53 protein-coding genes and 1 other annotated feature (2 of these 54 running past the window's edge) are annotated in these 57,671 nt (G+C 45.6%); of the genes, 44 read left to right on the top strand and 9 right to left on the bottom strand.

Annotation, left to right across the window (positions count from 1 at the left end):
• Positions 1-534, bottom strand: partial view of a class I SAM-dependent methyltransferase gene (locus NFU07_RS09835; RefSeq protein WP_251477500.1) — the beginning only. 624 nt of this gene lie to the left of the window's left edge; the window shows 534 of its 1,158 coding nt (coding positions 1-534); the start codon lies at positions 532-534; its stop codon lies off the left edge, out of view.
• A 161-nt stretch (positions 535-695) separates the two neighbouring features.
• Between NFU07_RS09835 and NFU07_RS09830 the strand changes: the two genes are divergently transcribed.
• The 4 genes from NFU07_RS09830 to cydC all read left to right on the top strand — a co-directional run bounded on the left by NFU07_RS09830 (position 696) and on the right by cydC (position 7,181).
• Positions 696-2,333 carry an AMP-binding protein gene (locus NFU07_RS09830; protein ID WP_251477497.1) on the top strand — a complete coding sequence of 546 codons (1,638 nt, stop codon included), beginning with the start codon at positions 696-698 and terminating at the stop codon, positions 2,331-2,333.
• Positions 2,334-2,529: 196 nt separating this feature from the next.
• Positions 2,530-3,144, top strand: a complete 615-nt coding sequence (gene wrbA, locus NFU07_RS09825) for an NAD(P)H:quinone oxidoreductase (protein WP_251477494.1) — start codon at positions 2,530-2,532, stop codon at positions 3,142-3,144.
• A gap of 609 nt (positions 3,145-3,753) precedes the next feature.
• Entirely contained in the window at positions 3,754-5,478 is a 1,725-nt protein-coding gene (cydD, locus tag NFU07_RS09820) for a thiol reductant ABC exporter subunit CydD (protein WP_251477491.1), read from the top strand.
• Entirely contained in the window at positions 5,475-7,181 is a 1,707-nt protein-coding gene (cydC, locus tag NFU07_RS09815) for a thiol reductant ABC exporter subunit CydC (protein ID WP_251477487.1), read from the top strand. The genes cydD and cydC overlap by 4 nt, the downstream gene beginning before the upstream one ends.
• A gap of 119 nt (positions 7,182-7,300) precedes the next feature.
• Here cydC and NFU07_RS09810 read toward each other — a convergent pair whose 3' ends face one another.
• Complete coding sequence (locus NFU07_RS09810) at positions 7,301-7,549, bottom strand: hypothetical protein (RefSeq protein ID WP_251477484.1); 249 nt, start codon at positions 7,547-7,549, stop codon at positions 7,301-7,303.
• A 262-nt stretch (positions 7,550-7,811) separates the two neighbouring features.
• On the opposite strand from NFU07_RS09810, the gene desA reads away from it, so the two are divergent.
• From desA to NFU07_RS09795, 3 genes are all read left to right on the top strand, one after another.
• Positions 7,812-8,831 carry a Delta(5) desaturase DesA gene (desA, locus tag NFU07_RS09805; protein WP_251477481.1) on the top strand — a complete coding sequence of 340 codons (1,020 nt, stop codon included), beginning with the start codon at positions 7,812-7,814 and terminating at the stop codon, positions 8,829-8,831.
• A 90-nt stretch (positions 8,832-8,921) separates the two neighbouring features.
• A complete protein-coding gene (locus NFU07_RS09800) occupies positions 8,922-10,055 on the top strand; it encodes a sensor histidine kinase (protein ID WP_251477477.1) in 1,134 nt (377 codons plus the stop codon).
• Positions 10,052-10,651: a response regulator transcription factor gene (locus tag NFU07_RS09795; protein ID WP_251477475.1), complete on the top strand. Its 600-nt coding sequence runs from the start codon at positions 10,052-10,054 to the stop codon at positions 10,649-10,651. Before NFU07_RS09800 ends, NFU07_RS09795 begins: the two co-directional genes overlap by 4 nt.
• A gap of 426 nt (positions 10,652-11,077) precedes the next feature.
• Here NFU07_RS09795 and NFU07_RS09790 read toward each other — a convergent pair whose 3' ends face one another.
• Positions 11,078-11,443 carry a DUF2188 domain-containing protein gene (locus NFU07_RS09790; RefSeq protein ID WP_251478229.1) on the bottom strand — a complete coding sequence of 122 codons (366 nt, stop codon included), beginning with the start codon at positions 11,441-11,443 and terminating at the stop codon, positions 11,078-11,080.
• Positions 11,444-11,551: 108 nt separating this feature from the next.
• On the opposite strand from NFU07_RS09790, the gene putP reads away from it, so the two are divergent.
• A complete protein-coding gene (gene putP, locus NFU07_RS09785) occupies positions 11,552-13,084 on the top strand; it encodes a sodium/proline symporter PutP (protein ID WP_251477473.1) in 1,533 nt (510 codons plus the stop codon).
• Positions 13,085-13,146: 62 nt separating this feature from the next.
• On the opposite strand, the gene NFU07_RS09780 is transcribed toward putP, so the two are convergent.
• Positions 13,147-14,703 carry a BCCT family transporter gene (locus NFU07_RS09780; RefSeq protein WP_251477471.1) on the bottom strand — a complete coding sequence of 519 codons (1,557 nt, stop codon included), beginning with the start codon at positions 14,701-14,703 and terminating at the stop codon, positions 13,147-13,149.
• A gap of 185 nt (positions 14,704-14,888) precedes the next feature.
• Between NFU07_RS09780 and NFU07_RS09775 the strand changes: the two genes are divergently transcribed.
• Both NFU07_RS09775 and hflX read left to right on the top strand, forming a co-directional pair.
• Entirely contained in the window at positions 14,889-15,617 is a 729-nt protein-coding gene (locus NFU07_RS09775) for a VOC family protein (RefSeq protein ID WP_251477468.1), read from the top strand.
• 94 nt (positions 15,618-15,711) lie between these two features.
• Positions 15,712-16,983 carry a GTPase HflX gene (gene hflX / locus NFU07_RS09770; RefSeq protein WP_251477465.1) on the top strand — a complete coding sequence of 424 codons (1,272 nt, stop codon included), beginning with the start codon at positions 15,712-15,714 and terminating at the stop codon, positions 16,981-16,983.
• 39 nt (positions 16,984-17,022) lie between these two features.
• On the opposite strand, the gene NFU07_RS09765 is transcribed toward hflX, so the two are convergent.
• The gene (locus NFU07_RS09765) at positions 17,023-18,744 is read right to left on the bottom strand and encodes an ABC transporter ATP-binding protein (RefSeq protein ID WP_251477462.1); all 1,722 of its coding nucleotides are present in this window, start codon (positions 18,742-18,744) and stop codon (positions 17,023-17,025) included.
• A 151-nt stretch (positions 18,745-18,895) separates the two neighbouring features.
• On the opposite strand from NFU07_RS09765, the gene NFU07_RS09760 reads away from it, so the two are divergent.
• The 9 genes from NFU07_RS09760 to NFU07_RS09720 all read left to right on the top strand — a co-directional run bounded on the left by NFU07_RS09760 (position 18,896) and on the right by NFU07_RS09720 (position 26,856).
• Positions 18,896-19,762 carry a DUF6612 family protein gene (locus tag NFU07_RS09760; protein WP_251477459.1) on the top strand — a complete coding sequence of 289 codons (867 nt, stop codon included), beginning with the start codon at positions 18,896-18,898 and terminating at the stop codon, positions 19,760-19,762.
• A gap of 264 nt (positions 19,763-20,026) precedes the next feature.
• Positions 20,027-20,977, top strand: coding sequence for an ABC transporter permease (locus NFU07_RS09755; protein WP_235198120.1), 951 nt, complete (start codon positions 20,027-20,029; stop codon positions 20,975-20,977).
• Positions 20,970-21,920, top strand: a complete 951-nt coding sequence (locus NFU07_RS09750) for an iron chelate uptake ABC transporter family permease subunit (RefSeq protein ID WP_235198121.1) — start codon at positions 20,970-20,972, stop codon at positions 21,918-21,920. The genes NFU07_RS09755 and NFU07_RS09750 overlap by 8 nt, the downstream gene beginning before the upstream one ends.
• A complete protein-coding gene (locus NFU07_RS09745; RefSeq protein WP_251477456.1) occupies positions 21,917-22,678 on the top strand; it encodes an iron ABC transporter ATP-binding protein in 762 nt (253 codons plus the stop codon). Before NFU07_RS09750 ends, NFU07_RS09745 begins: the two co-directional genes overlap by 4 nt.
• Positions 22,679-22,699: 21 nt before the next feature.
• The gene (locus NFU07_RS09740; RefSeq protein ID WP_251477453.1) at positions 22,700-23,656 is read left to right on the top strand and encodes a siderophore ABC transporter substrate-binding protein; all 957 of its coding nucleotides are present in this window, start codon (positions 22,700-22,702) and stop codon (positions 23,654-23,656) included.
• 272 nt (positions 23,657-23,928) lie between these two features.
• Positions 23,929-24,228 carry an antibiotic biosynthesis monooxygenase family protein gene (locus NFU07_RS09735; RefSeq protein WP_251477449.1) on the top strand — a complete coding sequence of 100 codons (300 nt, stop codon included), beginning with the start codon at positions 23,929-23,931 and terminating at the stop codon, positions 24,226-24,228.
• Positions 24,229-24,389: 161 nt separating this feature from the next.
• The gene (locus NFU07_RS09730) at positions 24,390-25,457 is read left to right on the top strand and encodes an ABC transporter permease (protein WP_251477447.1); all 1,068 of its coding nucleotides are present in this window, start codon (positions 24,390-24,392) and stop codon (positions 25,455-25,457) included.
• A gap of 4 nt (positions 25,458-25,461) precedes the next feature.
• The gene (locus NFU07_RS09725; RefSeq protein ID WP_251477444.1) at positions 25,462-26,142 is read left to right on the top strand and encodes an ABC transporter ATP-binding protein; all 681 of its coding nucleotides are present in this window, start codon (positions 25,462-25,464) and stop codon (positions 26,140-26,142) included.
• 99 nt (positions 26,143-26,241) lie between these two features.
• Positions 26,242-26,856 (top strand): phosphatase PAP2 family protein, encoded by a 615-nt coding sequence (locus NFU07_RS09720; RefSeq protein WP_251477441.1) that lies wholly within the window; start codon positions 26,242-26,244, stop codon positions 26,854-26,856.
• Between the two features lie 43 nt (positions 26,857-26,899).
• Here NFU07_RS09720 and NFU07_RS09715 read toward each other — a convergent pair whose 3' ends face one another.
• Together NFU07_RS09715 and NFU07_RS09710 are read right to left on the bottom strand one after the other, a co-directional pair.
• Positions 26,900-28,183 (bottom strand): ammonium transporter, encoded by a 1,284-nt coding sequence (locus NFU07_RS09715; RefSeq protein ID WP_251477438.1) that lies wholly within the window; start codon positions 28,181-28,183, stop codon positions 26,900-26,902.
• 12 nt (positions 28,184-28,195) lie between these two features.
• On the bottom strand, positions 28,196-28,537 hold the full coding sequence (locus tag NFU07_RS09710; protein WP_235198128.1) for a P-II family nitrogen regulator: 342 nt from the start codon (positions 28,535-28,537) through the stop codon (positions 28,196-28,198).
• A 153-nt stretch (positions 28,538-28,690) separates the two neighbouring features.
• Here NFU07_RS09710 and NFU07_RS09705 point away from each other — a divergent pair, with 153 nt between their 5' ends.
• From NFU07_RS09705 to NFU07_RS09610, 20 genes are all read left to right on the top strand, one after another.
• A complete protein-coding gene (locus NFU07_RS09705) occupies positions 28,691-29,332 on the top strand; it encodes a uracil-DNA glycosylase (protein ID WP_235198129.1) in 642 nt (213 codons plus the stop codon).
• Between the two features lie 142 nt (positions 29,333-29,474).
• Positions 29,475-30,284 (top strand): zinc transporter ZupT, encoded by an 810-nt coding sequence (zupT, locus tag NFU07_RS09700; RefSeq protein WP_235198130.1) that lies wholly within the window; start codon positions 29,475-29,477, stop codon positions 30,282-30,284.
• 51 nt (positions 30,285-30,335) lie between these two features.
• Positions 30,336-31,283 carry a DUF4003 family protein gene (locus NFU07_RS09695; RefSeq protein ID WP_251477435.1) on the top strand — a complete coding sequence of 316 codons (948 nt, stop codon included), beginning with the start codon at positions 30,336-30,338 and terminating at the stop codon, positions 31,281-31,283.
• Between the two features lie 110 nt (positions 31,284-31,393).
• The gene (locus tag NFU07_RS09690) at positions 31,394-32,611 is read left to right on the top strand and encodes an MFS transporter (RefSeq protein WP_251477433.1); all 1,218 of its coding nucleotides are present in this window, start codon (positions 31,394-31,396) and stop codon (positions 32,609-32,611) included.
• Between the two features lie 165 nt (positions 32,612-32,776).
• The gene (locus NFU07_RS09685) at positions 32,777-33,631 is read left to right on the top strand and encodes a GNAT family N-acetyltransferase (RefSeq protein WP_251477430.1); all 855 of its coding nucleotides are present in this window, start codon (positions 32,777-32,779) and stop codon (positions 33,629-33,631) included.
• Between the two features lie 237 nt (positions 33,632-33,868).
• Positions 33,869-34,837: an ABC transporter ATP-binding protein gene (locus NFU07_RS09680; RefSeq protein ID WP_251477427.1), complete on the top strand. Its 969-nt coding sequence runs from the start codon at positions 33,869-33,871 to the stop codon at positions 34,835-34,837.
• On the top strand, positions 34,837-35,472 hold the full coding sequence (locus NFU07_RS09675) for an ABC transporter permease (protein ID WP_251477424.1): 636 nt from the start codon (positions 34,837-34,839) through the stop codon (positions 35,470-35,472). Before NFU07_RS09680 ends, NFU07_RS09675 begins: the two co-directional genes overlap by 1 nt.
• A 12-nt stretch (positions 35,473-35,484) precedes the next feature.
• On the top strand, positions 35,485-36,390 hold the full coding sequence (locus NFU07_RS09670) for a glycine betaine ABC transporter substrate-binding protein (protein ID WP_251477420.1): 906 nt from the start codon (positions 35,485-35,487) through the stop codon (positions 36,388-36,390).
• Between the two features lie 153 nt (positions 36,391-36,543).
• A complete protein-coding gene (locus tag NFU07_RS09665) occupies positions 36,544-37,692 on the top strand; it encodes a thiolase family protein (RefSeq protein WP_251477417.1) in 1,149 nt (382 codons plus the stop codon).
• An 18-nt stretch (positions 37,693-37,710) separates the two neighbouring features.
• On the top strand, positions 37,711-38,481 hold the full coding sequence (locus tag NFU07_RS09660; protein WP_251477414.1) for a 3-hydroxyacyl-CoA dehydrogenase: 771 nt from the start codon (positions 37,711-37,713) through the stop codon (positions 38,479-38,481).
• Between the two features lie 31 nt (positions 38,482-38,512).
• Positions 38,513-39,661, top strand: a complete 1,149-nt coding sequence (locus NFU07_RS09655) for an acyl-CoA dehydrogenase family protein (protein WP_251477411.1) — start codon at positions 38,513-38,515, stop codon at positions 39,659-39,661.
• 1 nt (position 39,662) lies between these two features.
• The gene (locus NFU07_RS09650; protein ID WP_251477408.1) at positions 39,663-40,637 is read left to right on the top strand and encodes a CaiB/BaiF CoA transferase family protein; all 975 of its coding nucleotides are present in this window, start codon (positions 39,663-39,665) and stop codon (positions 40,635-40,637) included.
• Positions 40,638-40,987: 350 nt separating this feature from the next.
• Positions 40,988-41,220: a binding site (T-box leader), on the top strand.
• A 62-nt stretch (positions 41,221-41,282) separates the two neighbouring features.
• Positions 41,283-42,275 (top strand): anthranilate phosphoribosyltransferase, encoded by a 993-nt coding sequence (gene trpD, locus NFU07_RS09645; RefSeq protein WP_251477405.1) that lies wholly within the window; start codon positions 41,283-41,285, stop codon positions 42,273-42,275.
• The gene (gene trpC, locus NFU07_RS09640; protein WP_251477403.1) at positions 42,272-43,045 is read left to right on the top strand and encodes an indole-3-glycerol phosphate synthase TrpC; all 774 of its coding nucleotides are present in this window, start codon (positions 42,272-42,274) and stop codon (positions 43,043-43,045) included. The genes trpD and trpC overlap by 4 nt, the downstream gene beginning before the upstream one ends.
• The gene (gene trpB / locus NFU07_RS09635) at positions 43,042-44,838 is read left to right on the top strand and encodes a tryptophan synthase subunit beta (protein WP_251477400.1); all 1,797 of its coding nucleotides are present in this window, start codon (positions 43,042-43,044) and stop codon (positions 44,836-44,838) included. The genes trpC and trpB overlap by 4 nt, the downstream gene beginning before the upstream one ends.
• Positions 44,835-45,605, top strand: a complete 771-nt coding sequence (gene trpA, locus NFU07_RS09630; RefSeq protein ID WP_251477397.1) for a tryptophan synthase subunit alpha — start codon at positions 44,835-44,837, stop codon at positions 45,603-45,605. Before trpB ends, trpA begins: the two co-directional genes overlap by 4 nt.
• A gap of 22 nt (positions 45,606-45,627) precedes the next feature.
• Entirely contained in the window at positions 45,628-46,218 is a 591-nt protein-coding gene (locus tag NFU07_RS09625) for a DNA-3-methyladenine glycosylase (RefSeq protein WP_251477394.1), read from the top strand.
• Between the two features lie 71 nt (positions 46,219-46,289).
• The gene (locus NFU07_RS09620) at positions 46,290-46,811 is read left to right on the top strand and encodes a type 1 glutamine amidotransferase domain-containing protein (protein ID WP_285835952.1); all 522 of its coding nucleotides are present in this window, start codon (positions 46,290-46,292) and stop codon (positions 46,809-46,811) included.
• A 150-nt stretch (positions 46,812-46,961) separates the two neighbouring features.
• Positions 46,962-47,291, top strand: a complete 330-nt coding sequence (locus NFU07_RS09615; protein WP_251477392.1) for an ArsR/SmtB family transcription factor — start codon at positions 46,962-46,964, stop codon at positions 47,289-47,291.
• Positions 47,292-47,306: 15 nt separating this feature from the next.
• Positions 47,307-48,602 carry an arsenic transporter gene (locus NFU07_RS09610; RefSeq protein WP_251477388.1) on the top strand — a complete coding sequence of 432 codons (1,296 nt, stop codon included), beginning with the start codon at positions 47,307-47,309 and terminating at the stop codon, positions 48,600-48,602.
• A 31-nt stretch (positions 48,603-48,633) separates the two neighbouring features.
• On the opposite strand, the gene NFU07_RS09605 is transcribed toward NFU07_RS09610, so the two are convergent.
• Positions 48,634-49,437 (bottom strand): GNAT family N-acetyltransferase, encoded by an 804-nt coding sequence (locus tag NFU07_RS09605; RefSeq protein ID WP_235198145.1) that lies wholly within the window; start codon positions 49,435-49,437, stop codon positions 48,634-48,636.
• A 330-nt stretch (positions 49,438-49,767) separates the two neighbouring features.
• Between NFU07_RS09605 and NFU07_RS09600 the strand changes: the two genes are divergently transcribed.
• From NFU07_RS09600 to NFU07_RS09590, 3 genes are all read left to right on the top strand, one after another.
• Positions 49,768-50,694, top strand: coding sequence for a manganese-dependent inorganic pyrophosphatase (locus tag NFU07_RS09600; RefSeq protein WP_251477384.1), 927 nt, complete (start codon positions 49,768-49,770; stop codon positions 50,692-50,694).
• A gap of 247 nt (positions 50,695-50,941) precedes the next feature.
• Positions 50,942-51,655, top strand: a complete 714-nt coding sequence (locus tag NFU07_RS09595; RefSeq protein WP_251477381.1) for a DsbA family oxidoreductase — start codon at positions 50,942-50,944, stop codon at positions 51,653-51,655.
• Between the two features lie 114 nt (positions 51,656-51,769).
• Positions 51,770-53,317, top strand: coding sequence for an FAD-dependent oxidoreductase (locus NFU07_RS09590; RefSeq protein WP_251477378.1), 1,548 nt, complete (start codon positions 51,770-51,772; stop codon positions 53,315-53,317).
• A 354-nt stretch (positions 53,318-53,671) separates the two neighbouring features.
• Here the strand turns inward: NFU07_RS09590 and NFU07_RS09585 are convergent, their stop codons facing one another.
• Positions 53,672-54,193, bottom strand: a complete 522-nt coding sequence (locus NFU07_RS09585) for a YceI family protein (protein WP_251477375.1) — start codon at positions 54,191-54,193, stop codon at positions 53,672-53,674.
• A gap of 251 nt (positions 54,194-54,444) precedes the next feature.
• On the opposite strand from NFU07_RS09585, the gene murB reads away from it, so the two are divergent.
• Both murB and NFU07_RS09575 read left to right on the top strand, forming a co-directional pair.
• On the top strand, positions 54,445-55,362 hold the full coding sequence (gene murB / locus NFU07_RS09580; RefSeq protein ID WP_251477372.1) for a UDP-N-acetylmuramate dehydrogenase: 918 nt from the start codon (positions 54,445-54,447) through the stop codon (positions 55,360-55,362).
• A 165-nt stretch (positions 55,363-55,527) separates the two neighbouring features.
• Positions 55,528-57,671, top strand: partial view of a penicillin acylase family protein gene (locus NFU07_RS09575; RefSeq protein WP_251477369.1) — the 5' portion only. It continues 214 nt past the right edge of the window; 2,144 of the gene's 2,358 nt are visible here — the first part of the coding sequence; it begins with the start codon at positions 55,528-55,530; the stop codon falls past the right edge of the window.

Genomic DNA, 57,671 nt, shown 5'->3' with positions numbered 1-57,671 from the left:
TGTGCGGTCTTTCGGCAAATGCGCAAGTGCATCATCAATGAATTCGATAAACCGGTTGATTTGGCGGAACTTATCGTATTTCTGCTTTTTGACTTTGCCATCCGGACTTTGTACGCCAAGACGCACCAAAAACGGATAAGGCACGCCGTCTTCCAGCAAGTACTGTTTCTTGCGGTTATGGGAAAGCTCAGCTTTTTTCGTTTCCGTCTGTTCTATTTTCCAGGAAACTTTAAATTTCTTAGAAAGCTGGATCTGTACTTTTTCTTCGGAAAACTGAAAAAGTCCTTGGCGGAACTCTTCGAATAAACTTGTTAATTTAGCAGGGACCTCATCCAATGTTAAATTTTCATGTTTAAGTACATGTTCATATTGATATTCGAATTGAATAAAGTAATCATTTTTTATTTCCACAGGCTTTAGTTTCACCCGTTTGATATCATTCGATTTTAAACGCGGCTGGCTGATGGTGGCCGAAACAAGTTCCCGCTGCTGTAAACGAGCGGCGAGTGAATCATGCATTGATTGTAATTCCATTTCAATTCCCTTTCGTGGTCCAGAATACTTTCCATTTTATCATGTATGGCATCTAAAGGGCGAAAGCTTAGTTTGAACATATCGTTTGAATGTCGTATTGTTGGAATTTTATGATAACATAAAAGGTATATTGAAAACGTTTACATAACGGAGGGATGAAAATGGCGATTTTAGAAAAGACGGTTGGCCAAATTGTGCGTGAGCAAGCAGCTCTCCATCCGGAAACAGAAGCTTATGTGTATCCGGAACACGGCATACGCAAGACTTATCGGGAGTTCGACCAAGAAACAGACCGCCTTGCGAAAGCATTTATAGGAATAGGGATAGAAAAAGGCGAACACATTGCGATTTGGTCTGACAATAAGCGCGAATGGCTGCTCAGCCAATATGCGACAGGGAAAATGGGCGGGGTGCTAGTGACCGTCAATACAAGTTATCAAGCAAGCGAACTTGAGTATCTTTTAAAACAATCCGATGCGACGACCTTGATATTAGGCGAAGAGTTCAAAAGCTCCAATTATATTGAAATTTTGAATACGGTTTGTCCAGAGTTAAAGACCGCGGAAAAAGGGAGCCTTTCAAGCAGCAAACTTCCGCATTTCAAACGTGTCATCGTAATGAGCAAGAATCAGCATCCTGGAATTTACACATGGAGCGAATTCGAAGCGTTTGCGGATCGAGTGGGCGATGAGGAATTGGAAAATCGCTTTGATTCGATGGAGCCGGATGACGTCATCAATATTCAATACACATCCGGTACAACCGGCTTTCCGAAAGGTGTCATGCTGACGCATCTGAATGTTGTAAATAACGGCAAGCTTGTCGGTGACACAATGAACTTAACGGAAAATGATCGCTTGTGCATCCCAGTGCCCTTTTTCCATTGCTTCGGCTGCGTTCTTGGAACAATGGCAGCGGTGACGCATTCGACGACCATGGTCATCGCAGAGCAATTCGAACCGAAACGGGTGCTGCAAATGGTACAGGATGAGAAATGTACAGGGTTACATGGTGTCCCGACGATGTTCATCGCAGAGCTGAATCATCCGGACTTTAAGAGTTTCGATACGTCAACTTTGCGGACAGGCATCATGGCAGGTTCGCCTTGTCCGATTGAAGTGATGAAGAAAGTGATTAGCGAGATGGGTGCTTCGGAAATTACGATCGCATACGGCCAAACCGAATCCTCGCCGGTAATCACCCAGACGCGTGCAGATGATGATATTGAAAAACGAGTCGCGACGGTCGGCAAACCGCACGCTGAAGTGGAAGTGAAGATTGTGGATCCCGTGACGAATGAGGAAGTCGCAATCGGGATGCCGGGAGAGCTCTGTACGAGAGGGTACCATATCATGAAAGGCTATTATCAAAACGAAGAAGCAACAAAGCAAGCCATCGACCAAGACGGCTGGCTGCATACGGGCGATATCGCTGTCGAAGACGAGGATGGCTATATTGCCGTGACTGGGCGCATCAAAGATATGGTCATTCGTGGAGGGGAAAATATCTATCCGCGCGAGATAGAAGAATTTTTATATCAACACCCTTCAGTCCAAGATGTTCAAGTAGTCGGAGTACCGGATCCGAAGTACGGGGAAGAGCTGATGGCCTGGGTCATTCTCAAAGACGGCGAACAAATGCCGACAGAAGAGTTGCGGAATTATTGCAAAGGCAAAATATCGCATCATAAAATTCCGCGCTATATCGAATTCACAAAAGAATATCCAATGACTGCTTCCGGCAAGATTCAAAAATTTAAATTGCGAGAGTTGGCTATAGAGCGCAGCCAGCAAGATTGAATAGAAGAAATGAATTGAACCTCTGTGATTACTGGCAGAGGTTTTTATTGTGTTTTTATCACATGTATAAATCATTGATATTTGTTTAATTTTTCTGAAGAAAGGGGAAAGTGTAAACGTAAGAGAAATCTTAAATTCAGGATAATTTTGTCTTTACGTATCAGTCACGGACTTTATACAAAAAGGAGAGAAAATTATGGCTAACATCAAACTGGCAATCATTTATTACAGTTCAACAGGAACGAACTATCAGATGGCAAGATGGGCAGAAGCAGCTGCACAAGAAACGGGTGCTGAAGTCAAATTGGCAAAAGTGAGAGAAAATGCTCCGCAGGGAGCGATCGATTCGAATCCTGCATGGAAAGCACATGCAGAAGCGACTGCGGATGTGCCGGTAGCAGAAGTTGACTTATTGGAATGGGCGGATGCCATTATTTTCAGTGTTCCGACAAGGTTCGGGCATGTCCCGTCGCAGTTCCAGCAATTCCTCGATACAACCGGTGGATTATGGGCACAGGGCAAATTGGCGAATAAAGTTGTAAGTGCCATGTCTTCGGCTCAGAACTCGCATGGCGGACAGGAAGCGACCGTTCTGGCAGTTTATACGTCGATGTTCCACTGGGGAGCGATTGTAGCTGCGCCAGGCTATAACGATCCGGCCTTATTCAAAGCTGGAGGAAATCCATATGGTACAAGTGTAAGTGTGGATCAAGAGGGGAATATGGTTGAAGATGTTGCAGATGCCGTCGCTTATCAAGCAAGACATACGGTTGAAGTGGCACAATGGATCAAAAATGGACGCAGCCAATAATGGTTAATCGGAGCAGGCAGGCTATCTACTAGCAGTTGCCTGCTTTAACTTTTTAAATTGGGGTATAGTAAAAATAGAAACAAAGTCAAATAGAGGTTGACAAACAGTAAAATTATAGGTAATTTTACTTCAATTGCTATAATAAAAGGCCTATATAATTTGACTTTTCTGAAAACTATTGATATGATGGCACAAATGTATAGGCACATCAGCTTGGGTCTTTGAAACTACCATGGAGTGGGGTGAGGATCTTGATGACAAAAGAGGAACAGACTATTTTTGAATACGAGCTATATAAACTTAGTTTGGAATATCAGAAATGCATGGACGATTATTTAAAATCGCAAATTCAACAAGACATTTCTTTTTTGTCATCAGTCCTTCAAGGGTCGCAGAAAAGGGAGTCGCAACCACGTTCTGCACATTAAAAAAAATCACAGCGAAAAGCCGCTGTGATTTTTTTTGTTTTCTTGCCTTTTTGGCCCGATGCGTTTGTGAACAGATTTGTAACAAACACGCCAGAAAAACGCTTAACAGCGGACAGCTGGAGCGGAATTTAACCTTCCATGCCTTATAATAGAAGTAACAGCGGCTAAAGGAGAGAATTGCATGCTTGATCTTAAACAGCTAGCGTTTGAACGGAAAAATAGAATGGCTTGGTTGATTGTCGCTTCTCTATTAAAAGGACTTGCGATGATTGGACAAGCATTGTTTTTTGTCTGGATTGCAGATGCGGTATTCTTAAAAGATGCCTCATTCCAAGAAGTTCTGCCCTATTTTGGAGGCTTGCTTGCAGCGATATTGATTCGTGCAGCTAGTGGCTACGCGATTGGCAGAACAGGTGTAAATTTAGCTTCCGAAGCCAAAAGCACCTTGCGAACGAAGTTGACTGCCTCTTTTGCTCGAAATCCGCTTCAGGCTTCTGTCCAAGGGCAATCTGGTGAAAAAGTCAGCTTGCTTCTCGATGCAGTCGACGAAGTGGACGGTTATTTTAGTAAATACATTCCTCAAATGATTCAAAGTGCAATCATTCCTGTCCTTCTATTAGTTGTGATTTTTTCTCAACATTGGGTGACGGGGCTTATCATATTAGTCACGGCTCCATTTATTCCTGTATTTATGGCGCTTGTCGGCATTAAGACCAAAGAAAAAGCTGACGCACAAATGGAAAAGCTTGGCCAGTTTTCAGGAACTTTTTTGGATGTCCTGCAAGGGTTGACGACTTTAAAGCTATTTGGGCGTGCGGAGCAGCAAAAGCAAGTCATCAAAAAAAGCAGCCTCGATTTCCGGGATGCAACCATGGAAGTGTTGAAGTCAGCGTTTTTGTCTTCGCTGATGCTCGAATACATTTCCATGCTCAGCATGGGGATCATTGCATTGGAAATCGGTTTGCGTCTTGTAGTTTACGATAATTTAACTTTTTTTACGGCATTTTTTGTGATGATATTAGTGCCCGATTTCTTTAACCTATTAAAAGACTTCGGCAGTGCTTTCCATACGGGGCGCGGCAGTGCAGCAGCAGCGAAACGCTTGGCTGCTGAGCTTGAAAAAGAACATCAGCCAGTCGCTTGGGGAGAGGCTGAAATGCCTCAACAGCCGCTTGCTATCAACATGAATGCTTTGTCTTTCCAATATGAAGGCGGATTCGAATTAGGGCCAATTGATGTAGCGGTTTCTCCTAGAAGCCAAATAGCGATTATCGGGAAAAGCGGATCAGGGAAAACGACTTTGCTGCATGCCATTGCAGGCTTATTGCCGGTAAAGCACGGACAAATTTTAGTGAATGGCGTTCCTAGAAATGAAATCGCCGAGAAGTCCTGGTTCAATCACTTGAGTTATATTTCTCAAAATCCGTATTTATTTGCAGGTACAATTAAAGAAAATATTTTAATCGGCACGAGCCGGCCGGCGACAGAAGATGAATTAGTGGAAGCTGCACGGAAAGCTGGAATTCTGGAAATGGTTTATTCATTGAAACTCGGCTTTGATACGCCTGTTGGGGAAGCGGGAAGAGGATTGTCCGGCGGTGAAAAACAGCGCATTGCTTTGGCGCGTGCTTTTCTTAAAAAACCTTCTCTAATTCTCTTTGACGAGCCTACATCGGGATTGGATTTAACTACTGAAAAAATTCTGCAGGAAGCGATTGAAGAACTTGGCCGGGAAGCGACCGTTATTACTGTGGCGCATCGCCTGCATACGGTGAGAAATTCAGATGTAATTTTAGTTTTGGTTGACGGAAAGTTAGCGGCAAAAGGCAGCCACGAGGAATTGTTGAAAATGTACGGCCCTTACCGGGAGATGCTGGCTATCCAGCAAGGAGGTGTCTTGCAATGAAGGAATTAAAGCAAGTGTTGCTGCTGACAATCCGGGAAAAAAGAGACGTCAGCATCGCAATCTTTTTCGGTTTCCTAGCGGGAATCGCGGGAGTTGCCCTTATGGCTTCAAGCGGGTATTTAATCTCGAAGGCGGCATTGACTTCGCAGATGACCATTTTGATCGTCATGGGTGCCTGCCTGAAATTATTCGGTTTGGTGTCAGCGTTAAGCCGCTATGCGGAGCGCTTATTCTCGCACCGGGCAACTTTTACGATGCTCAGCAATTTGCGCGTATCCTTTTTCGAACGCCTTGAACCGCACGCGCCGCAAATCTTCCAGAAATATCGAAGCGGAGATTTATTGGCGCGCATTGTCGGCGATGTAGAAAGTTTGCAGAACTTTTTGCTGCGGGTATTTTATCCGCCAGTCGTTCTTGGGATCGTCTTTTTAAGCACCATCTTCTTTACCTCTTTCTTTTCATTCGCCATTGCGCTTGTGATTGCCGGAGGCATGGTTTTAACGATTATCGTAGTGCCAGCCATCTTTGCGTGGCGCCAACGGAAAATCGATTCCGCTACCCGGACAAGCCGGGCTGCCCTGTCATCGGAAGCGACTGAATTTCTTTTCGGTTTCCGTGACCTGAAAATCTATCAGCAATTGGAAAGTAAAGAACAGCAGCTGGCTGCTTTTTCAGATGACTATGCCGAACAGCAGCGAAAAGCAGGGCTTGAAGAAAACTTAAGCCAGTCAGTGAATGGTTTTGTAGCACTTCTTGTGTCCTTTTTCGTATTAGGGCTAGGAACTTATTTTGTAGCCACTGACCAGTTGGACGGCCTGTATTTGGCTATGCTCGTGATGATTTCGTTGGCCGTATTTGAAAACGTTCCGCCAATGGCTGTATTTCCTGCTTATTTCGAAGACAACCGCAAAGCGGCTGTCCGTTTGGAAAATGTTGTAGCACAAGAAGAAAATAGCGAAAAACTGCTGGAGCTGCCTAGCGGGCCGCTGGATTTCAAATTGAATAAAGTAGCCTTTACGTATCCAAATGAGGAACGGCCAGCACTTGACCATGTTTCCCTGACGATTAAAGAAGGAACGAAAACAGCGATTGTCGGGCCGAGCGGTTCAGGGAAAACGACTTTGCTGCAAGTCCTATTGAATATTGCGGACATTGATGCCGGAGATATTACCATCGGCGGCAAAACGCTTCAAAACGTACGCCAGGAAAATTTGTGGAATGCAATGAATGTCGTGTTGCAGGAAAATCATTTCTTCTTTGGCACCATCCGCAGCAATTTATTGATTGCTAATGAAGAGGCGTCAGAGGAAGAGATGCAGGAAGCATTGAACAAGGTTCAGCTGGACCAGTTCTCGTTAGACACGAAAGTCAGTGAAAAAGGGGCGAACTTGTCGGGCGGCGAAAAGCAGCGTCTTGCGATTGCCAGAGCTTTGTTAAAATCGAAACCGATTTGGCTGCTTGATGAACCTGTCTCATCTGTCGACAGTGTCACTGCTCAAGCAATTTATAAAGAGCTTTTTGCAAACGGCGAAAAGAATACCTTTATCATCATTAGCCATGATTTATCCGGTCTTGAACAGATGGACCAAATCATCGTCATGGAACGAGGCCGTGTCATTGAAACCGGTACTTACGAAGAAGTGATGAAGCGGCAAGGGTATTTCTATAAATTGAAGCAAGTCGAAAAAAGTATATTTGCATAAGCAAAAAACGGAAGGCGTCGCATTCAAGCGAGGACCTTCCGTTTTTTTAGGAAGAGGATTATGGCAATAATTTTACCGCCAAAAAAGCCGGTCGGCTGGACCAGCTTTTATAGAAAAGTCTATAAGAGTGTTTTTTCCTTTTCGATATAGAAACTTTGCTCTCTTTTTGCATCTTCAAGTTTCATCTGTTCTAATTCTAATCGCATCTTTTGCGTCTCAATCACAAAGTTCTCATGCTTCAACCGTTCAAGCTCCAATTGGCTTTCGATCATTTTATTCTTAAGCTTCGTTTGGGTTTGGAAATGGGAGGTAATGATGCCAGCGAGTGGAATTGAAAAAATCATAATCACAGCTACGAGCCCAGTCACACTGTTCACCTCTCTTTTGAATTTTCTGATTTATTTCAGTATACCTGATGATGGGGAAATGAAAAAGGATATTGACGGCATTTAATGGAAGAATTCTTCGTTTCTTTACTGGTATTCCACAAAAGGGCATTACCAAAACCAGCAATACATGACAAGTGTCATATAACATCCATGCGTTTATGCCTTTTTTGTCATAGCCGGATTCTTTATGATTAGGATAATAAGTTATCCGGGCAGACAAACCCGTATAAGGAGGAAGAACATGAGCAGAGAAAAAACAGCGCAATTACGCAAGTTTGTAGCACCGTTCGAAAAAGCAGATGTTAAAGCAAGTGTACGTCAATTGGTGAATACGATTCCGCCATTCATCATCGCATGGACTTTGGCATACTTCGCTCTTGACGTCTCCATTTGGCTAACGATCGCTTTATGTATCGTTGCTGCAGGTTTTGTCGTTCGTACGTTCATCATTTTCCACGATTGCACACACGGTTCATTCTTTAAGAACAAAAAAGCCAATGCAGTTGTCGGAACAATTACGGGAATTATGACATTATTCGCTTATGAAAAATGGAAACGCGAGCACTCGATCCACCATGCTTCAAGCGGAAATTTAGATAAGCGCGGCGTCGGCGATATTTGGGTCATGACGATCGAAGAATATGTAGAAGCTTCTAAATGGGAACGTTTCAAATACCGTATGTACCGCAACCCATTAGTAATGTTCGGTTTAGGGCCATTATTCTTGGTTTTGATCTCAAGCCGTTTCAACCGTAAAGATGCACGTAAAAAAGAACGCAACAATACGTATTTGATCAATATTTCTCTTGTCGTGACTTATTCACTTCTTATCTGGGCAATCGGCTGGCAGGCATTCCTGATTGTTCAAGGGACTACAATGTTTACAGCAGGCGCACTTGGCATTTGGCTGTTCTACATCCAGCATACATTTGAAGATTCGTATTTCGAAGATGAAAACGAATGGGATTATGTGAAAGCAGCTGTAGAAGGAAGTTCATATTACCAACTTCCGAAAGTTTTGCAGTGGGTAACAGGGAACATCGGTTTCCACCATGTGCACCATTTGAGCCCGCGGGTTCCGAACTACAATTTGGAAAAAGCGCATGAATCCACTCCGCCGCTTCAACAAGCGACAACAATCAACATCAAAACAAGCCTTAAATCATTACGCTATAAAGTGTACGATGCGAAAAACAAAACGTTTGTCACTTTTGGGGACATCAAGCATTTGCTGAATGAAAACAAAATGACAGCACAATAACGAAAAGAAAAAATCATTCACTTTGAATGGTTTTTTCTTTTTTTAGTTGTTTGGTATGATTGATAGTACAAGAAGAGAAGGAGCCCTGTTATGCATAGCTGGTATCAAATTTTCCCGAAAAACCCATGGCTCAGCCTTTACGCATGGGTCATATTCTGCATCTTGCCGTTCTTTTTCATTTTCCGCTCTTCATCGTTTATTGACGTTCTGCTCGGAATCATGTCTTTGTTGATTTTCTTTATCGCATACCGGCTGTCATTCAACTCGAGGACCGGTTTTGTCTACGTATGGATCGGCATTGAAATGATGATCAACGTTGCGATGACTTTTTTGTTCGGATATGTCTACTTAGCCATTTTCCTTGCCTTTTTTATCGGCAATATCCGCAATAAAATCGGATTTTTCATCATTTATGGCTTCCTGATAGGGACGACGATTTTGGCTGTTGTGCTTGGAATGATTGAGCACAGCACGTTATATTTATCGCAACTGCCATTTATCGTACTTACGATACTTGGCGTCATTCTCCTACCATTCAATACTTACAACCGCAATAAGCGCGAGAAGCTTGAAGGGCAGTTGGAAGATGCAAACAAACGAATTTCCCAGCTTGTGGTCATTGAAGAAAGGGAGCGGATTGCCCGTGATTTGCATGATACCTTAGGGCAGAAACTCTCGCTGATCGGATTGAAAAGTGACTTGGCCGGGAAATTACTCCATAGAGATGTGGATGCAGCCTTGAACGAAATTAACGACATCCGGCAAACTGCCCGCACAGCGTTGAAAGAAGTGCGAGAATTGGTGTCGGACATGCGCGGCACGAAACTTGAAGATGAACTGCTGCGGATTCAGCAAATTTTAAAAGCGGCAGAAATCGATTTTGTCTTATACGGCAATGCGAAGCTGACAAATACGCCGCTTTTAGTAGAGAATGTACTGAGCATGTGTTTGAAAGAAGCCGTGACGAATGTTGTTAAGCATAGCCAAGCTACGCGCTGCAGCATTTTGATCAAGCAAAAACCGGAAGAAGTGCTTGTTCAGGTTCAAGATGACGGCATCGGCCTTGAAGGGACTAAAAAGCAGCAGGGCAACGGACTCGCGGGAATGCGCGAACGATTAGAATTTGTAAACGGCAGCGTAGACATTCAGACGATGGATGGCACAACATTGAATATCCGGGTGCCGAATGTAATTTTATATGAAACGGAAGGGGAAGTCAGATGATTCGAATCGTGTTAGCTGAAGATCAGCGGATGATGCTCGGGGCACTTGGTTCCTTATTGGATTTGGAAGAAGATCTGGAAGTGGTCGGAAAAGCGAGCAATGGCGAAGAAGCCATTGCGCTAGTAGAACAGCACCAGCCGGATATCGTCATTATGGATATTGAAATGCCTCTGAAGAGCGGCTTGGATGCGGCAGAAGCTTTAAAAGACCATCCCTGCAAAATCATCATTTTAACCACTTTTGCGCGCTCCGGTTATTTTGAACGTGCACGAAAAGCGGGAGTTAGCGGCTATTTGCTGAAAGACAGCCCGAGCGAAGATTTGGCGACGTCCATCCGAACGATTATGGACGGACGCCGGATTTACGCACCGGAACTTGTTGATCTCGCATATTCCGACGAAAATCCGCTGACGGAACGCGAAAAGCAAGTGATGGAATTGATTGCTGAAGGCAAAAGCACAAAAGACATCGCTAAGGAATTATTCATCACAAGCGGAACCGTCCGCAATTACATTTCAACCATTCTTGATAAATTAGAAGTAGGCAACCGCATCGAAGCCATTTCCCGCTTCAAAGAAAAAGGCTGGTTTAAATGAAGAAAAGCGGAAGCGCCTGTTCAGCTTCGAAAGGCATAAGACGATCTGGCGAAGCGGCGTGTTTTCAGCCGCACAGCCAGATTGGCTTATGACCCGAGAAGCTAGGCGCTGGAGTCTGGACAAGAAGAAAAGCGGAAACGGCCGTTTAGCCCCGACAAGCTTAAGACGCGCAGCGCCGGAAATCTTGATTTCCAGAGCTGGGTGACTTAAGACCTCGAGGGGCTGGCCGTTGAAGTCTGGACAAGAAGAAAAGCGCAAGCGCCCATGTAGCTCTGCCGGGCATAAGACGGACCGGCGAAGCGGCGCTCTTTGCCGCACAGCCGGGTCGATTTATGCCCCGAGAAGCTGGGCGCTGGAGTCCCACAATATAAAATGCCGCTGTCCAATTGACAGCGGCATTTTATATTGGCCGAGCTGAATACACAATCAGTCTTCGTACAAAGTGTCTTCTAGCGAACCGTCTTCGGTGTAAATATGCAATTCGCCGTGGTTTTTGTTTACGTAGCGCTTTGCTTCACCCATCAATTCTTTTTTGGTTTCTTCGATGAGGATCGCTTTTTTGCTGTCTTTTTTCTTCAATTGCCACCCATCATCATGCGAGCGGATTTCATAAATCACTTTTTCCTTATCGCCTTCGACAGTTTTCTGCGCTTGGCTCATTGCGATTGGAATCGCACGGCCTTCCTCATACCCATCCCGCAGCAGGGCATTTGCGATTTCAATTGCCTTATCGCGGACATCGGCATTCAGGTTTTTAAAAGAATCGGGATAGTCTTTTTTGCTCCATGGCACAGTCATCGCCTCCTTGATTTTCTTTTCCCATTTCCCCTCAATAAAAAACAAAAATCTACTGGTATTAAAGACTTAGGGTGATACAATAATGGGGAAGGAGGGGATAAAATGTCAGATACAACGTATCAAATAATTGCCTTGGTCATTTACATGGCTGCCATGCTATTTATTGGCTGGTATGCCTACCGCAAAACAGTCAATTTGACCGACTACATGCTTGGGGGAAGAGGATTAGGAGCAGCAGTCGGAGCGTTGAGTGCTGGAGCGGCAGATATGTCCGGCTGGCTATTAATGGGCCTTCCAGGCGCTATCTATGTGAGTGGCCTTGTGGAAGTGTGGATTGCTATCGGATTGACAATCGGTGCTTATTTAAACTGGTTCTTCGTAGCTCCGCGTCTTCGCATGTATTCATTTGTCACCAGTGATTCAATCACCATTCCAAGTTTCTTGGAAAACCGTCTGAAAGACAATTCTCGTTTATTGCGTATCGTTTCAGGAATTATCATTTTAATCTTTTTCACATTTTATGTATCATCAGGAATGGTAGCGGGCGGTGTGTTTTTTGAAAGCTCGTTTGGCTTGGATTACCATCTCGGCTTGGTCATCGTATCAGCAGTTGTCGTCGCCTATACATTATTCGGCGGATTCTTGGCTGTAAGCTATACGGATTTTGTCCAAGGCTTGATGATGTTCTTAGCGCTTATCCTGGTTCCGCTTATTGGGGTATTTGTGACTGGAGGATTCGGTGAAACGGCTGACAGCATCCGTGCTGTGGATCCGACACTGTTGAACTTCACAACCGGCGCTTCGTTCATCGGGATCCTTTCGGCCGTAGCTTGGGGCTTAGGTTACTTTGGCCAACCTCATATCATCGTCCGTTTTATGGCAATCAAAACTTTGAAAGAAGTACGCCAAGCGCGCCGCATCGGCATCAGCTGGATGATTTTGAGTTTGCTTGGAGCTACAGCGACGGCATTGGTAGGGATTGCGTACTTCCAGCAAAATCCGAATTTGGAGCTGGGCGATCCGGAAGGCGTCTTTATCGTTCTTGGACAGATTTTCTTCCATCCGTTAATTGCCGGATTCATGTTAGCTGCGGTACTGGCAGCAATCATGAGCACGATTTCATCTCAGTTGATCGTTACTTCTTCAGCGTTGATTGAAGATCTTTATAAAATCGCATTCAAGAAAGTTTCAACAGATAAGCAATATGTCAGTTTAGGCCGATTAGCGGTATTGGTTATCGCTTTAATCGCTGCATTCCTTGCCTGGGAACAAAATGAGACCATTCTCGACTTGGTTGCTTATGCTTGGGCAGGTTTTGGTGCCGCTTTCGGACCGCTTATCCTGCTGGCTCTATTCTGGCGCAAGCTTACAACTTGGGGTGCGCTTGCTGGAATGATTGTCGGAGCTGCTACTGTCATTATCTGGGATGCCATCGGTACGACTTCGGAGGATGCAGGAGCAACGGCTGTGACTAATTTCATCGGCAGTGTCTATGAAATTATTCCAGGGTTTATCCTATGCTTGATTGTCGCGATCATCGTCAGCTTAATCACTTACAAGAAGAACGATGAAATTGAAAAAGAGTTCAGTGAAACTGAACGATTGATCAAAGAAAAAGAAGTGCCAGTTAAGTAATTTGAAAAAAGGCTTCAGCGATCCCAACGGATCACTGAAGCCTTTTTGTTTTGAATCCTTGCTTACCGTTTTTTCTCTTGCATTCTTCTCGCTTCTCTTTGCAATTTTTCGAAGCGGCGAAGGTCCGCTTGCCGGATCGGAATAGTTTCCCCTTTGATGATCTTCAAGAAAGCGAATACCATTAGCAGGAGCAGCAGCGTAAACGGCAATGCCGATATGAGTGAGGCAGTCTGCAGCGCTTCAAGCCCGCCTGCATAAAGCAGGACAGCAGCGATAGCTGACATTAAGACACCCCAAACAATTTTGAAAAAGGTAGGGGGATTCAAGCTGCCGAAGCTCGTCATGCTGGCTAAGATATAAGTAGCGGAGTCTGCTGAGGTGACCAGGAACGTGAAAATCAGCAGAATCGCCAATACCGACATGATGCCGGTTAGTGGGAGCTGATCAAAAGTCTGGAACAAGGCAGACGTCAAATCGGCGTCCACTGCTTCCGCAATGTTAGATCCTTGCTTCAAATCGTACCAAAGCGCAGTTCCGCCGAATACCGCAATCCAGACGCATGCAATTGCAGGAGGAATGACCATGACTCCCAATATGAATTCGCGGATGGTCCGGCCTCTCGATACACGGGCAACAAAAGCACCGACAAATGGAGACCAAGCAATTGCCCAAGCCCAGTAGAAAATAGTCCATCCAAGAACCCAGTCGCCGCCTTGATAAGGCTGAAGGCGAAGGCTATACTGGACAAAATTTGTGATATAGTCGCCGATTGCCAAAGTAAACGTTTCTAAAATGAAAACTGTTGGGCCTGCGAAAAATACGAAAATCATTAAGACAAGTGCAAGTCCAAGATTTAAATTGCTGAGGTAGGCAATGCCTTTATGTAAGCCAGTAGATGAAGAAAGGGTATAAGCCAAAAACATAATCCCGATAATCGTTAATTGGATGCCGAAGGAATTTTCAATCCCCCACACTGCATTTAATCCGCCGTTCATTTGAAGAACGCCAAGACCGAGCGATGTAGCAATTCCCATTACCGTAGCGATGACTGCTAAAGAATCAATGGAGTGTTTAACGAGAGGCTTGCTGCCGACGATTGGTTCAAGGGCTGTTGAAACCAATCCGGGTTTCTTTTTGCGGAATTGCAGAAATCCGATGACGAGGCCGACGATGGCAAAAACCGACCACTGGCTAATGCCCCAATGGAAAAATGAGTAGCCCATTGCAATCCTTGCGGCTTCTTCAGTCTGCGCTGGATTATCGAATGGAGTTGTAAAAAAATGGCTCATCGGTTCAGCGACTCCCCAAAAAACAAGTCCTGCTCCAAAACCGGCAGAGAATAGCATGCCGATCCAAGTGAAAAAAGGAAACTCAGGACGATCGGAATCTGCCCCCAATCGAATGCTGCCGTATCTGCTCGCAGCAATAAAGATTAAAAATAGAATGATGATAAACACAGCCAATAAATAAAACCAGCCGAAATTGATGGTCGTGAAGTTGAATAAGGTTCCAGCCACGTTGCCAAAGCCGACCGGATTAATGGCTCCGATGATGACCAGCAATAAAATAACTGCAGCAGAAACAATAAATACTGGATTTCGCAGTAGTTTTTTATCCATAATTTCCTCCTTTTTCACTTTTGTCTGTTTCCTTATACCCTACCCTAACGAAAAATACACAGGAAAACCACCCCTAATCAGCAATTGCCTTAAGAGTTTGCCTTACAGATCAAACAACAGCATAATAAAAGAAACCAGTAAAAGCTTTGGCGAACTCGCCAAAATGCCCTTAACGGAGGTAAGTTATGCATTTAGATCATATCGTTCATTTTATTGAAGAAACGCCGGAACAGGCTGCTGCGCATTGGAGCAAAAAAGGGTTTTATGCGGCTATCGGCGGCCGTCACGAACAATGGGGGACACATAATGCGCTTCTCTATTTGAACAACTGTTATATTGAATGGCTCGCTGTTGAGAAGATGGAAATCGCTAGAAACGCTAATCATCCTTTAACGGCATTGCTTCTCCATGACCGTCAAGGTTTTGGGACAGTTTGCCTTCGTACCGATCGGATCGAAGCGCTAAATGAGCGCTTGATAAAAGAAGGGTTTGAAACTTCCGGTATCTTAAATGCCCAAAGAAAAACAGGGAGCGGTGATGTTATCCGTTGGAAAATGTTATTCCTGAAAGAAGAGATTTTCGATCGATTGCCTGCACCGTTTTTCATCGAATGGGAAGAGACAGATGAAATGCGCTATGAAAGTTTGCGGAAACGCCAAGCTATTCAGCCATCCAATGAAAAACTGGAATTGGCTTCTTTAATTTTCGGCGTCCACGATCCTGAAGAAAGCCGGTTGAAATGGATGCGGATATTAGGCGGTTCATTGCAATTGCCGAATTGCCGAATTGACTTCGAGAAAATTGCGGGGCAAAAGGAAAGGCTTCAGAAAGTTGTGTTTAAACATGGGGAGACCGAAGAGACCTACGAGGCTGGCGTTTACGTGCTGCCAGTGCAAGGGAATAGAGAGAACTAGAGCATTAAGTTGGATCGAATTTTACGGGCAAATAGTTTGATGTTTTTTTGCCTTTGGAAGCAAATTCTCCACTTAGCATGAAGGAGGAAATTAAATGGATGAATTACATGAAAAAGCCGTATTAGTAGGTGTTCAATTGCAAAAAGATCTTCATTTTGAATACGAAATGGAAGAACTCCGCAATTTAGCAGAAGCCTGTAATGTAGAAGTAGCAGGAGAAATCCATCAAAATCTGGAGCGGATTAATCCTTCCCATTATGTTGGAAAAGGAAAAGTGGAAGAGATCAAAGCCTTCTACGAAGAAGCAGATGCGAATTTGGTGATTTTCAATGACGAGCTTTCACCGTCGCAGATCCGCAACTTGGAAGAAGACTTGGAATGTAAAGTAATCGACCGGACAATGCTGATTTTGGACATCTTCTCGCGCCGCGCTAAGACTCGTGAAGCACAAGTGCAAGTGGAATTGGCACAATTGCAATACATGTTGCCCCGTTTAGTCGGCTTGCGCGCATCGCTCGGCCGTCAAGGCGGTAGCAGCGGCGGTGGAGTGGCAAACCGTGGTGCCGGTGAAACGAAACTCGAACTGGATCGCCGGAAAATTGAAGAGCAATTGTCAAAGCTGCATAAAGAGTTGGAACAGATTCGCGCACAGCGGGAAACCCAGCGCAAACAGCGCCAAAAGACAGGCTCGCCGGTCGTTTCGCTTGTCGGGTATACGAACGCTGGAAAATCCACCATCATGAATGAGCTTTTGAACAAATCCGGGCAGCAGGAAGAAAAACAGGTTTTTGAAAAAGACATGCTTTTTGCTACCCTGGATACTTCCGTCCGCCAGATCAAACTGGAGGACAATAAAAACTTTCTGCTGACCGATACGGTCGGGTTTGTCAGTAAACTTCCGCACCATTTGGTCAAAGCTTTCCGTTCTACGCTTGAAGAAGCACGGAATGCGGATTTGCTGCTGCATGTCGTTGATGTTTCAAACGAAGAATATCGCCATATGATGAACGTTACCCATGCCACACTCCATGAAGTGGGAGTGGAAGGGGTGCCGACTGTTTACGTCTACAACAAGGCCGATTTAGCTGGCATTCCGTATCCGAGAGTGAACGGCGACAGTTTGTGGGTTTCCGCAAAAGAAGGACGCGGACTGGATGAATTGATCGAGATGATCAAGCAGCATCTGTTCTCAGGACATGTCACGTGCCGGATGATGGTGCCGTTCGATCGGGGCGATGTAGTAGCGTATTTGAATAACCATGCAACTATTCTGGAAACAGCCTACGAGGAAGAAGGAACGTTACTGAAAATCGAATTGGGAAAAGTCGACTACGATCGTTTCGAAGAATTTGTAATCGGCAAATAAGAAAAGCCGGCCCTCACAAAGAGAGCCGGCTTTTAGCCTTTAGGATTGCTGGAATTGGATGCGGTGAAGATTGGCGAAGATGCCGTTTCGTTCGATCAATTCGGCGTATCCGCCTTGTTCGGCAATTCCATCTTCTGTGACGACAATGACCCGATCAGCGTCGCGGATGGTCGCCAAACGGTGGGCGATAACCAATGTCGTGCGGTTTTCAGCCAGTTCCGTAAGAGCTTCTTGGATGACGCGTTCTGTCTCGGTATCGAGAGCAGATGTTGCTTCATCCAAAATGAGGATAGGCGGATTTTTCAAGAACATGCGGGCAATCGCAAGACGCTGCTTTTGGCCGCCGGAAAGTTTCAGTCCACGTTCACCGATCTGCGTTTCATAGCCTTGAGGAAGCTTGTTGACGAAGTCTTCCAAATGGGCTTTTTTCGCTGCTGCTAAAATTTCTTCATCGCTTGCATCACGTCGTCCGTAAGCGATATTCTCGCGTATCGTTCCAGTGAACAGGAATACATCTTGTTGGACGATGCCGATATGTGAACGAAGCGAATGCTTCGTCATATCGCGGATATCGATGCCATCAATCGAGATGCTTCCTTCTTGAATATCGTAGAAGCGGGGGATCAACGAACAAATTGTCGTTTTTCCGGCGCCTGAAGGGCCGACGAAGGCAATCGTTTCGCCTGCGCGCAATTGAAGGTTGATGCCATTCAATACTTGTTTGTGCTCATCATAACCGAAATGGACATCGTCAAAGACGATATCGCCTCTTAACCCGGTTACCTCCATTGCATCTTTACGGTCGAGAATGTCCGGCTGCTGCTCGAGCAACTCCTGGAAGCGGCCAAACCCTGCCATTCCTTTCGGATACAGCTCCAGTAAAGCGCTGATTTTGTCAATTGGCTTAATGAGGACATTCAAGAATAGGACGAAACTGACCAATTCACCGTACGAAAGCTGGCCTTGGTAATTCAGCCATGCCCCGTAGACAAGGACGATCAACGTTAAAAGCCGTGTCATCATATAGATACTTGAATGCGTCGCAGCCATGACTTTGTAAGCGACCAGTTTCGCTAAACGGAAGCGCCCATTGTCATTTTTGAAGCGGCTGATTTCAAATTCTTCATTCGTGAAAGATTGAACCACTCGGGCTCCGGAGACGCTGTCTTCCACCCGTCCGTTAACATCTGCGATTTTCCCGTACATATTGCTCCACGCGGTGTTCATCTTAATATTGCAATAAGTGATGAGCCAAATCAGGAACGGAATGACGATCAATGTCACGAGCGCAAGCTGTGGATTGATCCAGAACATGATGCCGAAGGCGCCAAAGAACGTCATGATGGCAATAAAGAAATCTTCCGGACCATGGTGGGCGAGCTCGCCGATATCAAATAGATCATTTGTGATGCGGCTCATGACGTGGCCGGTTTTTACATTATCGAAGAAGCGGAAAGACTGGCGCTGAACATGGGTGAATAATTCTTCCCGCATATCCGTTTCGATATTGATGCCGAGTTTATGGCCGAGGTAACTGACCACATACTGAAGGAATGTGCTGAGTACAAATACAGCGAGCAACAGGATGCTGACTGTGACGATGCTGTTCCATTCACCGCTTGGCAATAGGTCATCGATAAACCATTGGACTGCTACTGGAAAAGCCAATTCCAGAATAGCGACAATGACAGCACTGGAAAAGTCGATGACAAATAATCGTTTATGCGGCTTATAGTATTTAAAAAAGTTTTTTAATCTCATTGCGAAGTCTCCTCATGAAGTTTCTACTTGACTATAAACAAAAGTATAAGCGATAAACTGCAAATAAACGAATACAATTTCAAAATTCGAAATAAATATTGAAACTTTTTCCATTGAGCATCGTATCATTAGGTAAGACGAATCTGAAAGGATGATCATTTTGAGAAAATGGGCAATGGCAATGGGCGCAGGAATTTTGACACTAGGATTGGCTGCATGCAGTGATACGGCAGAACCGGCAGCAGGCAGTGAAGGGGAAAAAGGGGCAGACAGCGATTTGACTTTAGAGGAAGTTTTTACAAAAACAAATGAAGCTTCTGAAGAAATCAACAGCTTGCATGCCGATATGGTAACCAGCCAAATGATGACAGTGGAATCAGCAGGAATGGAAATTGAAACGGTTTCTGATATTTCCATGGATATGACAATGGAGCCGATGGCATTCTATCAAACCGGCGAAACAAAAATGAATTCTGAAGAGATGGGCGACATGCCTCCGATGACGATGGAAATGTATTACACAGAAGAAGGCATGTATATGTTTGAACCAACCATGGAAACATGGATGAAAATGCCATCAACTGAAATGGAACAGCTGCAGACAATGATGGATCAACAAACAGCAGATCCGTCTAAACAAATGGAAGAGTTGGAAGCTTTCAAAGATGATTTTACATTCGAACAGACTGCGGATGATTACGTCTTAAAGTTGAATGCTTCTGGTGAAGAGTATCAAGAATTGATTGGCGAGCAGATGGAGCAGATGCTCGGACAAATGGATATGGAAGTGCAAACTGTTTTAGAAGGCATGACAATCAATGATGTAGCTTATGAAATCTTCATTGATAAAGAAACGTTCTTGCCGAGCGTTATTAACATCGATATGGACCTGGATATGGAAATTGAAGGGGAGTCGATGAATATCAAATCGGTAGTTGACTCTGAGTACAGCAAATACGATGAAATTGACTCAATCACGGTGCCAGCAGAAGTTATCGAGCAAGCGCAAGAAATTTAATCCATCATATGAGCTGCAGAATGGTAGGAAACTAGCCATTCTGCAGTTTTTTTGTTGTTTTCAGATGCATTAGCCATTGAAAAGCAGAATACAAAGGGAAAAGATCACTTACTAAATGAGACTTTCTCATCTAAATGAAAATTATTCTCAATTATTCATTGACTCTTCTCATCAAACTGCTATACTAAAACTTGTGAGTAAGTGATAATGATTATCACTCTCGAATCAATCAATAGTTTTATTGAACACGGATGAGGGGCAGCTATGAAAAAACGTTATTTAATACCAGCACTGATCATACTGTCTGTTATTTCGCTGTTTGTCGGAGTCAGCAGTATCAGCATCGTCGATCTGTTTGACTTCCAATCGGAGGAAACGCAGATTTTCTTGATCAGCCGTCTGCCAAGGTTGGTCGCTATATTGTTGGCGGGTGCAGGAATGAGTATGGCAGGACTCATCATGCAGCAATTGAGCCGCAATAAATTTGTGTCTCCGACGACGGCAGGTACACTCGATGCTACTCGACTGGGGATTCTCGTCTCGATGCTATTGTTTGCCAATGCATCGATGCTTGAGAAAATGACAGTGGCATTCGCTTTTGCACTTGCCGGAACTTTTCTGTTTATGCAAATTCTTGACCGCATCAAATTCAAAGATGCTATATTCATTCCGTTAGTCGGATTGATGTTCGGGAATATCCTTTCTTCCATTACGACGTTCTTCGCTTATAAAGCGGATGTTATCCAGAACATGTCAGCATGGCTGCAAGGAGATTTCTCAATGATCATGAAAGGGAGTTATGAACTCCTCTACATCAGTGTTCCGGTCTTTATCATTGCCTATGTTTACGCGAATCGCTTTACAGTAGCTGGAATGGGGGAAGATTTCTCGAAGAATCTGGGGTTGAAATACCGCAGCGTCGTGAATATCGGACTGGTGCTCGTGGCATTGATCACAGCGACTGTCGTCTTGACGGTCGGTATGATCCCGTTTCTCGGATTGATCATCCCGAACATCGTTTCAATTTTCAAAGGTGACCACCTTCAAAAAACATTGCCGCATACGGCGATGCTTGGGGCCATTTTCTTGCTGGCATGCGATATTTTAGGAAGAGTATTAATTTACCCGTATGAAATTTCCATCAGTTTAATGGTCGGTGTCATCGGAAGCTTTATTTTCCTCTTCCTTCTGTTTAGGAGGAAAGCCTATGCGTGATCTACATAAGATGCTCATACTGATCGGTTTGGCATTAGCGGCTTGCGGCGTCTACCTGTTCCAAGACTTAAACGGGAGTTTCGATTACGCCTTGCCAAGACGCGGCGTGAAAGTGTTCGCTATGGTTCTTACAGGAGTTGCCATCGCTTATGCAACCGTGGTTTTCCAAACCATCACGCATAACCGGATCCTGACTCCGAGCATCATGGGCTTGGATTCACTTTACATGATGCTTCAAACGCTGCTGATCTTTTTCTTGGGATCAGACCATATCACCATTATGAACAAGCAAGTCAATTTTGTTTTATCAATCGCAGCGATGGTCGTTTTCGCTTTGTTGTTCTATCATCTGCTCTTTAGAAAAAACAATCAGCCGATTTACTTTCTTCTATTAATTGGAATCATTTGCGGGACGTTTTTCGGAAGCATCTCGACGTTCCTGCAAGTGCTGATTGATCCGAACGAATTCCAAATTGTCCAGGATCAGATGTTTGCGAGCTTCAACAACGTCAATTCGGATCTGGTTTGGCTTTCGGTCATCGTCATTGCGGTATTGATCATTTTTGCCTGGAGACATAATTCATCCTTGGATGTGCTGTCGCTTGGGCGCGATACGTCAGTCAATCTTGGTGTCGACTACGATGCACTCGTTAAAAAGATGCTCGTATTAGCTGCAGTTTTGATTGCCATTGCAACAGCTCTTGTCGGACCGATTACGTTCTTCGGTTTGATCGTTGCGAATCTATCGTATCAATTCTTTAAAAGCTATAAACATTCGGTTGTCATTCTCGGTGCTGCTGTCATTAGTATTGTTGCGTTAGTGGGCGGCCAATGGGTAGTGGAGCGTGTGTTCACATTCAATACTACCTTAAGTGTCATCATTAATTTCATCGGTGGAGTTTACTTCATTTACTTACTATTAAAGGAGAGTCGATCTAATTGATCCAAGTTCGCGAACTGACAAAGTTATACGGTAAAAAGCAAGTGGTGGAAAATGTTTCAGTTGATATTCAACGCGGCCAGATCACGTCCTTTATCGGACCAAACGGCGCGGGGAAATCCACGCTTCTTTCAATGGTCAGCCGGCTATTGGATGCAGATACAGGAGAAGTGCTGATTGATTCGATGAACACGAAAAAATTGAAGTCCAATGAGTTCTCCAAACGTGTCTCTATCCTAAAGCAGTCGAACTTCATGAATGTCCGTTTGACAATCCGCGAACTGGTTTCTTTTGGCCGCTTTCCTTATTCAAAAGGCCGGTTGAATGATGAAGATGAGAAAATGGTCGATCAAGCGATTGAATACATGGATTTAAAGGAACTGGAAAATTCCTATATGGATGAATTATCCGGCGGACAGCGCCAACGTGCTTTTATCGCCATGGTTATTGCGCAAGATACGGATTACGTTCTGCTTGATGAACCGTTGAATAACCTGGATATGAAGCATTCCGTCCAAATCATGAAAATCCTTCGCCGCCTGGTCGATGAACTGGGCAAAACCGTCATTATCGTCTTACACGATATCAACTTCGCTTCTGTCTACTCCGACCGCATCGTGGCTTTGAAAAACGGACGAGTCGTGAAAGACGGGCCGACAGAAGAAATTATACAAAGTGCAGCATTGAAAGAAATCTATGATATGGATATTCCGATTCAGCAAATGGATAATTGCCGGATTTGCGTATACTTCAATTCTTAAAAAAGAGGAGCTCGAATAAAAATGAAAAAATGGTTGCTAATTGCATTTACATTGATGATGGTTGCTTTCCTTGCAGCTTGCGGTTCAGACGAAGCGACAGATGCAAACTCTGCTGAAGCAGACACGAAAGAAGCGGAAACTGAAACGGTAACAGTGAAACACGAACTAGGTGAAACGACATTCGATAAAAACCCTGAAAAAGTAGTGGTTTTTGACTTTGGTGTTCTTGATTCAATGGATAAATTAGGAATTGAAGCTGTAGCTGGAGTTCCTCAAGGGAACGTTCCAACTTATTTGGAAAAATACAATGACGCTGAGAAATACGAGAATGTCGGTACATTAAAAGAAGCTGATTTCGAAGCAATCCACGCATTAGAGCCAGACTTGATCATCATCTCTGGACGCCAGGCTGCTATGTATGAAGAATTTGCTGACATCGCTCCAACTATTCATATGGGTGTAGATACAACGAAATACATGGATTCTTTCACTCAAAACATGAACACACTTGGAGAAATCTTCAGTAAAGAAGACCAAGTGAAAGAAGAACTAGCAGCAATCGATAAGCAAATCGAAGACTTGAAAACAAGCGTTACAGATGAAAAAGCATTGATCGTTCTTGCGAATGAAGGAAAAGTAAGTGCATACGGAGCAGCTTCACGCTTCGGAATCATCCATGACGTATTCGGTGTAAAACAAGCGGATGAAGGCATCGAAGCTTCAACTCACGGCCAGAGCATTTCGTTCGAGTACATCTTGGAAACAAACCCGGACATGATGTTCGTAGTTGACCGCAATGCGGCAGTAGGAAATGATGCAAGTGCAAAAGACTCGCTTGAAAACGAATTAGTGCAAAAAACAACGGCTTACCAAAACGATAAAATCATCTACTTGGACCCAGACTTCTGGTATCTATCAGGTGGCGGATTGCAATCAGTCAGCCAAATGGTAACAGACATCCAATCAGCATTTGAGTAAGAAAAGCAGAAGCGCCCATCTAGCCCCGAAAGGCATAAGACGAACCGGCGAAGCGGCGCACTTTGCCGCATAGCCGGTATGGCTTATGACCCGAGGGGCTGGGCGCTGGAGTCTAGCCAGTAAGAAAAGCGGAAATGGTCGGTAAGGAAAAATTTGAAGCATTCGCGGAACCGGGTGCTTCAACTGAATGAAAAGGCAAACAACACTCAGCGGGCTGCTTCCCGCTGAGTGTTGTTTTATAAAATGCAGCAATTAGGAATGGAGAGTTGAATATGTTTGTACAAATGAAGCGCTTTATGGTGAAGGAAGGAACATCTGATCTTGTGCTTAATCGTTTCGCCGGCAAGAACAAATTGGCTGAACAGCCAGGGTTTATCGACCGGACGATTTTGAAGAAAAATATTCGCCGAGGCGATGAGGAAGTCATTTTGTATGTGCGCTGGGAATCAGAGGCAGACTGGAAAAATTGGGAGAAGCATCCCGACCACATCGCTGGACATAAAGCGCAGATCGGCAAACCGAAGCTCGAACACATCATACAAGTAGAACAAAGCACATACCATGTCATGTAATAATAGAAGCGAAGACAGACCGTCACAGGTTTGTCTTTTTTTATTTTCAAAAAGACGGTTTAAATAAAAGAAATGGGTATATAATAAATGTATAGGTTTTGTACAACTTATTGGGTAGTTGGTGAAAGTGTTTTACATATTAAATAATAGGAAGTGGAAAGATGTTTTTAGCTTGGAACGAAATTCAAAAAAATAAACTTAGATTCACCTTGATCATCGGTGTTTTAATGCTAGTTGCTTATCTTGTGTTCTTTTTATCAGGGCTTGCCAACGGATTGGCTAGTTTGAACCGGGAAGCGGTGGACAAATGGGATGCTTCTGCAATTGTCCTAACCGAAGAATCGGATAAAAGCTTAGTGGCTTCAACGATGACAATTGATGAAGCGGAGGCTATGAATGCTGATGAGACGGCAGTTCTTGGCCAGATCAACGCCATTGCCCGCACAGATGACCAAAAAGCCAATGTCTCTATTTTCGGCATTCGGGAAGATGAATTCATCATGCCGGAAGTATCGGAAGGCGAGGTTTTTTCGGCAGACAATGAAGTGATTGCGAGCGACACCATCAAAGAAGACGGCTTTGCTCTAGGCGATGAACTGGAATTGTCTTCTACCGATGAAAAACTGACGATTGTCGGCTTTACAGAAGATGCTCGCTTTAACGCAGCACCGGTTCTTTACGGAGATTTAGCTACTTTTCAACGTGTGAAATTCGGTGAAGCAGCTGAAGCGAATAAAGACCAAATCAACGGAGTGGTCGTACGCACAGATGACATAGCAGCTATTACGGATAATAGTGAACTGGAAGCCATCGAGTCGGAAACGTTCATTGAAAACTTGCCAGGCTATACGGCGCAAAGTTTGACGTTGAATTTCATGATCTACTTCTTGTTCGGCATCTCATCCGTGATTGTTGCGATTTTCCTGTACGTTCTAACGGTGCAGAAAATCAGCATGTTCGGCGTGATGAAAGCGCAAGGAATTCCAAGCGGCTACTTGGCGCGGTCGGTCGTAGCCCAAACATTCATCTTAGCCGCTATCGGGGTAGCGATTGGGCTTATCCTTACGCTGGTGACAGGTGCATTCCTGCCGGCAGCTGTACCGGTTGCGTTTGCAATCCCGACCATGTTGATTTACGGAGTGGTCTTAGTGGCTGTGGCGGTCATCGGAGCCGTATTCTCTGTATTGACGATTGTCAAAATCGATCCTTTGAAAGCAATAGGAGGCTAAACAAATGGCAGTATTGGAAATGAATCAAATCAACAAAACATTCGGCAGCGGCCATAAAAAAGTAGACGCTCTTAAGAAAACGGACTTTCAGGCTGAAAGAGGCGAGTTGATTGCCGTCATCGGCCCTTCGGGTTCTGGGAAAAGTACATTTTTAACGATAGCAGGCGGCTTGTTATCGCCGACTAGCGGAGATATCTTCATCAATGATAAAAACATTGCTTCCCTAAGTGAAAAAGAGTTATCCAAAGTTCGCCTGAAAGAAATCGGCTTCATTCTCCAAGCTTCGAACTTGATTCCTTTTTTGACGGTCGACAAACAAATGAAGCTGCTGGATAAAGTGAAAAAAGACAATATGAATAAGCAGGAGCTGGAACAGCTTTACGACGATCTTGGAATTACGGACCTCCGCAATAAATACCCGTCGGATTTATCCGGAGGGGAAAGGCAGCGTGTGGCAATTGCAAAAGCGCTATACAGCAACCCCTCGATTATTCTAGCGGATGAACCGACGGCCTCTTTAGATTCGGACCGCGCATATGAAGTGATGCAGCTACTGAAAAATGAAACGAAAAACAAAAAAACGACGACCATCGTCGTGACCCATGATATCCGGTTGGTCGAGTATTGCGATAAGGTCTATAAAATGGTGGATGGCGTTTTGAAATTACAAGAACAAAACGGATGAGAAAACCCCTAGCAGCGAAAGTTGCCAGGGGTTTTAATTTTGCACCAGCGATTAAAACGACTATCATTGATGGTAAGAAAGAAAGGGAGGTGAAGGACCATGAAGCGTTTGTTTTATCCGCTCGGAATGGCGACTTTACTCGGCTTTTTTGCAATCCTTTTCAGTTATTCCAGTGAACCTTTCCGAGAGATTGATCGGACGATGTCGCAATACCTTAAAGACATGCGAGTGCTAGACGGAATGTCGCTGCTCGGTGACCAATGGGTAATTTTTACGGTGAGTATCGCACTGCTCTTATACCTTTGGCTGTCGCAGCGAAATTATAGGGCAATGCTTTTTGTCGTGTTATCAGTAGGAGCAGGAAATGCGCTAAATCAATTGCTGAAGCATCTTTTTGAAAGAGAGCGTCCGGATTTTCCTCATGGCCTCGAAAGTTTCAGCTTTCCTTCAGGGCATGCGATGGTGGGATTGCTTTATCTTTTTACTGCAGCGTATTTCATTGCAGAGAATGGGCTTTCCAAGACAGTGAGGTGGATTGTCTGGATCATCGCAATTGGATTGGTTCTGAGCATCGGGCTTTCTAGAGTAGCTGGCAGTGAACATTATTTTTCGGATGTCTTGGCAGGCTGGTTTGCCGGATACACATGGTTTATCGCAGTGGCAATTTGGTATGAATCGAGGCTCCGGGCTCTTAAGAAAAACAATAGAACCTAAAAAAGCTGGCTGCGAATTTCGCGCCAGCTTTTTTGTTAAAGTGTTATGACTGTTTTTGTGCGACGGTATGCTTTCCGAGCTGATTAAGCCGCTCTGCAAAACTTTCGTTGATTGGGGAAGTGCCGCTTAAAACATCTTGCATAGCATAAGCTTGAGAACCGTGTTCTGAAAAATCGAGTCCGCTTTCTTCATCTTCTGCTGTGACGCGAAGCGGGACAACGGCATTTACAGCAAATAGGACAATTCCAGCTGTGACGGAAGTCCAAGCGATGACCGCGAGGATGCCGACTGTTTGAATCCCTAATATTTCTGCGCCGCCGCCGTACAATAAGCCGCCTGTTGTGTCAAAGAAACCAAGAGCGAGGGTTCCCCAGATGCCAGCTACGCCGTGGACAGCGACAGCACCGACCGGATCATCCACCCGGATTTTAGAATCGAGCAAGCGAACAGCTTCTGTCATGATGATGCCTGCCAAAAGTCCGATGGCAATGGCACCGATGAACGAGACGTTGGCTGCACCTGCTGTAATCCCGACGAGCCCGGCGAGCGCACCGTTCATCGTCAAAGAAGGGTCGATTCGGCCGAAGCGGAAACGGGTATAGACTGCTGTAGATAAAACGGCCGCAGAAGCTGCGAGCAATGTGTTTAGAATGACGGGCGGCACAAGTTCAGGGTCAGCGGCAAGTGTGCTGCCGCCGTTGAAGCCGAACCAGCCGAGCCACAGGATGAACACACCAAGTGCGCCGAGCGGCAAGTTGTGGCCGGGGATTGAATTGACGATTTTCCCGCTGTATTTTCCGATGCGGGGACCGAGTTTCCAAGCGGTGATGAATGCAGCAGTTGCTCCGGTCAAGTGGACAACCGTCGATCCGGCAAAGTCGATAAATCCGATTTGGGACAACCAGCCGCCGCCCCATACCCAATGTCCTACAATCGGGTAGATGACAGCTGTCATCGCTACAGTGACCAAGATATAAGCGCCTAATCTCATACGTTCAGCGACTGCTCCTGAAATGATTGTTGCGCAGGTAGCAGCAAAAACAGCCTGGAAGACGAAGAACCCGATATCTTCACGCCCGCTGAGTAAAAATCCGTCTGTTCCAATAAGCCCGAAACTTGAAGTGCCAAACATGAGTGCAAATCCGACGAAAAAATAAAGGATAGAGCCAAGGGCTACCGTGATCAAGTTTTTCATTAAAATATTGAGTGTGTTTTTAGAACGGGTAAATCCGGTTTCAAGCATCGCGAACCCGGCGTGCATAAAGAATACTAGGATGGTGCCGAGCATCACCCACATCATATCGACTGAACTTTGTACTGCTTCCATTTGAATTCCCCCTTATCCGACCGCGACAACGCCGCGTTCTTTCGTTCTGATCCGTATGGCTTCTTCAACAGGCAGGATGAAGATTTTGCCGTCTCCGACTTCGCCGGTCGAAGCATACTCAAGCAGTGCCTCTACAATATTTTCGACTTTTGAATCGTCGACGACCATTTCAAGTTTGAGTTTCGGAGAGAATTCCATGGTATAAGCGTTCCCTCTGAAAAGTCCGACTCGGCCTTCTTGTTTGCCGATTCCAGCGATTTCAGTGACGCTTAATCCATCGATGCCTTCAAGAGCCAGCGCTTGGCGGACATTGGCGAAAACGGAAGGGCGGATGATCGTTTCAATCTTTTTCATTTTATCTCCTCCTTGATACAAAGTTTCTAACATTTTTTCGATGTTAGGTTTGTTAACATATTAAACAATATATTCTGACAATGCAAGCTTTTATTTTAATTGATGTTAGGAAACCTAACATTAAACTAATTTTTATCCGAATGGAGTGGCGAAATGTATAAATTAGCTGATGAGTTGGTCGAACTTGGAATCGAAAGGATTAAAGGATTTCCAGTAGAGGGGTTTGTCCGTGGGCGGGGGCCGGATCATCCGGCTTTAATGCTCGTCGGAGAAGCGCCGGGAGAAAATGAACTGGAAACCGGCATTCCTTTTACCGGAAGAGCAGGCAAAGAGCTGATGGCTTCTTTAAGGAGCGTTGGTTTGGAAAGGGAAGATGTCTACATAACAAGTGCAGTCCGGAGCCGCCCTTATAAATGGGGAAAGAAAAAGGAACGGGATGGACGGATTACAGAGAGAAAATACAACCGTGCGCCGAAGAAGAAAGAAATTATAGCGCATGCTCCGCTGCTTGATGCGGAAATAAGGGATGTGGCACCGCCTATCATTGTGACTCTTGGGAATATCGGATTGCAGCGCCTGATCGGCCCGGATGCTAAAGTGACTCAACTACATGGCGTATTGATGGAAACGCCGATTTTAAAATGGGACGAAGGCGGCCAGCGATTTGTGGAAACGGAAGAAACTTATCATGTCTTTCCAACCTTTCATCCTGCCAGCGTTTTTTATAATCCACCCGTACGAGTGCTGAAAGACGAGGACTGGAAGAAGCTTGGAGAATTATTGCGCATGAAATGACTTGGGTTAATTCGACGCTCAAATTCTGCATGATTCATTAATAGGAATAATGGGAAATCTTTCTTAGTTGAAAAATGTTGCATTAAGGAAACATTTAACGTACAATTACCCTATTCAATTTGTATGGAAGGACGTTGGGAGTATGGATAGTGCGGTGTTATTTGCGCTTGGATTAACTCTGCTTGCTGGGTTAGCAACCGGGATAGGAAGTTTAATCGCTTTTTTTGCATCTAGAACGAATACAAAATTCTTATCTGTCTCCCTTGGTTTTTCAGCGGGAGTCATGATTTACGTATCTTTAATCGAAATCTTTGTGAAAGCCAAAGATTCCTTGACGAATGCCCATGGCGAAAGTACGGGCTATTGGTTGACCTTGGTCGGGTTTTTCGGCGGTATGATTTTTATGGCGGTCTTGGACCGGATCTTGCCGCAGTTGGGGAATCCGCATGAAGTCAAAACGGTCGAGGATATGGACGATGGTCCAACGAACGATGAATATGCGCGTTTGCGGAAAATGGGAATCTTTACGGCGCTCGCCATCGGTATTCACAATTTCCCGGAAGGAATTGCGACATTCATGTCGGCTATACAAGACCCGACTTTAGGTGTGGCCATTGCGATAGCGGTGGCTATCCACAATATTCCAGAAGGGATCGCTGTATCGGTGCCGATTTATTATGCAACCGGAAGCCGGAAAAAAGCATTCCAGTACAGTTTTCTTTCCGGAATCTCTGAGCCGGTCGGTGCAATCGCGGCTTGGCTGATTTTAATGCCTTTCTTGAGCGATACGCTATTCGGACTTATTTTTGCGGGGGTAGCTGGCATCATGGTCTTCATCTCATTAGATGAGTTGCTTCCGGCAGCTAAACGCTACGATGAAGCCCATCTTTCTATTTATGGCTTGGTGGCTGGAATGGCCGTTATGGCAATCAGCCTAGTTTTAATCGTATAAATGAAACTTTACGCCTCCTGATCTCGTATGTTGAGAAAAGGAGGCGTTTTTATGGACATCGAGAAAATTGAAGGAACAGTAGCTGAAGTTTCGAAAGCGCTTGGTTGGTCAGTTGATAAACGGATTGCCATTGCCGTCGCTAATTTTTATTTGATTCAAGAAAAAGATTTTGATGAAAAAGGGCATATGGAAAGTTCGAGGATCATCAAGAAAAACGAAGGCTGGGCATCGCCCTTGAAGTCGTATATGCATCATATTGCGGCCGCTTTTCTCACTTTGCAGGAGGAATCGCCAGAAGAAGGATTGAAGAAAATCAATGCTTGGCAAGATGAATTGAATGCAGTTGGTTTCAGGCGTTCGCCTTATACTTATATTGCGGCCATGATTGTACAGAATCCGGGAGAAGCGGAAAGGGCAAAACTATTGCATGAAGAAATGAAACAGCATCATAAATTCCTGACATCACAGGAGGATATTCCGTATGCCGTGCTGCTCGGGCGCTTGGAAGGGGATATTAAAGAACGAGCGGCTACCATGAATGCCTATTACAAAGATTTACGTGAGCATGGATTTTATATGGGCAACGACCTCCAATGGCTTTCGCAGATCATGACATTCAATTCACCCGTTTACCGTCCGGATGTTGTTGGGCGTGTTGTGGCTATCCGAGATTTCTTCCAGAATGAAAAGCTGAAAATCAGGGGTCCGCAATACCCGATATTAGGGATTTTAGCAGTTGCAGAAGCGGACGGCCAAATATTAAAAGAGATTATCGAAGGGACACGCCGGCTGGAAAAAACAAAGTCGTTTAAGTGGTATAAAGATTTGGCGTTTACTACGGCTGTCCAATTGGGGATGAAGGATATTATTGAAGCGCAGGAAGTGTCAGCCGTCGCTTTTTCGACGTCGCTCGAAATGCTTATGCAAGCTCAGCAAGCGGCCATGTTTTCAAGCGTTAATGCAGCCATCATTGCAAGCAATAGCAATAATGGAAGCTGAATAAATTGAAAAGTTGAACTTTTTAAAGATCCTTGTCACCCTTATGGATAAGCTGTATAGTTACTGTGTAAAGACAGTAGTATACATGTGTAAAGACAAGGGGAGTTCAAATGGCTACGATAAGTGAAAAAAATACAGCGCCTATTTCAAGAAATAAATTACTGGGCGTTGCAGGTTTAGGCTGGCTTTTCGATGCGATGGATGTAGGGATCCTATCATTCGTCATCGCCGCGCTGCACGAAGACTGGGGTTTGACCACTGCGCAAATGGGCTGGATTGGCAGCGTCAACTCAATCGGAATGGCAGTTGGTGCTTTTGTATTCGGCATCTATGCTGACCGGGTCGGCCGCAAAAAGATATTTATCATTACTTTATTGCTCTTTTCATTGGCAAGCGGAATCTCGGCGCTTACGACGACACTCGCTGCTTTCATGATTTTGCGTTTCTTTGTGGGAATGGGGCTAGGCGGGGAATTGCCGGTTGCTTCTACGCTCGTATCTGAAAGTGTGCCAGCAAGAGAACGAGGCAGGGTTGTTGTGCTGCTGGAAAGTTTTTGGGCAGCAGGCTGGCTGCTTGCGGCATTGATCTCTTATTTCATCATTCCTTCATACGGCTGGCGCATTGCGTTGCTGCTAACTGCATTACCAGCATTATATGCACTTTACCTGCGCATCAACCTTCCGGATTCGCCGCAGTTTTCGGCGAAAAAAGACGTGTTGCGCTCCATTTCGACCAATATTAAAGACGTATGGTCCAAAAAATATCGGAAGCCGACATTGATGCTTTGGATAGTCTGGTTTACAGTCGTCTTTTCTTATTACGGAATGTTCCTATGGCTGCCAAGTGTCATGGTATTAAAAGGATTTACTTTGATCCAGAGTTTCGGCTACGTCTTGATTATGACTTTGGCTCAGTTGCCGGGCTATTTCTCTGCCGCATGGCTGATTGAAAAAATCGGCCGCAAATTTGTGCTTGTCACTTATTTAATCGGTACGGCTGCGAGTGCGCTCGTCTTTGGAAACGCTGAAACTGTCGGCATGCTGTTGGCTGCAGGTGCGTTTTTGTCATTCTTCAATCTAGGTGCTTGGGGAGCGCTGTATGCTTACTCCCCGGAACAGTACCCGACGGTCATCCGCGGGACAGGAACGGGAATGGCTGCATCATTCGGACGCGTCGGCGGGATTTTAGGGCCGTTATTGGTCGGTTCTATGTTGACTGCGGGATACGGCATCGAATGGATTTTTGGGATTTTCTGTGTGTCCATTATCATTGGTGCTTTGGCTGTTGCTTTCTTAGGCGTAGAGACAAAACAAATGGAATTGGAATAATTTTTGCATAGCCTGAACCGTCAATCCGGTTCAGGCTTTTTTAATTGGTGCAAAGAAAGTCGCGGATTGAAAAAATCCGGACGAAAAAAAGGGATTTCCACTATTATGGCTAATACATTATAGAACAGAGTAAAACAGAGACACGAAAAGAAATGAGTGAGGGAAATGGAATGGATTGTCTGGACGGAGCCGATCGCTTTTGCAAATAAAGTCGAAGGCCCGCTTTATCAGCGTGAAGACGTGCACAGCTTGTTTTTGGGGATTCTTAGCCAGATAAAAGAAGGGAAGTATGAAGAGTATTTCTTGGCCACTGCAGAAGAAGACGGGAAAGTGGCGGCAGTTTGCTTGATGACGCCTCCGCATCCCCTGCAGCTCATCGTATTGAGGGAGTCGCCTGGCATCGAAAAGTGGGTGGCTCGTCATCTGCTGAATCTCGGGATTGAAGTGGGTGCGGTAATAGGAGATCAAGAAACTGCTTGGAATTTTGCCGATGCATGGACTGAGAAAAAAGGCGGACAGGCCCGTGTATTCATGGATCAAGGGCTTTACCGCACTGATTCGGTTAACCCTGGACTTTCTAAAAGTCCGGGCACTTGGCGGGTAGCGAACAGAAAAGATTCGGCGCGGTTGGAAGAATGGTATTTGCTGTTTGAAGAAGAAACAGGAATTGGCGTTTCTTCCGAAGTAGAAGCCGGCCGCAAAATCGCTTCCTTTATCGAAGGCAAAGAAATTTATGTGTGGGAAGTGGATGGAGAAATGGTCTCCTGCATGAAGAAATCACGCCCTTCTAAAAAGGGGATCACCGTCTCATTTGTATTCACGCCGAAGGAGCACCGCCGCAAAAGCTATGCAAGAACGCTCGTGGCAGAAGTGACGGAAGAACTGTTGAACGAATATGATTTTGCCATGCTTTACACCGATTTGAAAAATCCAACTTCCAATAAAATCTATCAAGAAATCGGCTATGAGCAAATCGCGACTCCTGTACACTTGATCATAGAAGAATCCGCTGACGAATAAAGCTTCCTGCTCTCGGCAATCAGAACAACCAAAGGTTCGGATTGAGGCGGTTGAAATTTAGGGTCGAGCTAATTTCATGGATTCTGCATTGGCAATCTGACGGGTGCATTTACCGAATCCTCCAAAGTTATTAGGAGGATTTTTTTAATTTTTATAAAGCGGAAACGCGAGAATAACTCGTTCGACTTAAGGGTAAAGAAGTAGGTGGTATTTGTTTAAGAGAAAGGAGCGGATGCAATGATCCGTTTTGAAGGAGTCACAAAACAGTTTCCGGATGGAACGGAAGCGTTGAAAGAAGTCAGTTTAACTTTTCCGTCCCATCAGTTGACCGCTGTTATCGGGCCAAGTGGATGTGGAAAGACGACGCTGATGAAGATGGTCAATAAACTTGAAAAGCCTACGCAGGGCGAAATATACATTGATGAAAAGCCGATAACCGATTTGGAAGAAGTTGAGCTTCGCCGGAAAATCGGCTATGTCATTCAGCGCATCGGCTTGTTTCCCCATATGACCATTAAAGAAAATGCTTCGCTAGTCCCTAAGCTTTTAGGCTGGCCAAAAGAAAAAACCGCTTCTAGGATCCAAGAATTGATGGAATTGACGGGACTGGATCCCGACACGTATCTTGAGCGCTATCCGCTGGAATTGAGCGGCGGCCAGCAGCAGCGTGTCGGTGTGGTCCGGGCGCTTGCAGGAGATCCGAATATCATTTTAATGGATGAACCTTTTTCGGCACTTGATCCGATCAGCCGGGAGCAGCTGCAGGATGAACTTCGGAACCTGCAGCAGACCATCCAAAAAACGATCGTCTTTGTTACCCATGATATGGATGAAGCACTGAAAATAGCAGATACCATTGTTGTGATGCGCAAAGGGCAAGTGGAGCAAGTCGGCTCGCCTGCGGAAATATTGGGCAATCCTGCAAATGATTTTGTGCGCAATTTCATCGGCGTCGAGCGGATACAACGGCAACGGCCATTTGGAGATAAGAACTTAAGTGAGTTCGTCAGCTTGTTTAAAGAAGATGGGCCGGACGATATCCAGGAAGTATCCGGTGCCATTTCGGTAAAAGAAGCTTTTGAGGTGCTGGAAAAGAGCGGTCAATCTCACTTGGCTATCCGTGTAGGTCACAACCGCCGCGTTTATGCCAGTGAACGGGACTTATTGAAAGCGGCTTTGTTGAAAGAAGAAGGTGAATTGGTTTGATGAATTTCTTCGATACTTTAGTTAGCCGCCAAGATATGATCCAAACGGCCTTTCTGGAACATATTTACCTGTCTTTCATTGCTGTGGCCATAGGTATCGCCATCGCTTTGCCTACCGGAATTTTGATTGCGAGATATCGGCGGTTCGCAGAACCGATTATTGCCTTGACGGCTATTTTTCAAACCATCCCGAGTTTGGCGCTATTCGGGTTTCTGGTGCCATTGCTTGGCATTGGCTCGCCGACAGCTCTAATCGCACTTATTATTTATGCACTGCTGCCAATCTTGCGGAATACGTATACGGGGATTACCGGAGTCGACGGTTCTGTTATTGAAGCAGGGCGCGGCATGGGGATGACGCGAACGCAAATTCTTCGGCAAATCGAGTTGCCGCTCGCATTGCCTTTCATTATGGCGGGCATCCGGACAGCGACTGTATTGACAGTAGGAATTGCCACGCTGGCAACTTTTGTCGGAGCAGGCGGGCTCGGGGACATCATTTACCGAGGGCTGCAGTCCTATAACAATTCCTTGGTACTTGCTGGCGCATTGCCGGTTGCGCTTTTGGCCATCGGTTTTGATTTGATACTAAAATGGATTGAAAAAAGAACAACGCCGAAAGGCCTTAAACTTTAGGGGGAATCATTGATGAAGAAATCTTTATTAGGAATGGCCTTGCTCACTTCTGCCGTACTAGCTGGCTGCGGCTCAGGATCGTCTGAAAGCGAGCCGATCGTTATTGGCGGGAAGCCGTGGACGGAGCAGTATATTCTCCCGCATATTCTCGGGCAGTATATTGAAGCGAATTCTGAATACACGGTAGAGTATGAAGACGGACTCGGCGAAGTATCAATCTTAACGCCGGCTCTCGAAAAAGGCGATATTGATTTGTATGTCGAATATACAGGTACTGGATTAAAAGATGTGTTAAAAGAAGAAGCAGTTTCGGGCCAGTCATCTGAGGAAGTATTGGATCGCGTACGAAAAGGCTATGAAGAAAATTTGGATGCAACATGGCTTGAACCGCTGGGCTTTGAAAATGGCTATACATTAGCTTTCTCAAAAGACAGCGGCTATGATGCGGCCACCTATTCGGACCTTGCTGAAATTTCTAAGACGGAAGAAATGTCTTTCGGTGCACCGCATCCGTTCTATGAACGCCAAGGCGATGGCTATGATGACATGATTGCCACGTATCCCTTCGAATTTTCAGCTACAGAAAGTTTTGATCCGGCCATCATGTACGAAGCTGTGAAAAACGGAGATGTAGATGTTATTCCGGCGTTTACAACGGATAGCCGGATTGGATTATTCGATTTGGAGACGACGGAAGATGATCTATCCTTCTTTCCGAAATACGACGCAGCACCGGTTGTCCGCCTAGAAGCCCTGGAAGAATATCCGGAATTGGAAGAAGTGCTGAACGGGCTAGCTGGTCAAATTACGGAAGAAGAAATGCTTGCGATGAACGCAAAAGTGGATGTCGATCAGGAAGTGGCAAGCGACGTTGCGCGTGAATTCTTAATGGAAAAAGGATTGATCGAAGAAGAGTAAGTTTGAACCGCGGGATGATCCGCGGTTCTTTTTTTATGGTATTTCTTAAAACCTTCTTGTACAATGATAATAATGAGTGAATAGTCATTCAATTCAATTAAATGAAAACGATTACATTACAATAGAAGAAAATAAAATGATGGGGTGAAAATTTTGAGAGAAGTTGTGATTGTCGAAGGCGTCCGTTCAGCGGTAGGGAGAAGAAAAGGAATGTTTTCAGAAACGCGTCCAGATGAACTGGCTGCTTTAGTGCTTGAAGAACTGGTAGCGCGCGCTGGAGTAGACAAAGGGCAAGTGGAAGATGTTATTTTAGGCTGTGTTTCACAAGTGGCGGAACAAGGAGGGAATGTTGCGCGCACAGCGGCCCTGATTGCGGGATTCCCAGATTACGTCCCGGGTGTTACGATTGACCGCCAATGTGGATCGAGCCAGCAAGCTGTGCATTTTGGAGCACAGGCCATTTTAGCGGGAGATATGGATATCGTCATTGCCGGTGGTGTAGAAAGCATGACGCGGGTGCCAATGTTCTCAAATATGCAAGGAGTCAAACCCAGCATAAAACTGACTGAACAGTATGAGATCATCAATCAAGGTTTATCGGCTGAACGAATTGCTGCGAAATGGGGATTGAGCCGGGAACAGCTGGATGCTTATTCTGTACAGAGCCATCAACGGGCGAAAAACGCGATTGATCAAGGACATTATGAGAAAGAAATCGTTCCTATAGAAATAGAAAGTGAAGACGGCGCAAAGCATCTGGTTGCTGTAGACGAAGGGCCGCGCCCTGGAACAACTATGGAAGTATTAGGTGGATTGAAGACGGTTTTTGATGAAAATGGCGTGATTACGGCTGGAAATGCAAGCCAGATGAGCGATGGTGCTTCTGCTGTTCTTCTGATGTCACGTGAAAAGGCGGATGAACTGGGACTTAAGCCGAAAGCACGGATTATCGCGCGGGCGGTCGTTGGATCGGACCCGACGCTTATGTTGACCGGTCCAATTGCCGCGACGAAAAAAGTGCTGGAGAAAGCAGGCCTAAGCATTGATGAAATGGATCGCTATGAAGTGAATGAAGCATTTGCGCCAGTTCCGCTTGCGTGGCTTGCAGACACGGGTGCGGACCCGGAAAAGCTCAACGTCAATGGTGGAGCCATTGCACTGGGGCATCCGCTTGGTGCGACCGGCACGAAATTGTTGGTTTCTTTGCTTCATGAATTAGAGCGGACGGGTGGCAAGTACGGCCTGCTGGCAATTTGTGAAGGCATGGGCATGGCGAATGCAACGATTATTGAGCGTTTATAAAGGGACGGGGGACCATACATGAAGTTAGCGGAAGTTAAAGCAGTAGTCACAGGAGGAGCTTCGGGATTGGGCGAAGCGACAGTTCGCCGTATCGCGAAAGCGGGAGGAAAAGCGGCCATCTTCGATCTTAATAAACAACGGGCAGAAGCATTGATAGAAGAACTTGGGGAAGATCGGGTGTTTTATATAGAAACCGATGTGACAAATGCCGGACAAGTAGAGGCGAATATAGCTCAAGTGATTGAACGGTTCGGTTCAATTACAGCTGTCATCAATTGTGCGGGCATTGGGACACCAGGCAAAGTCGTATCAAAAGGCGAACCAATGCCGCTTGAGCAATTTGAAAAGGTCATCAGCGTCAATTTGATCGGTTCTTTCAACGTGATTCGGGTAGCGGCAGCAGCGATGCAAAAAAATGAACCGAATACAGAAGGGGAGCGGGGGCTGATTATTTCCACAGCTTCGGTGGCTGCTTATGAAGGGCAGATTGGCCAAGCTGCTTACAGCGCTTCAAAAGGAGGCATCGTTTCGATGACCTTACCGATTGCCAGAGAATTTGCGAGGGATGGAATCCGCGTAATGGCCATTGCGCCAGGTTTGATGCAGACCCCGATGTTCGACGGGCTGCCGGAAGCGGCTGTCCAGTCGCTATCCGCTTCAGTGCCATTTCCGGCACGGCTTGGACGTCCGGATGAATTTGCTCAATTAGTGGAAAGCATTGCTGAAAATACCATGCTGAATGGGGAAGTCATCCGCCTCGACGGTGCGATCCGCATGCAGCCAAAATAAATAAAAAGCAAGGGATAAGGGGGAAATTACCATGGCAAAATATAGATTTGAAGAAGAAGAGCATGAAATGTTCCGCAAATCACTGCGCAAGTTTTTGGAAAAAGAAGCGATTCCTCAATACGGGCAATGGGAAAAAGACCATATCATTCCAAAGTCATTTTGGAGCCGACTGGGTGAAATGGGCTTTTTATGTCCGCAAGTTGAAGAGCAATACGGCGGATTTGGCCTTGATTTCCGCTATGCGGTCATTATTGGCGAGGAATTGGAGCGGGTAGGAACGAGCTTGACGGGGGTGGGGCTTCACAATGACATTACTGTGCCTTATATCGAAGCCTACGGCAATGAAGAGCAGAAACAGCGCTGGCTTCCGGGTTGCGTAACAGGTGAATACATCACGGCCATTGCTATGACTGAACCGGGGGCAGGCTCTGATTTGGCGAATATCTCAACAACTGCGGTGAGAGATGGAGACAATTACATCGTTAATGGCCAGAAAACGTTTATTACAAACGGCATCAATTCGACGCATGTCGTAGTGGTGGTCAGAACGGATCCGAAGGCGGAGTCCAAGCATCGGGGCATTTCATTGCTGATGGTGGAAGAAGGGATGCCTGGATTCACAAAAGGCCGTAAGCTTGAAAAAGTCGGTTTGCATGCCCAAGATACATCCGAATTGTATTTTGAAGATTGTGTCGTGCCTGCTGCAAACCTGATTGGCGAGGAAAACAAAGGATTTACCTATTTAATGGAAAAATTACAGCAGGAACGTTTAGTGGTAGCGATTGCTGCGCAGACGGCTTCTGAAGAAATGCTGAACATGACGCTCGATTATGTGAAATCCAGAAAAGCGTTTGGCAAATCGGTCGGCTCTTTCCAAAACACGCAATTTAAATTAGTGGAAATCGCTACTGAAATTGAACTGGGCCACTCCTTCTTGGAATCATTGATTGAAGACCATATGGCCGGCAAAGATATCGTTTCAAAAGTATCGATGGCGAAATATTGGCTGACGGACCGGGCGAAAAAAGTGGCGGCGGAATGTATGCAGCTGCACGGCGGATATGGCTATATGGAGGAATACGAAATTGCAAGGCGCTACCGGGATACACCTGTAGCTGCCATATACGCCGGATCCAATGAAATCATGAAAACCATCATCGCTAAACGAATGGGGCTTTAAGATGGAAGGTGCATTGCAAGGAATTCGAGTTCTCGATGTCACTTACTATGTGCCTGGGCCATATGCTGGCATGAGGCTGGCTGAAATGGGAGCGGATGTCGTTAAAGTGGAGCCGCCGACAGGCGATCCTGCCAGCCATATGAGCGGCGGCCATGTCCATACGGCTAATAATATAGGGAAAACAATCGTGCATCTTGATTTTAAATCAGCGGAAGGCAAGCAGCGCATGCTTGAATTAGTGAAGGGTGCCGATGTATTGATTGAAACTTTTCGTCCGGGTGTGATGAAGAAGCTTGGCTTGGATTATGAAGTCTTACATAAGATTAATCCAGGCTTGGTTTATTGTTCCTTGTCTGGCTATGGGCAAGAAGGTCCGCTGGCGTTGCTCGGAAGCCATGATTTAAATTATCTGGCCTTGTCCGGCGCCCTCGATCAACTATCAGATGCCTCAGGAAAACCGGTCCATCCTAAAAATACTTTTGCCGATTATACAGGTGGATTGCTCGCTTCGGAGAAAATCCTTGCTGCGTTACTGGGCAGGAGCAGAACCGGCAAAGGTGTCCATTTGGACATCGCTTTAGCAGAAGTGATGGCGGAATTTCAAGGCAACCATGATATTTACTTTAGAGAAGGCCTTTCGGAAAATGGTGTTCCTGAAATTTCGGGTGCGATTCTCAATTATGCTATCTACGAAACGCAGGATGGACGCCACATTACTCTAGGTGCTCTTGAAGAAAAGTTCTGGCACCATTTCTGTGATTTCGCGGGCAAGCCGGAATGGAAAGTTTGGTGCGGCTTAGCGCAAGGAACTTCTGAACATGCTGAAGTCGCAGCCTATTTTAAAACAAAAGACTGGCAGGAATGGTATCAGCTATCGCTTGAAATTGATTGCTGCCTTGCGCCGGTCTTAAAAGGTTATGAACGGCATGAACATCCTTTTTTTCAAACGCGTAATTCTGCGGTCAAATCGCTTTGATCCTTTAGCGGCTTCAATAAATCTCGATTTATCTAGTTGTCCAACTTCAACGGGGGATTTTGGGGGATGAATTTTAGGTTCTATTTAATTCCCATCGAGGCTAGATGGGTGCTTCAGCATTTCGATGATCCAGCTTCAACGGCCAGATTCTCGGGACATAAGCCGTCCAGCCTATGCGGCAAAGAGCGCCGCTTCGGCAGTCCGTCTTATGCCTTTCGAATCTAAACGGCCGTTTCAGCATTTCATGCTTGACAGAATAAACAAAAGAATTTAATATGAGTGACAACTTGTTGGACGAGCGGCAAGTCTATTTGAGAGCAGAGCTTAGAAGAGTTAAGAACAGAAGAGTGTTTAAATCGAGGATTGAGACGAGTAGGCGAGAACATCTATGTAGAGAGTCAGCGGCTGGTGGAAGCTGATTAGGTGACTTGCGCGAATGGACTTAGGAGAGCTGGCCTGAAAGCGGAAGCGAGTAAGGGAGACGTAGGCCCTGCGTTAAAGGGAAAGGCGTAAGAGCCTGTTTTAAGTGAGTGCAAAATTGCATTAATGCGTGGTGGTACCGCGGTTAACCTCCGTCCCCGCAACCGGATTCTATTTCGGTTGCGGGGATTTTTGCATTTAAAATACGAGCTGAGGAGAGATAACATGAGAAGAGCAGAGAATTTATCAGAGCAGAGCATGTATGAAAAATCATTGGATTTATTGAACGGAGATATTCCGGAACTTGAGATGAAAAAATTTTTGATCAGCCTCCACGAAAAAGGCGAAACAGCAGACGAATTGGTTGGAATGGTGAAAGCCATGCGTGAAAAAGCGGTGGCTTTGCCGGACTTCCAAGGGGAGTTGGTTGATGTGTGCGGCACGGGCGGCGACCGCTCCTATAGCTTCAATATCAGCACGTTGACAGCATTTGTCTTGGCAAGCTGCGGCATGACGGTTGCGAAGCACGGCAACCGGAGCGTATCGAGCAAAACGGGCAGTTCGGATGTGTTGGAAGAACTCGGCATTTCCACTGGCGTGGATGTAGCTTCGATTCCGCAAATGCTGGATCAAACAGGAATTGCCTTTTTGTTCGCGCCTGCGATCCATCCGGCACTTGGCAATTTGCGTGCTGTCAGAAAATCGATTGAGACTCCAACAATCTTCAATTTGGTTGGGCCGCTGGCGAATCCGTTGCCAATCACGGTGCAGATGACCGGCGTTTATCGGCGGGACATGATGGAACCGATGGCGGAAGCCTTAACGCGGCTTGGCAGAAAGCGCGGCGCCATTATTCACGGAGCAGGCGGATTGGATGAATTATCATTAGCCGGAATAAACGAATTGATTGTATTTGATGAAGAGGGGATGCGGAAAATGTCTGTTCATCCAAATGATGTCGGTTTGGACGCAGCCCCAATCAGTGCCATACGCGGAGGAGATCCGAAGCGCAATGCCGAAATCTTCCTAGCGGTTTTGGATGGGGAAGAAGGCCCTTATTTAGATACGGTGGCTTTAAATGCAGGAGCGGTACTTTATATTAGCGGACGTGCACAAACCTTGTCTGAAGGCGTACATCAAGCACGAAAATCCCTTATTGACGGGGAAACGGCACGGGTGTTTGAACTTCACCGTCTAGCTGCGGGGGTGTTGGTGTGAATATTCTCGACAAAATCATCGCAACTAAACGGCAGGAAATACAGGCTTACAAGCAAGAGGAACACACGTCACTATTATTTCCCGGGAAATCAAAGCTGATAGACCATCTTAAGGAAAAGAATGGGGTCATTGCGGAAATAAAACGGGCTTCCCCGTCAAAAGGGGCTATCCAGATGGAAGTGGACATCGTTGCTCAAGCTGAAAAATATGAACAAGCAGGGGCTGCGGCAATTTCGGTCTTGACCGATGAAAGTTATTTTAAAGGGTCAATCCAAGACTTGCAGGAAGTGGCACAAGCTGTTTCAATTCCGGTCTTATGCAAAGATTTCATGATCAGCGAAATTCAAATCGACCGGGCAAAACAAGCGGGGGCAACTATTGTTCTATTAATTGTGGCGGCTTTGGAAGATCAGGAATTGCGGCGATTATACCGCTATGCCGCTTCTCTTGGGCTGGAAGTTTTAGTCGAAGTCCATGATGAAGAAGAATTAACGAGAGCTTTGGCAGTGGACGCCCAATTGATCGGCGTCAATAACCGGGACTTGAAGACATTTGACGTATCGCTTGAACGCACGGCTGAATTGGCAGCGAGATTTCCTTTCGACGGCGATCGTGTATTAATAAGCGAAAGCGGGCTCCGGACAAAAGAAGACGCAGCGTTTGTTTATGGCTGCGGCGCTTCCGGGATTTTGGTCGGCGAGACGCTGATGAGAGCAGAGGATCCAGGGCAATGGATCGAAGCAGCCACGGCAGAGGAGGCGATCAAATGACGAAAGTGAAAATTTGCGGGCTCATGGAAGAACAGCACGTGGAAGCGGCAAGAGAAGCCGATGCAATCGGGTTTGTTTTTGCGCCGAGCAAAAGGCGTATATCGATCGAACGGGCTTCGGAATTAGCGAAGCATGTGCCAGTGAGTACAGAGAAAATCGGCGTCTTTGTCAATGCGTCTTTAGAAGAGATTGAAGAAACAGTGGATAAGGTTCCGCTGACAATGGTGCAGCTTCATGGCGATGAACCGGATGAGTTGGTGCGGGCAATCAAAGTGCCTGTCATCCAGGCATTTTCCATTCGGGAGAAAGAAGATGTCAAGCGGCTTGAGAGTTCCGCAGCGGATTTTGTATTGGTAGATGCACCTGGAACGGAATACCGGGGAGGCAGCGGGCGTGTTTTTGATTGGTCTTTGCTCGAAAGCGCTGAAATTGAGGCGTCTCGCCTAATTTTGGCAGGCGGTTTGAATGCGGAAAACGTAAAGGCGGCGGTGATTCAAACGGAGCCTTATATGGTTGATGTATCGAGCGGCGTAGAAACGGATGGAAGAAAAGACGAAGTGAAAATCCAGCAATTTATTCGACAAGCAAAGGGTGATTCGATGCAGCAGACAGTAGAGAAAACCGGATTCTTTGGAAAATACGGCGGGCAATTTGTTCCGGAGACTTTGATGAAAGCGGTAAAAGAATTAGAAGATGCTTATATGGAAGCGAAAGATGATCCCGCTTTTAAACAAGAGTATCATCATTATTTAAGTGAGTATGTCGGCCGTGAGCAGCCTTTAACATTTGCAAAGCGCTTAACAGATGCTTGGGGCGGACCGAAAGTGTATTTGAAACGGGAAGATTTAAACCATACAGGTGCCCATAAGATTAATAATGCAATCGGGCAGGCGCTGCTTGCCATGCGGATGGGGAAACGGAAAATCGTAGCTGAGACAGGTGCTGGCCAGCATGGCGTAGCTACTGCAACCATCTGTGCGTTGTTCGACTTGGAATGCGTCATTTTCATGGGGGAAGAAGATATTAAACGCCAGCAGCTGAATGTTTTCCGGATGAAACTATTGGGAGCGAAAGTGGAAAGCGTTACAAAAGGCAGCTCGACCTTAAAAGATGCCGTCAACGAAGCGCTTCGCTATTGGGTCACAAATGTCGAAGATACGCATTATTTAATCGGTTCGGCTCTCGGACCGCATCCGTTCCCGACAATGGTTCGCGATTTCCAAAGCGTGATCGGAGAAGAGACGAAGCGTCAAATCGTCCAACACGAAGGCCGGCTGCCGGATACGATCCTTGCTTGTGTAGGTGGAGGAAGCAATGCGATCGGCATGTTCTATCCATTTTTGAAAGATGAATCCGTTCGCTTGATCGGCGTAGAAGCATCCGGCGAAGGACTCGATACGGAAAAGCATGCGGCTACGATGACGAAAGGGACCGAAGGAGTCTTGCACGGCGCCTTTATGAAATTGCTGCAGACCGATTCAGGGCAGGTGCTGGAAGCCCATTCGATTTCAGCTGGGTTGGACTATCCGGGCATCGGTCCGGAACATGCTTATTTAGCGGATATTGGACGAGTGGAATACGAATCGATTACCGATAAAGAAGCACTTGAAGCCGTCGTTTCTTTTTCGCGTCTCGAAGGCATCATCCCGGCGCTTGAATCTGCCCATGCTATTGCGCAGGCGGAAAAAACAGCCAAAACGATGACCGAAGATGAGATTTTGGTTATTTGTGTATCTGGCCGCGGCGATAAGGATATGGCCACGTATGCAGAAAGACTGGAGGGCTTGGCATGAACCGATTGAAATTATTGAAAGAACAAGATGCCAAAGCGTTCGTTGCGTATATTATGGCGGGAGACGGCGGTCTGGAAAAACTTAGTGAACAAGTCCTTTATCTGCAGAAGGCGGGGGTGACTGCGATTGAAATCGGGATTCCGTTTTCAGATCCAGTGGCCGACGGGCCGACGATCGAAGCGGCCGGCAACCGTGCGTTAAAAGCAGGAGTCACCTTAGATAAAGTGCTGAAAGAAATGGCGAGTTGGACATTTGAAGTGGAAGTGCCGTTGCTCATCATGACCTATTTAAATCCTGTTATCAGTTTCGGCGTAGAGCGTTTTGCGAAAGAATGCAAGAAAGCACGGGTCTCGGGGGTCATTATTCCGGATTTACCTTATGAACATCGCCAATTAGCTCATACTTTCTTAAAGAAAGAAGATGTGGCATTGATCCAATTAGTGACTCTGACCACTACAGACAAGCGCTTGGAAGCCATTCTTCAAGAGGCGGAAGGATTTGTTTATGCAGTTACTGTAACGGGAATCACTGGAGCACGCGATCAGATTTCAGAAGATGTCCGGGCATTTACAAGGAAAGTGCGTGAAAGAAGTCCAGTGCCGGTTTATGCGGGTTTCGGAATCTCGAAAGTCCAGCATGTTGATATGCTGCGGGAAGACGTGGACGGATTTATTGTGGGGAGTGTGATCGTCGAAGCTTTTTACAATCAGACGATTGAAGAAATTGAACCCCTTATCCAAGCGGTAACAGCCCCTCATTCGGTATAATGCGAATAGGAGGGATGCATGGATGTTTACACCTTTAACAGCGGACTTTTATGAAGCGCCGACTCTTGAATTATCGCGAAGCTTGCTTGGGCAGATTCTTGTTCATGAACTGCCAGAAGGCATTGTAGCCGGAAGGATTGTTGAAACTGAAGCTTATATGGGAGCGGAAGACCGGGCTGCCCATAGTTTTGGCAACCGCCGGACAAAACGGACCGAAGTGATGTTCGGAAAAGCGGGCCTTGTTTACACCTATCAGATGCATACACACACGCTCATCAATGTTGTCAGCGGGCCGGTTGATACACCAAGGGCGATTTTAATACGGGCGGTCGAGCCGGTTGAAGGCATCGACTTGATGGCGGAACTCAGAGGGCGGCATCTCCCGATCAAGCAATGGACAAGCGGCCCTGGGAAACTGACAAAAGCGATGGGCATTACGATGGATTATTATGGACATCATTTTACGGAGCGCCCTTTGTATATTGCGGAAGGCGATCCCGTCCATGCTATAGCAGCAGGTCCGCGTGTCGGCATCGGAAATTCGCTTGAAGCGGTCGACTATCCTTACCGCTTCTATGAACAGGATAATCCGTTTGTTTCGAAATTTCGTTGAACTCCGTGTTTAAAGTGGATCTCACGTGGAATAATAAGGGAGAACACTTAAAACAGAAGGAGTGGAAGATAGTGGCTAAAATTGCAACTTTAATTACAGATATGTTCGAAGATGTGGAATATACCGATCCGCAAAAAGCATTCAATGATGCTGGCCATGAGGTCTTTACGATTGAAGAGGAAGCGGGCAAAGAAGTGACAGGCAAGCAAGGCGAAGCCGTGGTCACGATCGACAAAGGGATTGATGATGTAAATGTCGAAGACTATGATGCGTTATTCTTGCCAGGCGGATTTTCGCCGGACCAATTGCGTGCAGATGACCGTTTTGTCGCATTCACGAAAGCGTTCATGGATGCCAAGAAACCGGTTTTCGCCATTTGCCATGGCCCGCAGTTATTGATTACGGCTAAAGCACTTGAAGGGCGTAAAGCAACTGGCTATAAATCCATCCAAGTGGATATGGAATATGCAGGTGCAAAATTTGTTGACGAAGAAGTGGCTGTTTGCCAAGATCAATTGGTGACAAGCCGCCAACCAGACGATATTCCGGCATTTAACCGGGAATCGCTTCGTTTGCTTGAACAATTAGCGTAAAATGTATAAAAAGCCCTGTCAGCATTTGCTGACAGGGCTTTTTATGTAAAAAATGCGTCATTTTCTAATTGTAGCTCTCTCAAGTGCCTATTGTATTAATAAGTAAACACTTATATAATAAATGAATTATAGCGAAGAAGGTGAAGGGAATTGGATTATTTTCAAATGGAATCTTATTTGAAAGCAATCGGAGACAGCAACCGGATGCGGATCTTGAAGTATTTGATGAAGGATTCATTATGCATTTGTGAATTTACAGAACTGATGAATATGACGCAGCCTGCAATCAGCCAACACATGAAAAAGTTAAAGCAAGCAGAGTTAGTGCTGGAAGAAAAGCGAGGGCGCTGGACAATTTGGTCGTTGAATATCCGGCATGCACAGTATCCGATCTTGATTCATCTATTAAGTTTGCTTCCTGAACCGGAGCGGACGATTGAAACGTTAAAAGCTGAAGGAAAAAAAGTTGTTTGTGAGTAGGGAGTTGTGAAGAACGTGGATGTTTGGTTAGCCGTATTTATTTTTATAGTCACCTTATTTTTTGTTATTGCCCAGCCGCGGAATTTATCAATCGGTTGGTCTGCGATGGCCGGTGCTGCAGTAGCTTTGCTTGTGGGAGTGGTTGACCTAGGCGATGTCTGGGACGTAACCGGCATCGTCTGGAATGCCACTTTGACATTCGTTGCGCTTATTATCATTTCCTTGATTTTGGACGAGGTTGGCTTCTTTGAATGGGCAGCATTGCATACAGCCAGATTCGCAAAAGGAAGCGGATTGCGCATGTTTTTCCTCGTCATTATCCTTGGAGCTGTGGTTTCAGCGTTATTTGCGAATGACGGGGCTGCACTGATCATCACGCCGATTGTCCTTGCGATGGTCCGGGCATTGAAATTCAAAGACGCGATGATCCTGCCGTTCATCATGGCTTCAGGATTCATTGCCGATACGGCATCGCTGCCGTTTGTTGTCAGCAACTTGGTCAATATCGTCTCTGCCGACTTTTTCGGCATCAGTTTTACGGAATACGCCATTCGAATGGTCGTCCCGAACTTCTTTAGCATTGGTGCGAGTATGCTTGTGCTATATCTTTACTTCCGGAAATCCATTCCGAAGCAATTCGATGCCAGTGCATTGAAAACACCCGCTTCGGCAATAAAAGATTTGAAAATGTTCCGTCTCGCTTGGGTGGTTTTGGCTATCTTGCTTGTCGGCTATTTCATCAGCGGGCCGCTTGAAATTCCCGTATCCATTATTGCGGGCGTCGTAGCTGTTATTTTCTTGGCGATTGCACGAAGAAGTGAAGCCGTACATACAAAAGCGGTATTAAAAGGTGCACCATGGGCGATTGTCTTTTTCTCTGTGGGAATGTATGTGGTGGTCTACGGTTTACGGAATGCGGGGCTTACGTCGGTACTGGCGACAGTGATTGAATGGACAGCGGGCCATGGCTTGTATGCAGCGACGATTGGCATGGGCTTTATCGCAGCACTTCTTTCATCTGTCATGAACAATATGCCAACCGTCATGATCGATGCATTGGCGATTTCTGAAACGAACACGACGGGGGCAGTAAGGGAAGCGTTGATTTATGCGAACGTCATCGGTTCAGATCTCGGGCCTAAAATCACGCCAATCGGCTCTCTCGCTACACTCCTATGGCTTCATGTTCTTAAAGTGAAAGGAGTGGAAATCAGTTGGGGCTATTATTTCAAAATTGGAATCATCTTGACGCTTCCGACTTTACTCATCACCTTGACCGGCCTGTATCTCTGGCTGACAATATTGCATTAAATAGAAAGAGGCTCGCGGATGCGAGCCTCTTTTAATCTAGGAATTTAGCTAAATACACTTCGTTCAAAGCTTGATCGTTAATGATCAAGGAATTTTTGCGCGTACCTTCTTTTACATAGCCGGCTTTATCGTAAAGTTTGCGGCCAGGAGTATTTCGTTCGACGACGGTGGTCTCGAGGCGGGTCACTCCTTTGGTTGCTGCCCATTCTTCGGCTTTCTCGAGCAGGGAAGTGGCAATTCCTTTTTTATGTGCGTGTTTTTGAATGCCTAATTCAAGAGATGCACGGTGGGCTGCGCGTTTTGCTTCATTGCCCATAATCATCAAATAGCCGACAGGTTCGCCGTTAAGGATTGCAATCAGGATGGTGGAATGGCCCTGCTGCTTCCAGTCGATAATTTGTTTGCGGACACTTTGAGTAGACTGGTGGCGCTCGTCTTTCCCATAAAGCATATATTCAGATTCCGCTTCTACAATTTTCTGCAATGTGATAAGAGAGCGGGCGTCCCCGTGGCCGGCAGAACGGATTAAGAGGATGTCTTCGTTTCTGTTATGGTGTTTTGAATGGCGGTCACCTGATGAGTCAATTTTTTCAAATCGGACAAAGCGGTTGGTTTCCACTTGGCTAACGTAATAGCCGGCATCCATCCAGGCATGAAAATGCTTAGCAGGCGGTTTTGTCTTCTTCCACCAGCTTTTATTCAGATAGGCGGCATTGGGCAATTGCTGCCCCATAATTTGTTCGATTTCTGTAAACGTCAACGTGATCACGGGATTAGAAGCAGATGAAAAATAGTCCGATAAAGGAATGTATTTTTTTTCCAGTAATATAGTCACAAAAAATTTCCCCTTTCTATTTTTATTGCTATAAGTTATGAGAATTATACCATTTGTCCTATTGGAATGTATATAATTTTTTAAATTTTATGAAATGAATTTTAAAATACCTATAAAAAGGTAAGAAATTGGATAATAGTAGGAATAAAATAGTCTAATTAGATTAACTAATTAGACAATTTAGAAATTTTTATTCCTTTTTTAAAAGATTCGTTGATATTTCCAAGAGAAAATATACAGAAAAATATCGATTATTTATTGTGTTTTGGCTCGACTTCTAAATGTGGTAAAATAAGCACGGAAACTAACATTTGATCAGGGGGCAAAATCATGTCAAACGTTTTTGTATTAGGCCATCAAAATCCAGATACGGATTCTATTTGTTCGGCTATTTCATATGCATACTTAAAAAAACAAATCGGTATGAACGCTGAGCCGATTCGCTTAGGCGATCTGAACAACGAAACCTTATTTGCATTGGAGAAATTCTCGGCGACTGAACCGCGTCTTGTAAAACGTGTTTCAGAAGAAGTGTCGCAAGTCATCCTCGTAGACCATAACGAGCGCCAACAGAGCGCTGAAGATATCGGAGAAGTACAGATTATTGAAGTGATCGACCATCACCGGATTGCGAATTTTGAAACGGTGGATCCACTTTACTTCCGCGCTGAACCAGTCGGATGCACAGCGACGATTCTTTTGAAATTGTTCAAGGAAAACGGCGTCGAAGTTCCGGCGGATATTGCAGGGCTTATGCTATCGGCGATTATTTCAGATTCTCTTTTGTTCAAATCACCGACTTGCACACCTCAAGACATAACAGCTGCAAAAGAACTGGCTGAAATTGCCGGAGTCGATGCTGCAGAGTACGGCTTAGCGATGTTAAAAGCAGGAGCGGATCTGAGCAATAAAACTTTGGAAGATTTGATGTCTTTGGATTCGAAAGAATTTGAAGCGGGCGATCACCGCTTTGAAGTGGCGCAAGTCAATGCCATTGATGTGAATGAAGTCATCGGCCGCCAAGCGGAGTTGGAAGTATTGATGGAGCAGGTCATTGCGAAAAAAGAATTGGACTTGTTTACGTTCGTGGTAACAGATATTTTAAACAATGATTCGGTAGCCATCGTTCTTGGCAAAAAAGCGGGAATCATTGAAGGGGCATTTAAATCAAGCGTGGTCGACAACCGTGTATTGCTGCCAGGTGTCGTTTCCCGTAAAAAACAGATCGTTCCGGTCATTACAGAAGCATTAAGCTGATCCCTTTAAGGGGTCAGTTTTTTTATTGGGGGCTGAACGGGTGCCGTCGCTTTTCGGTGTCCAGACTCCGGCGACCCAGCTCCTCGGGTCATAAGCCCGTTCAGCGATGCGGCAAAGAGCGCCGCTTCGCCGACCGTTCTTATGCCTGTCGGAGCTAAGCGGGTGCCGTCGCTTTTCAAGTGGCCATAGGCAAAAAAATTGAGGGTCTTGTTTTTCGTTGTTATAGTTATTTAAAGAGGTGGATATAATGAAAATCGAAATATGGTCAGATTACGTGTGCCCATTTTGCTACATAGGCAAACGAACACTTGAAAAAGCATTAAAACAAACTGGATTTGAGCCGCAAGCTGAAATTTCATTTAAAGCATATCAGTTAAACCCCGATACACCCGTTGATTCTACAGTTTCCACTTATGAGTCGCTGGCGAAAAAGATGGGGCAGACAGTAGAGCAAGCGAAGGAAATGACGAAAGGTGTAGCGCAGCACGCGCGCACTGTAGGTCTTGAATATAATTTCGATCAAATGGTCGAAGCCAATACAATGGCTGCCCACCGGCTGGTGAAATGGGCAGAAGAGAAAGGGAAAGCTCCTGAGCTCACTGAAAGTTTGCTCCATAATTATTTCATCGAAGCCAAAAATATCAGCAACGATGAAGTTTTATTAACTCTTATAGAAGAGGTCGGCTTGGACCGGACAGAAGCGAAGGAAGTCCTTGCATCTGATCTCTTTCTTCAGGAAGTGGAAGCAGATATTATGGAAGCCCGCCAAATTGGTGTTCAAGGGGTGCCATTCTTTGTGATTAACCGCAAATATGCCATTTCAGGCGCTCAGCCGCTAGAAGCATTTGTGGATTCTATCCGTCAAATCGCGGATGAAGAAGGCATACGCCCGGCATTAAAACCGATGGGCAAAAGCAAAACAAGCTATTGCACTGGCGATTCTTGTGAAATGAATGATTAAGCGGTTAGGGAACCCGGAAGCGAATATTGCTTCCGGGTTTTTTTGTGCTGATTAAGATCGTGAGGGAGGGGGTAGACAACTAATAAGCAAAATTACGGTTATAGGAGGATGGGCATGACACAAGAAGATAAGCAAAGCCGCGTTCCAGAAATGCCAAAATCATATTGGAGACAGTACAAAGATGTTCCTAGTTTTCCTGCGCTTCAAGCAAATGAATCCACAGACATCGGCATCGTTGGCGGAGGAATTGTAGGAATCATCAGCGCCTATTTATTGGCGAAAGCGGGAAAAAAGGTGACCTTGATTGATGCCGGGAAATTAATTGACGGTGTAACAGGCTATACAACTGCAAAAATTACGGCGCAGCATGGATTGTTTTATTTTCCATTAATCAAGCTTATCGGAGAAGAACAAGCAAAATTATATTACCAGGCGAATATGGATGGCCTGGACTTTATCGAAAAAACGGCTGCTGATTTGGATATCGATTGCGACTTTTCTCATCAGAACGCTTTTGTTTATGCCAATACGGCAATCGGCGCCAAGCTGGTTGAAAAAGAGGCGGAAGCCTACCAGCAGCTTGGAATTGACGGAGGCTTGGCAAAAGACGAAGTGGAACTTCCGTTTGAAGTTAAAGAAGCGGTTGTCATGCGCAATCAAGCGCAGTTCCACCCCGTAAAATTCCTGGCGAAGCTGGTCAGTGAAATCGAGCGTCTCGGCGGTACGATTTACGAACAGACGCGGGCTGTGAAAATACTGAGCAAAAACGATCCTGTCATCCAAACGGAGAATATGTCCCACTTGTCCTGCAATAAAGTCATCGTAGCCACCCATTACCCGTTCAATGACTTTGACGGCATGTATTTCTCACGCCTGTCGATTAGCCGCTCTTATGTAGTAGCAGCAAAAATCAATGGGGACGTGGCGAAAGATATGTATGTCAGCTGTGATATGCCGTCGCGTTCGCTGCGGTATGCTACGGATGAAAATGGCGAGAAATTGCTGTTGATTGGTGGAGACGGACATGCCACTGGCAAGAGCAAACCGCCGACAATGAAACATTACGAAAACTTGGAGAAATTCGGCGAAGAGCATTTTGGCATCAAGGAAATTCCGTATCGCTGGTCAGCCCAGGATTTAACAACCTTAGACAAAATTCCGTATATCGGTACGATTACGGCTGGATATGACAATATCCTGGTAGCGACCGGATTCCATAAATGGGGGATGTCAAACGGCGCCATTGCTGGTGTCATGCTGACAGACCAAGTTTTAGGGAAAGAAAATCCTTATGCAGCGCTGTTTAATCCGACGCGCACGAAGATGAAAGCGGTGGATGCTGCAAGCTTTATTAAAGACAATGCATCCGTTGCAAAAGAATTGGTAAAAGGCAAGTTGAAGATGCCGTCTAAAACGGTTGAGAACTTGCAGAACGATGAAGGCGGTTTGGTGAAAGTCGGCAACAAGAAAGCAGGCGGCTACCGCGACCAATACGGGCAAGTGCATTTAGTCAATACCACTTGTACGCATATGGGCTGCGAAGTCGGCTGGAATGATGCCGAACGTTCGTGGGATTGCCCGTGCCATGGTTCGCGCTTCTCGTATACAGGCGAGGTCCTTGAAGGGCCGGCAGTTAAACCGTTGAAAAAACTCGGAGATTAGAAAAAAGCGCAGACGCTCCAGAATTCTCTGGGTGTCTGCGCTTTTCTTATTGGCTAGTCTTCAGCGCCCGACGCTTGTTAGGGCTAAACGGCTGTTTCCGCTTTTCGTTGTCTAGACTCCAACAGCCAGGTTCTCGGAGCATAAGCCACCTCGGCTGTGCGGCTGAAAACCGCCGCTTCGCCAATTCGTCTTATGCCTTTCGAACCTGAACGGCTGTTTCCGCTTTTCGTTGTCCAGACTCCAACAGCCAGGTTCTCGGAGCATAAGCCAACTTGGCTGTGCGGCTGGAAATACGCCGCTTCGCCAATTCGTCTTATGCCTTTCGAACCTGAACGGCTGTTTCCGCTTTTCTGGTTACGCTGGGTTCGCTTCAAGTTCCAATGAAATCTTGATATCTTCGCCGACCAATACGCCGCCTGTTTCAAGTGCCTGGTTCCAAGTAAGGCCGAAATCTCTGCGGTTTACTTTGCCTTCAGCGCTGAAAGCTACAACTTCTTGGCCCCAAGGGTTAGTGCCTTTTCCGCCGTATTCAACTTCGAAAGTTACAGGGCGGGTTACACCTTTAATTGTAAGGTCGCCTGTCAATTCATATTCAGTGCCTTTTTTAGTGATGTCGTTTGCATTGAATTTGATTTCAGGGTAGGTTTCTGCATCAAAGAAATCAGCTGAACGCAAGTGGTTGTCGCGGTCTGCGTTATTTGTGTTAATGCTTGCTACATTGATTTTGAAATCGATCAAGGCACCGTTCAAATCTTCTTCATTCGCTTCTACTACTGCTTCGAAAGATTCGAACGAACCTTTTACTTTAGAGATCATCATGTGTTTTACTGAAAAGCCGATTTCTGAGTGTGCTGGGTCGATTGTCCATTTTTTCATTGTAAGTATTCCTCCTAAGAATGTAATAACTATGTGTAACTATATCCAACAATTATCTCGGTGTCAATTGTTTTTAAATTATTATTCTCGAATTCGAGATATTTTTTTCGTAGGAATGACTTTTTCTTTCGAATTATCAGTACTTTTTTTATTTATCATACTTTAGACCTTATCCTCAGGGTTTCGCTTGTCAAATTCCCAATAAAATCGGATACTTATAGAAGTTAAAGTTTAGAAGGGATTTGCGTGGAATGACGAAAGAAACATGGTTGAATGATCTGCGCCGTTTTTTGGCAGATGATCACGTGAAAATGGACGAACCGCTACACCTGCATACCTTAACGAGAATGGGTGGGCCAGCTGATATTTTTGTAGCACCAACGACTGAAGATGAAACGGCTTATACCGTGAAATATGCATATGAAAATAATATTCCTTTATTGCTGCTCGGAAATGGATCGAATATGGTGGTCCGCGACGGCGGCGTACGAGGCATTGTCTTGAACTTGAAGAGTTTGCACACGATCCGCATCGAAGGGACTACGGTTTACGCACAAGGCGGCGCGAATATTAAAGAAGTCTCGAAAGCGGCAGCTTCCAACCGATTGACGGGCTTGGAATTTGCATGCGGCATTCCGGGTTCCATCGGCGGTGCTATGGCTATGAATGCGGGAGCTTACGGTGGAGAGATCAAAGATGTGATTCGTAAAGCAATCGTATTGACTAAAGAAGGCGACAAGCTTGAGTTATCGAAAGAAGACTTGGAACTTGGCTATCGCAAGAGCATCATTACGAAAAAAGGCTATTATGTCTTATCGGCAGAATTCGAATTGGAATTCGGCAATCAGCTCGTCATTGATGCGAAAATGAGCGACTTGACGATGCAGCGTGAAACGAAGCAGCCTTTGGAATTTCCATCAGCAGGCAGTGTTTTCAAACGGCCGCCTGGAAACTTTGCCGGGAAACTGATACAAGAAAGCGGTTTGCAGGGAAAAGGATTCGGCGGAGCGGAAGTTTCAACGAAGCATGCCGGATTTATCGTCAATAAAAACAATGCAACGGCCAATGATTACATCAAGACGATTGAAATGGTCAAGTCTGCTGTCCGTGAAAAATTCGGAATCGATCTTGAGTTGGAAGTGAAAATTGTTGGTGAAGATATGGCATGATACGTAGAAAGCGTTAGATTGCTTTTGCGTTGAAAAGGAGTTGCCCCAAATTGATTTGGGGCAACTCCTTTTCTATTTGGGAATTTCTCGCTCGCCGTCATTTTATTAAAGGATTTTCATTTCGGCTGTCGAATAGACAAAGGTACAGAAAAGGGGGAAGGTCATATGGGGAAAAAGAGAAGATGGCTAAAGTGGGTGTTAGGGACAATTGGTGTACTTGCTTTGATCATTGTTGCAGCGTTGATTTTTGTAAACGTTTACATAGGAAAATCGGAAGCGGTAGTTGAAGGGAAGATGGCAGTAGAAATATTGGACGAAGACGTAACAGTCATCCGCGATGAAATTGGCGTCCCGCATATTGAAGCGGAAACGGACGCGGATTTATACCGGGCGCAAGGATATGTCCAAGCACAGGACCGCATGTTCCAAATGGATTTGTCGCGCCGGCAAGCAAGCGGACGCTTAGCGGAAGTGGTAGGGGCAGCTGCGGTTGATACAGATAAACGTTTCCGGACGTTCAGTTTGAGAAATGCCGCTGAAAAATCATGGGACGGCTACGGCGACGAAGCGAAACAAGTATTGGAATGGTTTGCAGAAGGCGTCAATGCATATATGGAAGAAGCAAAAGCGGAAGGTACATTAAGCTATGAGTTCGCTTTGCTTGGTTATGAACCGGAAGAATGGACGCCGCTTGATTCTCTGACAATCGGGAAGTACATGGCCTATGATTTAGGCGGACATTGGAATACGCTGGCGGTTCGCCACTGGGCGCTAAATGAATTTCCGGAAGACAAAGCAAAAGAATTGTTCATTACTTATCCGGATAATGCACCTTCAATTCTTGAAGCGAATAAAGAACAGCCGGTTAAAGTGGCAGGAGAATTCGATGCATCGGTCATTCCGCCTGAATTCAATGGCAGCAACAACTGGGTAGTGTCGGGAGACAAGACTGAGAGTGGGTTGCCGTTGCTTGCAGACGACCCGCATCTTGGATTGAGTACACCGTCCATTTGGTATCAAATGCATCTTCAATCACCAGAGCAAAATGTCAGCGGAGTGATCTTTGCCGGGATTCCTGGAATTATTCTCGGGCATAATGAAGAAATCGCCTGGGGTGTGACAAATGTTGGGCCGGATGTGCAAGACCTTTACATTGAAACCCCAAATCCGGAAGACTCGACGCAATTTCTTTATGAAGGGGAATGGGAGCAAGCGGAAGTGCGAGACGAAACAATCAGCGTGAAAGACGGAGAAGATGAAGCGTTCGAAGTAAAAGTGACGCGCCATGGACCGATTATCTCGCCTATTCTTTATAAAGAAGAAGATCCGGGGGCTGTGTTCTCCATGCAATGGACTGCTCTTGAGCCGACTTTGGAGCTTCAGGCAGTGCTCGGCTTCAACAAAGCTTCTAATTGGGAGGAATTCGAAACAGCATTGGAAGATTTCCAAGCACCCGCTCAAAACTTCGTCTTTGCTTCAACAGACGGGACGATTGCTTATAAAGCGAACGGACGCATTCCACTTCGAAAAACAGGGGATGGCCAATTGCCGGTTCCAGGAGATTCAGCTGACTACGGCTGGGATGGCTATGTGCCATTTGATGAATTGCCTACTTCGGTCAATCCGGAAAGCGGTTTTATCGCAACAGCCAACAATGAAGTCGTAGATGATTCCTACCCGCATCACATTACCGACTTCTGGGCGCAGCCTTATCGCTATGAACGGATTGCGGAAGTCTTAGAGGCGTCGGATGATTTGACGCCGGAAGATATGATGGAGCTGCAGATGGACCAAAAGAATTTATACGCAGCTGAATTTTTAGGCGACATGATTGCAGCGGTCCGAAAAGAAACGAAGGAATACGATTCACTTCTTGAAATGCTGGAAGCATGGGATCAAGTGGATAGCGCAGACCAAGCGGCACCGCTTGTTTTCCATAAATGGATGAAGCAATTGCCGGATACCATCTTAAAAGAAGCCTTTCCAGAAGACGTTTATGAAATGTTCGCAGGAAAAAACCACATCACCGATGAAATGATGAGGCAAGCATTCACCGGCAACGAAGGCGTGTGGGTGTCCGAATACGGCGGCGTTGAAAAATGGCTGACCGATGCTTTAGCGGAAAGCGTTGATGAAATCGAAGAGCAATTTGGAGATAAGTTCGAAGACTGGGAATGGGGCGATTACCACCAATTGACTTTCCCGCATCCGCTTGCAAGTGCTTCTCCGATATTTGCACAATTTTTAAATCCAGAACCAGTTGCAATTGGCGGGTCTAATATTACAGTTCAAGCAGCTGCGTTTGGAGA

The sequence above is a fragment of the Planococcus sp. NCCP-2050 genome (assembly GCF_023708025.1).
In the GTDB taxonomy this organism is placed as follows: Bacteria; Bacillota; Bacilli; order Bacillales_A; family Planococcaceae; genus Planococcus.
This window is presented reverse-complemented; position numbering and strand designations above follow the sequence as displayed.

Excerpts from the sequence above, each read along its gene's own strand:
- NFU07_RS09660 (WP_251477414.1), top strand. The coding sequence starts at position 37,711 with ATGAAGTTAGCGGAAGTTAAAGCAGTAGTCACAGGAGGAGCTTCGGGA.
- NFU07_RS09685 (WP_251477430.1), top strand. The coding sequence starts at position 32,777 with ATGGAATGGATTGTCTGGACGGAGCCGATCGCTTTTGCAAATAAAGTC.
- NFU07_RS09705 (WP_235198129.1), top strand. The coding sequence starts at position 28,691 with ATGTATAAATTAGCTGATGAGTTGGTCGAACTTGGAATCGAAAGGATT.
- NFU07_RS09760 (WP_251477459.1), top strand. The coding sequence starts at position 18,896 with ATGATCATTTTGAGAAAATGGGCAATGGCAATGGGCGCAGGAATTTTG.
- NFU07_RS09730 (WP_251477447.1), top strand. The coding sequence starts at position 24,390 with ATGTTTTTAGCTTGGAACGAAATTCAAAAAAATAAACTTAGATTCACC.
- murB (WP_251477372.1), top strand. The coding sequence starts at position 54,445 with ATGACGAAAGAAACATGGTTGAATGATCTGCGCCGTTTTTTGGCAGAT.
- NFU07_RS09600 (WP_251477384.1), top strand. The coding sequence starts at position 49,768 with ATGTCAAACGTTTTTGTATTAGGCCATCAAAATCCAGATACGGATTCT.
- NFU07_RS09725 (WP_251477444.1), top strand. The coding sequence starts at position 25,462 with ATGGCAGTATTGGAAATGAATCAAATCAACAAAACATTCGGCAGCGGC.
- NFU07_RS09655 (WP_251477411.1), top strand. The coding sequence starts at position 38,513 with ATGGCAAAATATAGATTTGAAGAAGAAGAGCATGAAATGTTCCGCAAA.
- NFU07_RS09765 (WP_251477462.1), bottom strand. The coding sequence starts at position 18,744 with ATGAGATTAAAAAACTTTTTTAAATACTATAAGCCGCATAAACGATTA.
- NFU07_RS09715 (WP_251477438.1), bottom strand. The coding sequence starts at position 28,183 with ATGGAAGCAGTACAAAGTTCAGTCGATATGATGTGGGTGATGCTCGGC.
- NFU07_RS09710 (WP_235198128.1), bottom strand. The coding sequence starts at position 28,537 with ATGAAAAAGATTGAAACGATCATCCGCCCTTCCGTTTTCGCCAATGTC.
- NFU07_RS09775 (WP_251477468.1), top strand. The coding sequence starts at position 14,889 with ATGCATTTAGATCATATCGTTCATTTTATTGAAGAAACGCCGGAACAG.
- NFU07_RS09735 (WP_251477449.1), top strand. The coding sequence starts at position 23,929 with ATGTTTGTACAAATGAAGCGCTTTATGGTGAAGGAAGGAACATCTGAT.
- NFU07_RS09680 (WP_251477427.1), top strand. The coding sequence starts at position 33,869 with ATGATCCGTTTTGAAGGAGTCACAAAACAGTTTCCGGATGGAACGGAA.
- trpD (WP_251477405.1), top strand. The coding sequence starts at position 41,283 with ATGAGAAGAGCAGAGAATTTATCAGAGCAGAGCATGTATGAAAAATCA.
- putP (WP_251477473.1), top strand. The coding sequence starts at position 11,552 with ATGTCAGATACAACGTATCAAATAATTGCCTTGGTCATTTACATGGCT.
- NFU07_RS09675 (WP_251477424.1), top strand. The coding sequence starts at position 34,837 with ATGAATTTCTTCGATACTTTAGTTAGCCGCCAAGATATGATCCAAACG.
- NFU07_RS09590 (WP_251477378.1), top strand. The coding sequence starts at position 51,770 with ATGACACAAGAAGATAAGCAAAGCCGCGTTCCAGAAATGCCAAAATCA.
- NFU07_RS09755 (WP_235198120.1), top strand. The coding sequence starts at position 20,027 with ATGAAAAAACGTTATTTAATACCAGCACTGATCATACTGTCTGTTATT.
- NFU07_RS09690 (WP_251477433.1), top strand. The coding sequence starts at position 31,394 with ATGGCTACGATAAGTGAAAAAAATACAGCGCCTATTTCAAGAAATAAA.
- NFU07_RS09585 (WP_251477375.1), bottom strand. The coding sequence starts at position 54,193 with ATGAAAAAATGGACAATCGACCCAGCACACTCAGAAATCGGCTTTTCA.
- NFU07_RS09750 (WP_235198121.1), top strand. The coding sequence starts at position 20,970 with ATGCGTGATCTACATAAGATGCTCATACTGATCGGTTTGGCATTAGCG.
- wrbA (WP_251477494.1), top strand. The coding sequence starts at position 2,530 with ATGGCTAACATCAAACTGGCAATCATTTATTACAGTTCAACAGGAACG.
- cydD (WP_251477491.1), top strand. The coding sequence starts at position 3,754 with ATGCTTGATCTTAAACAGCTAGCGTTTGAACGGAAAAATAGAATGGCT.
- NFU07_RS09695 (WP_251477435.1), top strand. The coding sequence starts at position 30,336 with ATGGACATCGAGAAAATTGAAGGAACAGTAGCTGAAGTTTCGAAAGCG.
- NFU07_RS09720 (WP_251477441.1), top strand. The coding sequence starts at position 26,242 with ATGAAGCGTTTGTTTTATCCGCTCGGAATGGCGACTTTACTCGGCTTT.
- NFU07_RS09795 (WP_251477475.1), top strand. The coding sequence starts at position 10,052 with ATGATTCGAATCGTGTTAGCTGAAGATCAGCGGATGATGCTCGGGGCA.
- NFU07_RS09800 (WP_251477477.1), top strand. The coding sequence starts at position 8,922 with ATGCATAGCTGGTATCAAATTTTCCCGAAAAACCCATGGCTCAGCCTT.
- NFU07_RS09830 (WP_251477497.1), top strand. The coding sequence starts at position 696 with ATGGCGATTTTAGAAAAGACGGTTGGCCAAATTGTGCGTGAGCAAGCA.
- trpA (WP_251477397.1), top strand. The coding sequence starts at position 44,835 with ATGAACCGATTGAAATTATTGAAAGAACAAGATGCCAAAGCGTTCGTT.
- NFU07_RS09780 (WP_251477471.1), bottom strand. The coding sequence starts at position 14,703 with ATGGATAAAAAACTACTGCGAAATCCAGTATTTATTGTTTCTGCTGCA.
- NFU07_RS09625 (WP_251477394.1), top strand. The coding sequence starts at position 45,628 with ATGTTTACACCTTTAACAGCGGACTTTTATGAAGCGCCGACTCTTGAA.
- hflX (WP_251477465.1), top strand. The coding sequence starts at position 15,712 with ATGGATGAATTACATGAAAAAGCCGTATTAGTAGGTGTTCAATTGCAA.
- NFU07_RS09650 (WP_251477408.1), top strand. The coding sequence starts at position 39,663 with ATGGAAGGTGCATTGCAAGGAATTCGAGTTCTCGATGTCACTTACTAT.
- trpB (WP_251477400.1), top strand. The coding sequence starts at position 43,042 with ATGACGAAAGTGAAAATTTGCGGGCTCATGGAAGAACAGCACGTGGAA.
- cydC (WP_251477487.1), top strand. The coding sequence starts at position 5,475 with ATGAAGGAATTAAAGCAAGTGTTGCTGCTGACAATCCGGGAAAAAAGA.
- zupT (WP_235198130.1), top strand. The coding sequence starts at position 29,475 with ATGGATAGTGCGGTGTTATTTGCGCTTGGATTAACTCTGCTTGCTGGG.
- desA (WP_251477481.1), top strand. The coding sequence starts at position 7,812 with ATGAGCAGAGAAAAAACAGCGCAATTACGCAAGTTTGTAGCACCGTTC.
- NFU07_RS09740 (WP_251477453.1), top strand. The coding sequence starts at position 22,700 with ATGAAAAAATGGTTGCTAATTGCATTTACATTGATGATGGTTGCTTTC.
- NFU07_RS09595 (WP_251477381.1), top strand. The coding sequence starts at position 50,942 with ATGAAAATCGAAATATGGTCAGATTACGTGTGCCCATTTTGCTACATA.
- NFU07_RS09670 (WP_251477420.1), top strand. The coding sequence starts at position 35,485 with ATGAAGAAATCTTTATTAGGAATGGCCTTGCTCACTTCTGCCGTACTA.